We start from the raw sequence: 57671 nt of genomic DNA, 5'->3' as shown, positions 1-57671 counted from the left end.
AGGCTTATCAAACATTGTAAATGCAACTTTATCCCCTGAAAAACTACTCAACCTCTGAATATTGACAAGTGCTAACTCCATTCTTCGAAACACGTCTTTTGGGTACTCGTTCAATATCATATCTTTGGTCATAGGTATATAAATGTCAATCTCACCCTCTGGTAACTTGTTGAAAATACAAAACTTCTTCAGACCTCCTATTGACCTTGCACGTAATACAGAAGAGATTTTCGCAGACTCATTCGTGTCTACACTAATGTCTACATCCGCTTCTTTAGTTATCAAGTAGTCTCCACAAATTGGGCAGTTCACCTCAATAATCGAAGTTCCTCTTTTAGTAATTGATTCATTTGCATTATCACAAATGTTACAATGCATTATTTTCTCCTTTCTTGCACAGGATATTGATGTTTCTGGTGTCAGATACTCTCAGCCTGATTATGTAAATTGGTACAACAAACATCGACTTCATTCATCATTAGGGTACATGTCACCGTTGGATTACAAATTTTTACACCTTAAGAAAGTTGTCTAACAAAGTGTTGACATTGCAATCATGTTAAGCTTGCTACACTACGATATAGATCTCTCAAATGGAGTTCAGACATATCTAACAAAGGTTCATACATAAATGAATTTAAGTGTATGTTCTCAGGTGTAATCAAATTCACTTGTTCCAACAATGATAGTATCTCATCCTTTTCAGGGAACACTTCTTCGTATCTATTATATAGATCACGAGTTTGGTTTTTCTCGATTTTCTCAACAAAATCAGGATCGTTTAGCTTATCAATCATATGTTGTTCTGCTTTAAGTCTAATTCCTATTGCAAGAACTAACTTATTTTCTAAATTGATATAAATGTATTCCTCAGCCATTATATTATTACAAGTATCATAAATAAGTTGTATAACTGATTTATTATTTTCATCAGGTGTAAAGCTATTTTCTTTAGATTGATTAAATACATTGTTATACAGTTTATGCATATCCTTAACTCTATATCCCATACTACTGTTCTTCAAATGCAACAGAGATGTTAGTTTTTTATATTCAGTATCTTTATTTCCTTTTGTATACTCTATAATATTTCTTGCAAAAGGAATTGTTGCAATGAATATTTTGCTATTTGTACTATACTTTGTTCTAAAATAGGCCAATGGATTATAGTACTCCGCTTTATGTAGTTTAATTTCATTTTGATCTTTAGTAGCCATTTTACAATAATCTCTATGGATATTAAGCCTACTTTGAAGTGTTCTGAAAAAATCATAATTATGAGTTAAGCTAATCTTGAAGAAATAATCTTCCTTGACAATATCACATAAGTACTCAATAATCGCATATTTATTCTTATAATCAAAAGAATCTGCAATATCATCTACAATAAAAATTGTTTGTTGCTTTTGATCAATTCTAGATTGAATCTCAAAAATGACTTGCAATAGATATAGAGCACGTTCCTCACCCTTACTCAGAATCTCAAACAAAGTTTCTCTTTCAATATTTACTTCTTCTTCAGCTTCTTTGAACTTAAAGTTCACTACAGGAACATCATTGTTCAGGATTACATCTCTTTTATTTGCTACCTCTAGTTTAAATGGTACATAAAATCTCTTATTGAAAATTGCAATCACGTTTTCCCAAGATGTTCTTTGTTTGTATGCCTCAACACCTATTTTGGAAATTTCCGCTTTCCCATTTTTGTATGCCTCTAACAATCCTTTATATAATTCATCGACTTCACATAAATAAGCTTCCCATATTTCTTTTTTGAAGTTACCCATATCTTTCAAATGAACTAAAATATTAGAATTCTTCTCAAGGTAAACTCTAAAATCTTTTAAGTCCTTATTCTTAGTTATTGCCTTGTCAACAGCTTTAAAGCGTTTGTTCAACTCACTATCACTTAGAATAGCGTTCTTCTCTTTTTCAATGATATCCATAAAATCCTTTTTACTTTTTATTTCTTCTGTTCCTGAGTCAAGACTAAGAACTACCGAGTGCTCTGCATCAAAAAAACCATCTGTATCAAGAACGTTAGATACATTTTCAGCATTATTATGATTAAAAACACCTTTTCTTAAGAACTTTGATTTATCGAGTAATTCATAATATTTTTCAATATATTCTTGAAGCAAAGTATTGAAATCCTTTGTTTTTAGAAACTTTTCAGTTTTATCATTAAATATGTTGTTATAAACTAAGCTACCAAAAGCATGAGGTTTTGAAAAATCTAAATTCATTTCAAGCATTTCAATAACTTCCAGAAAATCTTTCCCTTTAAATGATTCAACAAACTCTTGTTCAACACCATTCTTCATGCCAGACAACTGTACTAGCTTATCAATTAGTAATTGCTTTGATTTATCAATATCATTATGAATAGCATCATATTTTTTCTTTAAATCCTTATTTACTAATAAAGTTGACATACGTTCATTATCGAATGAGGGTCTATATGATTCAATAATGCAGATAATTTTGGGATCAATTCCATTGCCTTCTTCATCTGTGATCGAGCGAGTTGTTGGTCTTGCATTCTTATAGACTTTATCTTCAGTTTCAATCCCCATACTATAATCCAACAGTGTATTTGCAAATGATGTTTTCATTGTACCATTAGGTGCATATATTAAATACTTTGTACTTTCAGACAAATCAAATGTATGCTGCAATGATTTTATCCCATAGCAATTTCTAAAATCGACTTTCAAACTTTTCATTCTAACCTCCCTATAATCAAATGTAACATCAAAGACGTAAACTATTAACAAGGCAATCCAATTTCACCATTTTAGAATACTCTTACCAACATAATTAGTATAATTGAGCTTATTTAAGGGAAACGGAGCTTGACACCAATAGGTTCATATAAAAGTATTTTTTTAAAGATTGCATATTTTTTTACGAATTAAGGAGCGCACTAATTTCGCATAGTCGAAATAAATTACTGATTAGACTTCCTAAATTCCATTTCTTTTTTTTATAAAGGGATTCTAGCCCTTTTACATTCAACACTCATGATTCCGAGAACTTCATTATAAGTTTCTTTATGGACATCGTTGTAATGGATCGTCCATTCAATAAAAAATTCGAGAAAGTTATCAACATCGATACGGAATGCAAATAGATGAGTCTGGATGAATCAATAGTTCTATTTGATAACTTGTTTTACAAAACATCCTCATCAGCTACTTTAAGCGATTGAAGAACCTGACTTGATTTACCTTAATTTTTATATCGATTTTAATATCTACTATAGACTTCGTCCTTTGTATTCTAACTCAACAACTAAAATGTTATGCTTTGAAGATACTTTATCATAGTCTCCTAAGTTGTTAATAATTGCCTGTTTCCATGAAGTAGCCAAAGTGATAAATTCAGCAATATTGTAAACACCTAAATTTTGTGTTTTACTAATCGTCTCTCAGCATGTCTACGACTGATAATGTTTTTAATTATCGCTCTATCAAATACAGGTGAGTTCAATAGTTGAAAATTTTATATTGCGTTATCTCTTCCATTCATAACCTTTTTTTACTGTAGTGTTAATAAACGCATTTAAGCCATCGCCAGCTTCCGCCAACTGTTTCATTCTTTCAACATGATCTCTTCCAGCACTTTTATAAGTGAAATAGTATAATCCGCCACCTTTAAATTGAACTGTTATTGAATCACTGTCAATTTCATATGCTTGTACTCCTGAATCGCTATCAATATCTTTATATCTAATCAAATAGTGCCATCCTTTCTATAATGCGAACTCACCTGTTTTAGTTAGAATTATAACTAAGGAATTACGTTACGTTAATTGCGCCCGTGCTTTAGTACATGTCACCAGATTTCCCTTACTTCTTTTTTGTCTGTGCTAAAGTACTTCCTGCGGCTCTCTTAGATGATTTTGAGGTTCTAGCATCTCGTAATACTTTAGATGCTGCTGATGCTGCTTTCGTTGACGACTGTTTTTTAGGTGCATTTTTTTGAGTTAAGGCACTGCCTGCAGCTGTTTTTGAAGTCTTACTTGTACTTTTGCTTGTTAGTGTTTTTGACGCACTAGTTGCTGCTTTTGGACCAGTCATTTTCTTATTGGGCATATTCTTTCTCCTTTTTTCATGTTGGTCATGAATTTACTGACATCCTTATCTAGAGATGCTATTATACATTTCACTAAGAATTATCATGAGTTATAGACATGCTAGATAAACACTTATTGCATTGAAGAGTCATCTTGGATGTCAACTGTATATTGATATATGGGTACCAACACGTTCAGCAATTACGTCAAGATTTTCATCTAAATTACATCTTGCAATGCTACATCAAACAACTAGTTCCTTTCTTACTCTGATTGAGCAAACTCAAAATCCTCTATATTCCTACTAAAGCTTTTTACACTCAACTTATCAGTTATGCTTAACCCCATTCGATTGCACCAACAGCAATACCCCAAAACACAAACTGATCAAACTTGAGCTACATGAAAAAATGGCTGCTAACTTATTCGATGCATACGTAAAGCCTATCCAAGAGACTAGCCCCATAATAATCGATGCAATGATAAACAGTACTCCTGTAATCAGTTTATTCCTACTCCCCATCCACCTGCTTCTCCTTCGTTACACTTTATGTACTCTGCTTTTATAAGGAACAATACATTCTTTAGTTGATTCTGCTCATACAACGACACTTTTCATAATTATGCATAAGGACTATAATCTGTTAATGCCACAATCCAATTTTACCATTTTAAAGCACCTATACCAACACAATTAATACCTATGTGCAGATATACTCTGATTTATAGTTACCTAACCAGTTTTAGATACACACTCTCACTGTATCATTAATCCAAGCATATAAATCACTAATCCATTAGGGATTGATGCTTTTCTGTAAAAAAATCAGCACTTTTCCAATAAAAAAAGATGAAAGATCTCTCTTCCACCACTAATCTGTTAATCATTTAATCCTCTAATCATCAATCATCAATCATCAATCATCAATCATCAATCACCAATCATCTTCTTCATTCCTCCAATTCCTCATCTCGCTGTAATAATAAATCGTTCCTCTGGTAAAATCAGCCTACCATTGAATGTATGATCAGCAATAAGTTTATCTAGCATTTCTTTGTTTTCATCAAGTGTGTAGTCTTTACTCATATGCATTGACGACAGATGTTCTGCAAAATCAGTTTCGTTTTCAAAGACTAAAGCACACTCTGTAAACTCCTCAATTTTGATGTCTTCAAAACCGCCATCCATAAGCCTCTGCTTAACTTTTTCAAGTGCGCTGTATGGATGAATGCCTAGTATGACGCCACCGGGTTTGAGTATCCGTTTATGATCATAAATGGAAGTGGGTCCTCTTCTGTTATAAATCATGTCATATTTATTGCTTTCAATTTTGTCCATTTCGTGGGTATGCAAGTAGATGAACTCTGTGTTCACCTTGCCCTGCTCGTGCTTCAACTTATTAGCGATACTTATCAGTTCTATGGCACTGTCCCCACCTGTTAGCTTTTTTGTGTAGTCAGACATTTTTAAAGTGAACTCACCGTGACCGCATCCGACATCTAAAACATTTGCATAATCAGGTAGTAGCTCAATGAGCCTTTTTTCGAATTCATCCTCTCCAGATAGACCTTCTTTTACAAAGTGAGCATCACTCTTATACCCATGATTTCTTTTCGCTATGTTGTTATACCATTCTTGACACTTGTTCATAGGTTCACCTCTATTCAATTTTGTGATGCTAAGTTCTTCATCATTAAAAACTCAGTTACATCGGATTTATATAGACCATCAATTTTTCCTACTTCTTTATATCCGATCTCTTCATACAGCTTTTTTGCCTTTGGATTGAAATCGGCAACGACTAAAAAGCATTTTGAGTAGCCTTCACATATTACCTTTTCAAAGTAATTCATCAGCTCTTTTCCAAGACCGTTATTTCTATATTGGCTTCTGATTGCAATGATATGTAAGTACGGGAAACTATGAAAGGCACCGTTCATTTGACACCATAGAAAACCTACACACTCCTGTTTATCGTTGAGTGCAACCCATACTTCTTCTTTTTGAAAACCTTTATTTATGGCTTTTTCTGCTTTCCCAGGTTGGGAAAAATAGATCCTTCCCAATTCTGAGTTCACTAAAGCTTCAACACATTCATCTATATAGTTGTTACTTCCCCTTTCAATCTTAACCATTACTCTTCTCCTTTGTAGCATATCTACCCGACTTCAACTAGTTAACCTTTATCCATTACAGCGAAAATCAGCAAACTGCACTGAGCCTAACCTAATCATCTTACTATAAAATTGGCATAATTTTCATTAAAGAACTACTATAGCTATTTTATCAAAACCAATAAAAAAAGAGATGAAAGATCTCTCTTCCACCCCTAATCTACAAATCAGTTAATCAGTTAATCTTCAATCTTCAATCTTCAATCACCAATCACCAATCACCAATCACCAATCACCAATCTTCTAATACCTACTAACCAATCTACCGCTCCCATCATAAAGCTCGGCAGGATCACCGTCATTGTTCCAGATGTAGCTTCCTGTCCATCTTAAATCGCCGCTACCTTGCCCTGAATACACAGTGACCGTTTTGCCTGCTTCTAGCAGATAATCGCCGAAGGTATAGGTTTGGTTTCCTGTTACACTCACAAGCTTATAAGCCTTTAGTTGAACAGCTTGGTCCGATGTGTTTTTTATGACTACTTCTTCCGAACTAAGTCCTACACTTACGATAGACACGGCATTTGTGTTGTCAGTCGGCTGTTGATCCTCTAGTGCTGCGTTGATTTCATCTGGATTCACGTTGTCGAACTCGTCGTTGATTACGTTGCCCTTAAGCTTGTAGGTGAAGCTGTAGTGGCTTGGAATCTGTGTGGTTGTGTTTGGGTAGGTAATCACAGCGACAAAGTCTGTGCAGCCCCCTGCGTCTCTGATAACCTGTTCCATGTAGGCCTGGTCACCGTGACGGTTTAAGGTGCTGTCTTGCGGTGTGATGTTATAGGCATTGGATACGCCGCCTAGACTGTCTGCAATGACATGCCCTTCATCCAAAGTAGCGCTTTCTACTCCAGGAACCTTGGCTTCATCGCGGTAGTATCTACCTGTTGACAGTACAGGTTCTGTGGCATCGTCTTGCAATACGATTTTGTCGGCAGTTACTTTTACCAGTTGTCCGTATTCATTGGTGTAGGCCCAGTACTGCCTATCTCCAAAACCGATATCGACAACGACATTTGGCTCCCTGTGCCCTGATAAGTCACCACCGTCAACTTCAATTAATTTATAACCGCTCGCCTCTAAACCGCTATTGTCGATTACCGGCTTGTCAATCGATACTGTTCTTGTTACTCCGTCCCAGCCTACTTTTGCACCAGTCGCCTCTGCCACAAACCTTGCAGGCACAAGGGTTCTGCCGTTTAACACGGTGGCTGCAACATCTAAGGTCACTTCTTTGTCGTTTACAGTAGCTTTTATCTGATCGATTTGCAGCTTAATGACAACTTCGCTGTTTGATCCTGTTACCGTTCTTGTCACAGCGTCCCAACCGACTTCGAGCCCCAAAGCTTCGAATATGGCCCTTACCGGCAATACGGTTCTGCCCGCTATAATTGTTGGATTAACATCAAATACTAGTGCGGTATTGTTTACATTTACTTTGATCTGGTCTTGTGTGTCTCCGAAAACTGCATTACTAAAGCAAAGTGCTGCGATTAATACTAGCGTGATTAGTCTTTTCATAATTCCTCCATTTTTGCCTTATTAAAGTTTACATAATATGCACAACATGCACAATAAATAGTAACACCGAACGTATGCAATTACAACAGAATACAATTTTAAAAAACACAAAAAAAAGATGCTTTTTACAGCACCTTTAAATCTCGTTATAGATTGTTTGTCTTTCGCCTCTTGTAATAGTTCACGACACTTTTCAGCTTTCTTGTGAAACGACATGATATTCATTGTATTGAAAACAAGTATCACTTATTATGTAAGTAACAATTATATAAAGGAGACTACTATGTTGCAACTTAAAACCGCACTTGACTACTTTCTCGGTTTTCAACCTTTTGTCATGCTTCCAATTATCATTTTCACTTTTGCTCTCTTTTTTAGAATCAAGCTTTCAACGGCCGTCAGGTCTGCGCTTCAAATAGGCATCGCATTCATCGGTATCTTTATGACCATTGATTATTTTGTAAAGTTGATGAATCCAGCCATTAAGGCGCTTATTGCAAAATCGGGGCTCGATGTACCTGTTCTCGATATCGGTTGGCCACCGCTGGCAAATATCACTTGGTCCTTCGATTATGCACCTTTGCTACTGATCTTGTTTATTGCGATCAATGTATTGATGCTGCTCAGCAGAACAACGAAAGTGGTGAATATCGATATTTGGAACTATTGGCATGTTATTTTTTTGGGAGCCTTTATCTATCATACAACCGATAGCTTGACCCTGACACTCATTTTTTCTTCGATCAGTTTTATATTGACACTGAAGATAGCGGATTGGAGCGCCCCTTTGACGAACTCCTTGATGAACATGGACGGTATTTGCATTCCACATCTATCATCGAATATTCATTTTCCGATAGCCTACTTTCTGTCAAAACAATTGGACCGCATACCATTTATACGAAATAATGATGCGAATCCTGCCTATGTTCAAAAGAAACTCGGCATTCTTGGAGAGCCAATGATCATTGGATTCATTTTAGGTATTCTGCTAGGTATCGCTAGCGGTTATGACCTTGAGGCGCTTCTAACATTGGCATTCGGTTTTGCTGCTGTCATTTACATTTTACCTAAGATGGGTGGTATTCTTGGTGAGTCACTGATTCCAATATCAGAGGGCATGAAGGAATTCATTGCCACAAGGTTTCCAAAGCTTGGCCAGACCTATATCGGACTGGATGTTGCGGTTTTGTTTTCTAACCCATCGGTTATTGTTGTCGCATTATTACTGATACCGACATCGATCGGCTTAGCCTTAATCCTACCAGGGATTAATTTCATACCGATGGCGGACTTGACCAACCTACTCGTTCCTGTCGCCATGATTAGTGTTGCGACTAAAGGCAATATGATTAAGTCCTATATCATCGGTGTTCCAATCGTCGCCGGTACACTTTACTACGCGTCGTTTTTCGCTCAGACCTTCACAACGATGAGTATTGAGTCACAGCTAGTCATTGATGGCTACGACGGCGTGTTTACAAGTTTTTTAGATGGTGGCAATCTCTACCGCGGATGGCTTGTCAATTTATTGCAATTGGATACGATCAGCTTGATTGCCTTTCCCTTTATCGTATACCTATTGATTTACACTTGGAAAAGTACAAGAAAAGAATTGGTTAAATAAAAAAACAAGCTGTGATTTTTTGCGAAATCATAGCTTGTTTATCTTTGTTGCCACTCGGGCGGCGCGAACGAAATTAGTTCGAGCTTTCATCCCAGTTATGGTAAATGTTTTGGATGTCGTCGTTGTCTTCGAAGAGGTCGATCATTTTGTTCATGTACTTGATGTCTTCTTCGTCTGTTAGTTTTGTCATGGTTGTTGGCAGGTATCTAAGTTCTGCCATAGAGAACTCGATTCCTTCTGCAGCTAGTGCGTTTCTTACCGTACTGAAGTCTTCTACTTCTGTGTAAACTTCGAAGTGGTCTTCTTCTACTACAAAGTCCTCTGCGCCTGCTTCGATCACTTGCATTTCTAGTTCTTCTTCGTCCATGCCTTCTACTTTATCGATGACAAGTACGCCTTTTCTGTCAAACATAAAGCTTACAGAACCGTTTACGCCTAAGTTACCTTTGCCTTTAGAGAAGTAAGATCTGACATCTGCCGATGTTCTGTTCGTGTTGTCTGTAAGACATTCTACAAGTACTGCGATACCGCCTGGTCCGTAGCCTTCGTAAGTCAGTTCAGAATAAACGACACCGTCAGAGTCTCCTGTACCTTTTTTGATGGCTCTATCGATATTGTCGTTTGGCATGTTTGCAGCTTTCGCCTTTTCAATTGCCGTTGCAAGTGCCGCATTGTATTCTGGATCTCCGCCGCCTTCTTTTGCAGCTACTGTGATGTATCTGGCAAGTTTAGTGAAAATTTTAGCTTTTTTTGCATCCTGCTTACCTTTACGGTTGATTATAGTACCTATTCTGCCCATTTTTTTCTCCTTTTATATAAGCTCCTTTAGAGCGTTATTTCTGCATGACCATTTTAGCACGAATCCATAGCTAAAGACAAGTTAAAGCGCCATCAATCGGCTCTAAGACGCATACCTTTAAATTCATAACAGAAAATTGTGGCTATTCTATGAACAAACCTTAACTTTTATTTACTTTATTGAATAGTTAGAAAGGTTACGGTATAATAAGTCGTTCATAAACATTATATATATTACAGGAGGTTTTACAATTGAATACGACTAAAAAAGGTTGGATTGTCGTTCTTGCAGGAACGGGCATCAACTTGGCGTTCGGCGTACTCTATGCATGGAGTATTTTCGGCGGTGAGTTGCAAGAAACACTAGGATGGACAAAGACTCAAGCATCTTTGCCATACACAGTAGCGATTATCATGTTTGCAGCTATGATGATTCCTGCTGGACGTTTGCAAGACCGTATTGGACCAAAATGGGTCGCAACTATAGGCGGAATTCTCATTGGACTTGGCTGTATTTTAGCTGGATCATTGACTAGCCTATGGGGACTTGTTTTCTCATTCGGTATTTTAGCTGGTTCGGGTATCGGTTTAGGCTATGCTTCAACTACACCTGCAGCAGTAAAATGGTTTGCACCAGAGAAAAAAGGTTTAATTACTGGAATTGTTGTCGGTGGATTCGGGCTTGCTAGCCTTTATATCGTACCACTTAGTAAATTCCTGCTTCACGAATACGGCGTGTTCCCATCATTCAGAATCTTAGGTATCCTATTCTTAGTGATCACAGTGCCGCTAGCACAACTTGTTAACAACCCTGAAACTCCTGTAGTATCTACACACCCTGCACATGCCAACAAAAAGTCTTACGACTTGACATCAAAAGAAATGTTGAAAACAAAAGAGTTCTACCTCCTTTGGTTCATGTTCTTCGCAGGCGCGACTGGTGGTCTTATGACTATCGGTGGTCTTAAAACAATTGTTAAAGAAATCCTTGGCGCAGATGCGGCGTTCCAGCTTGTAGCTTTCGCTGCGATTGCAAACGCACTTGGCCGTCCGGCTGCCGGAGCTATTTCTGGTAGACTTGGTCGCGGTAAGACAATGACTATTCTTTACCTTTTACAAGCAACTGCGTTATTCTTCTTTAACAGCTTATCTGGTTTCCTTCCAGTATTCGCTGCGGCTTGTATGATCTACTTCGCTTATGGTTCAATGCTTTCTGTATTCCCATCAGCTTGTGGCGACAACTACGGCACTAAAAACCTAGGTCTTAACTACGGCATCATGTTCTCAGCATGGGGCGTTGGCGGTATCGTCGGTCCTATGATCGGAAGTAAGCTTGCCGATATGACTGGCGACTACACACTTGCGTTTACACTTGCTGCAGGTATGTTACTGGTTGCTGCGTTCATCGGTTTCATCTACAAACCATACGTACACAAAGAAGCATAATACACAAAATGAAACAGCCTCCAATGATGGAGGCTGTTTTTTTATTCGGTCAACTTGAAATTCAGTTCGTACTCGATGTCCCGCATCGCTTGCACAAAGTCAGCTTCTAGCATTTTGTCATCTATGATATAGTTCAGCAGCGACTCTGAGAACCTGCTTCTAAACTCATCGTACTGTTCAATGTCTTTTCCGACCGCTAGGATTTCACCGCTTTCGATGCCATCTATAAAATCAACAATCAGATTCTTGATCAATGTCGGCATTTTAGCTTTTTTGATTTCTGAAAAATAATGGTCGGTAGTCGAAGCGTAGTTGTACACATAGTTGAGGTACTCATAGACCAGGTCCAAATCATCCGATCGGTTATTGATATAGTAGCCGGTCGTGCGGTATTCATCGACCGCATCCATGATCATGATCGGTTTATCTCTATATAGTTCATCAGGGGCATAACCCTCGAGATACACATAAGGTACCTGTCCCACTGGGTAATAAGGAAGCCATCCACCTTCATCGAGCACTTTTTTCACATCATTATCAAATCTGTCTACCGCGCTAAGTATCTTGGCTTTAATATCCTCTACCGAATGGAGTTGAGCATCGACTGCTGCGAACTGCTCATTTGCATACATTTTCTTGAGTCGATTCGCACGCGTCAAAATATCCTCGATGACAAATTCGTAGCTTTTCTTATCCCGGTTGATAAAGAGTCTGTTCGGGAAAAAATCATGACTGATGGCAGAATAGGTCTCACTATTAAGTATCGGAGTTTTCGATTCAAGCCAGGCGTCAAGATAGAGTTCTACTTCCTCAGCACTTAATTTCCCTACCTTATCTGAACCGAACAGTTCTTTTACTTTCACTTTATCCACATAAGAGAGATCCGCTATGATAGAAAAAGGCAGGTAAGCGCCCTCTTTCAGGTTTTCATTCATCTGGTGATCGAGTCTATCGTAGGATATGGCCTGTACGCCACCCGCTTTTTCAAGGTCCTCTCCCAAGCTGAAAACACTGATGGTCGGTGTTTTTACCTCGTATTGCAGGATCAGATCTGGAGGACTGTCGCTGATCATCAGCCGCGTCACTTGCTCGGTATAGTCATCTTCTGAAACCGCTTCTAGTAGGATCATCTCCACTTTGCCTTTATAGTCTTCATGATGTATCAAAAATGCTTCCATGAGCCACTTATGGGTTTCAAAAACAATGTTTCCTCGAATTGGTGACGAATAATCATACTCAAGATATGGCATGAGAACAGTCAATCTGTCGTCTTTTACCTTTCCTAATCCGTCATCAGAACCGCATGCTGTCAGCATTAATGCAAGAACCATGATAACTATAATTCTACCCCTCATAAAACACACCTCCCATTTATATCCATGGTAGCATTTGTAATATGATTTAGCAACAAAAAAACCGCCACTCGTTAGAGCGCCGGCCTAAAGCTCGTTTTATCTACCTAAAAAGAATTTGGATAGTGATTGCATAAAGTTACTGAATGTCGGTCTTTCTTTGTTTTCTACAATCATCGTCGGTGGCAAGTTCAAAAAATCAGGTGAGAAGGATTCTGTCTTCGAAAGTACCTTTGAACCTTTTTGCTCCTGTACCATCAACACAACCGACAGGTCCTCATAGGATTCACGGTCATGTCTGATTGCATTCACCTGTTCCATACCCCAGATATTCTGCCACGTTTTTATGACCGTATCAGAAAAGACTCGAAAGTCGGCAATATCGGTCACCGTGATCGGCTGCACCGTTTCAACAGGGTCACCTGTACTTACATCGATCATCTGACCCCAAATAGTCACCGGTTTCTCAAGCTTCTGATAAAATGTCATGAGTGAGTTTATTTCGTCCGTCGAATACTTTGAATTTGAAAAGTGAGAGGCGATCGTTTTTGATGCGAGATCCGATTCAAGCGACTGGACCACATCAAAGATAACATCACTGATTTTGTTACGTTCCATAAACTTATGATATACAGATGTCGATACGATAAAACCTTTGGCCACGTCTACTTCCATCTTGGTAAGCTGCCCGATTTCCACCAGGTCTTTTCCTACCAGCTGTATATGTCTATCATCCACTTCAGATAACCAAATCATTTAAGCCCCCTTGAATGTTTAGTTATGAGCATCCCAGTTCGGGCAGGCCGGTGGCATGTTTCTTTTGTGTTCCGAACGCATGTGCATTCTTTCGATGATCTCCTTGTCCTTTTCAGGTATTTCCTTGCCTGTCAGGTGGGCGTCGATATAGTCATAGGTCGTACCCATTTCGGTTTCATCGGTTTGACCTTCCCATAAACCAGCTGACGGTTCACGTTCAAGCACCGATGCCGGTACTCCTAAAACCTCACCCCATTCGTAAACTTCTCTTTTTGTAAGGCCTGCGATAGGAAGAATATCCACACCGCCATCACCATATTTAGTGAAGTATCCTGTATAGACTTCAGCTGCATTGTCGGTTCCGATGACCAAATAGTTTTTGAGGTTGGCAACCGTGTAAATAGCACTCATTCTGAGTCTTGCTCTTAAGTTGGCATCCGTCAGCCTTGAATTGATCTCTTTATACTCAAGTTGCCCTGTTATTTTACCTAGTATCGAAGTATGCTCTTCAGATAGTTCGACTTGGATATGCTCTATGCCGATCGCATCAGCAAGTGCGAGCGCATCACTTCGATCGTTTGGACTGCTTTTGATCGGTAGGATGACGCCGAGCGAAGTTTCTGGAAAAGCCTTTTTCATAAGTGCCGCACATACCGATGAATCTATCCCGCCTGACAAACCAACTACCAAACCGTCACATTTTGCGTCGTTCACTTTGTCCTGTAGCCATTTGACTGTTAACTCGATTTTTTCTTCAATAGTCTTCATATTCATCTCCTATGTTGTTCATTACTATTATTATAGATGATTCTACGGCGTAAATGAAGACTGATTTTATGAAAACGCTCTCTATCTATTTTTTTAGGCATCCAAGAATTTTTGTATCGACGCAGTTTTCTTCAAAAACCCCCACTACTTCTTGCACATCCGATCCATTTGGAATATCAAGTTCGATGTAAAACCTATACTCTCCTAATTTATAAGGGTGCGGTCTGGAGTGGATCGCCAGGATATTCACGTTTAAAAGGGCAAGGGGTGCCAGTAAGTTGCTAAGGGCTCCAACGGTGTGATTAAGTTCAAAGGTCAGCATGCATACGCCATGGGTCAGTTCCACAGCCCTCCCCCTTGCAATTGTGACAAACCGGGTCTGGTTGACTTGATAGTTTTGGATGTTCTTTTCAAGTAACCTATAAGAGCCTCCCCTATAGCAGTGCTCTGTCGTTATCGCCGCACACAGGACTGGATTGTCACTGAGCGACTTAAGTGCGAGCGCAGTGCTATCTGTCAGGATAACCGGTACCTTCATCCGGGCTAAAAAGGATTTGCACTGGTCGTGCGCCTCCCTTTGCACATAAACCATTTCTATATCCTCTACACTCATGCAGTTCAAACTCACCAGCATATGATCGATTTGTAGCTTATAATCACCGACAATCTGGCAGTCACCTAACAGCAGCGAGTCGATGACAGGGCGTATCAGTCCTGTAGTTGAATTCTCCAGTGGTACGATACCGAAAGCCCCGCTTCTTCTTACACTTTTTATGACCTCTTCAAGATTAGGTGAGAACACCGGCATCCGATCCGGCGCATAAGCAAGCGCCGCCTGATGCGAAAAGGTTCCCGCTCCCCCTAGACAATGTATGGCTTCCATATCAGCTCTCCTGTACTAGTCTGCTTTTTTCAATGATCGTCGAATAGATACCAAGTATGTGCTTGTCGAATTGGCTTGTCTCAACCGTAGACTGCACGCGGTTGTAAACCTCTTGCTCCCTTGCGCATTGAACGATTTCGAGCTTGTGGTTTTGCTTGATTCCGCCAATTTGCTTGGCGGCTGTCAGTCTGCTTTTAAGCAGTTCAGCCACATGCTTGTCGATCGTGTCGATTTGCTGTCTCAGTATGCTAAGCTGCTCCCGTTCGTTCAAGTTTTCGAGCCAATCGTTGATCGCACTTGCTTTGGCGTTAGATGCCACCTGCTTGAACTGCGACAGTTGTGAAATCATGTTATCTACAAGATGCACCAACGAGTCCTGATTGAACGAAAACACCTCAGACCACAACATGCGGTCGGCAGCGGCAAGATGCGACTGTCTCTTATAGCTAGGAGGCATCAAAAGTTGGTTTCTATTTGTCAGCATCGCATCCTGTAAAAAAGCCATTAAATGCGTAAGGTGGCTGACACTCGCATAATAAACGTCATGATCGTGCTCATCCATGCACACTACGGTTTGACCAAGTGCTTCGATAAATGATTTCAACTTTTCAAAACCTGCATGGTTCTTTCCGCTATTCATCAAAACCATTGTAGTGCCTGTAATTTCTGTCTTGTGGCTGTTTTCATATCCTGTGCTGACATCACCGAAAATCGGGTGTGCTCCGATGTAGCAGCTATCTATCATCGCCTTCTTTGCGACTTTTGCCAGTCTCTGTTTGGTGCTGCAAAAATCAGTGACAATGCTTCTATCGTCGATCAGCTCAGTCGGCATCGTAGCAAGATAAGTGGCTGTCACCTCTTCTCTTGTCGTGAGCATGATAAGGTCAAATCGATCCCTCACGTCATAAATGCTCGCGTATACGTTTTTCAAACCATCCGACACAAGCATATCCCTCGTTTGACTGTCAGGCTCTACAACCGTGATATCCTGGTTTGGATCAAGTTTGAGTATCGCCCGTATGTAGGATCCTCCGATCAGTCCTGCTCCGATTACCATAATCCGATTAAATAACATTTCGTACCTCCTCAAGGATCGTCATTCTCTTAGCTAAAGTTCTCAACTGGTTCATGTCGATAGTCTGCATTCCATCGCTGATCGCCCTGTCCGGCTCATGATGCGCTTCAATCAATAAGCCGTCTGCTCCCGCCGCAATGGCAGAAAGCGCTACAGGAAGAACAACAGCCCTTATTCCGGTTCCGTGCGAGGGGTCTGCAACCACAGGTAAGTGGGTCAGCTGTTTTAAAAGTGCCACAGCATTGATGTCAAAGGTATTTCTTGTCATCGGTTCAAAGGTCTTTATGCCCCTCTCGCATAGGATGATTTTAGAATTTCCATGCACGTAGATGTATTCAGCCGCTAAAAGGAATTCCTCGATGGTTGCCGAAGGTCCCCTCTTAAGCAGAATAGGAAGATCTGACTGGCCGCATCGCTTGAGCAGTTCAAAGTTCTGCATGCTTCTTGCTCCTATCTGGATACAGTCCAGGTACTTTTCAGCCTCATCCATATGCCTTACATCCAGCACTTCTGAAACAGCGGCCAGTCCATAATCATCCGCTACTTCCCTAAGTAGCTTCAGTCCGTCTACTCCTAATCCCTGGTAGCTGTAGGGTGATGTTCTGGGCTTAAATGCACCACCTCTTAAGATTTTGACACCGGTTCTTTTCAGCTCTTTTGCGATTTTTCTCATCGTCGCCTCATCCTCGACGGCACATGGTCCAGCCATGATGGTCGCACTCCCTGCGCCTATGCTTACGTTTTTTATTCTTACAATCGTATCCGCATGCTTATAGTCTCGGCTGACCAGTTGGTAGGTGCTTCTAATCGGCAATATGTTATTAATAAAAGGAGCGTACATGCTTTTACCTAGTTCAACACTGTGTTTCTGGTCCATCTGAAAAATCGTGTTATGACCGTCTTTGATTTCGACAAAACTTATCTTCGTTTGTTCTAGTAAACCTTTGAAAATATTCAATGATTTTACATTGATAGGTTGCATTTTGACAAGCATTTTAAATCCTCCTTAGATTTAGCTAATAAAAAAAGCGGCATATCCTTATGGATACACCGCTTAGCTTAAAGTTTGACTACACTTATGATTAACCTATTTGGAGATACCCATTTCTTCTTCGATTGTATGTAAAGTAACCTGCGCTAAAATAGAAGCCCAAGTAAAAGAAGAAAAAGAAATATGTAGTTGCAATACTGAGTTTTAAGTTAGTCATCGTATTGTCCTCACAGGTTCTGGTTTGTAATTTAAAACTGATTATACGCTTAAAGGGTTTGACTGTCAAACCCCTTTCGCATAAAAAATTAACTATCTGTATTAAAATAAATTGCCTGTCTTGCTAGTATTTTAGAACTAGGAAATCGCCTTCGCATGAAGTGCATAAGCGCTGACGCTTTGCACACCTTTTTCAAGATGGTTGATGATCAGGCTGAACTTGTCAGGACTAAGCACTACGGGTATGCCTCTTTCCACTGCAAGCTGTCTAAGCGCTTGACCTGTCTCAGTGATACCGCTGGTAAAATCATTGGTTTCGACAATCAGGTTGATGTCGTTCTTTTCAATGATGTCCAGCAGCTCCTCTTTTGTCAGGTGATTGCTTCCCACCTTGACCGAATCGTGTTCAAAGTCTTTTGACACGACTGCCGCCTGATACTTGGCATCATCCGTTTGACTCGTATGCATCAGCATTCTGATCGACTTCAGATCGATTCTGTCCGCTACAAGCAATTTATCGAGCGCTTCAGTCATCGTTTTACCGATGAACATGCTTTCGCCCGTGGAGAGCATGTTGGGTCCAAGTATCGAATCGATACCGATCAGCTTTTCATTTGAAAACACCGGCGCTTTCACTGCGGCATAAGGCATGGTCGCCATGAGTCCGCAAGTCAGTCCCAGCTCGTTTAAGTGCGATCCGAGTGATAAGCCCACAGCCCAATAGATCAGAGGAGTTCGTGTGACTTTTGCGATAAACGGCACACTTCTTGACGCCCTAGGATTCACTTCAAGCACATAGAGCTCGTTTGTATATTTGACAAACTGGAAGTTGATGATGCCCTTATAGTTTAAGTGTCTGCAAATCGACTCGATATAGTCGTATAGCTTGATGGTCTGCTTTTTAGTAAGGTTGGCAGGATAAAGCGTAATGCTGTCCCCCGAATGTACTCCCGCCTGGTCAAGATGCTCCATCATGCCCGGAATGAACACATTCACCCCATCGGACAAGGCATCTATCTCAAGCTCCACACCTTCGAGGTACTTGTCGACGAGTATTTCAGGCTTTAGATATTTTGTCTTCATCGTTTCAAAATAGGCTTCTAGGGCTTGGTCATCCCTGATGATCATCATATCCTGACCGCCGATGACAAAGCTTGGACGAAGCAGTACAGGGTAGCCCATTTTATTGGCCGATACCTTTGCCATCTCAGCATTAATTGCGATGCCTCCTGCCGCTCTTGGAATACCTAGTGTGTCGAGCATCTCATAAAACAGCGCCCTGTCTTCGACCTTATCGATCGTTTCTGTTGAAAGTCCAAGCAGGTTCACACCGGCTTCTTCTAATTTGTTAGCAAGCTTGATGGCTGTCTGGCCGCCAAACTGCAGCATCACACCATGTGGCTTCTCCAAATCGATGATGGCTTTGACATCTTCAAAGGTTAGCGGTTCAAAATAAAGCTTGTCCGACAAGTCATAGTCGGTGCTCACCGTTTCTGGATTGTTATTGATCATGATGGCCTCATAGCCGAGTTTTCGTATCGCAAGCAACGCTTTAACAGAACTATAGTCGAACTCCACTCCTTGGCCGATTCTTATCGGACCGGATCCGATGACGATGATCTTTTTCTTATCGCTCACAACTGACTCGTTCTTACCATGGTAGGTGCTGTACAGGTAGTTGGAGTAGGCTTCGAACTCACCCCCGCAGGTATCTACCATTCGATAGGACGGTACGATTTTTTCAAGCGCTATACGTGCTTCGACCTCTTGTAAGGGCCAGCCGCCGATATTTGCGATACTCATGTTCGAAAATCCAAGTCGCTTGATTAGCTTGATCTGATCAGAGCTCAGCTCGTCTAGGCTCTTTGCCTGCTTCAGCTGATTTTCAAGCTCGATGATGCGCTTTAGCCTTTTGATGAAAAACAGATCGATATGTGTTCGTTCATGAATTTCGTCATCTGATGTGTTTCTTCTGATCAGTTCGGCAAGCGCGAAGATCCTGTCGAACTCCTTGTCGATGCACTTTTTAAACAGTTCTTCTGTGGTAAGTTTGTACTGCGACAGGTCGAACAAGTCGTGCTGAGTCATATCAAGCGATCTGATCGCCTTTAGCAGGGACTCTTCAAAAGTGGTCCCTATGGCCATCACTTCACCTGTGGCACGCATCACTGTCCCAAGCTTCGTGTTAGAGCTGTTTAGCTTGTCATAAGGCCAGCGGGGCATTTTAACCACACAGTAGTCAAGCGTTGGTTCGTGGCACGCCTTTGTCTTCATGGTGACTTGGTTTTCGATCTCATCCAGCGCAAAGCCTAAGCCTATCTTCATTGCGATGTTGGCAATCGCATAACCGGTCGCCTTTGATGCGAGAGCCGATGAACGGCTCACCCTCGGATTCACTTCGATCACGTAGTAACGATTGTCAGTTGGAGACAGTGCGTACTGCACGTTGCATCCACCAATGATATTCAGGTGGTTCACGATCTGAATGGCCGATTGACGCAGCATCTGATACTGTCTGTCATTGAGCGTCTGCGAAGGCGCCACGACGATACTGTCGCCTGTATGAATACCGACAGGATCCATGTTCTCCATGTTGCATACAGCGATCGTGTTTCCAAACTGGTCACGCATCATTTCATATTCGATTTCTTTCCATCCGTAAACCGACTTTTCAATCAGCACCTGTCCGACAGGGCTTTTTTTAAGTCCTTCATAGGCGATGACTTTAAGTTCTTCTGGATTGTCGCAGATGCCCCCGCCGAATCCGCCTAAAGTGAAGGCGGGTCTTACGATGATCGGGTAACCGATCTTTTCAGCGGCAACAAGCGCATCCTCTAGTGTTGTCACAGAATGGCTGGTGATCACCGGTTCGTCAATCACTAGCATCTCATCCCTGAAGATCTCACGGTCTTCAGCTCTTTTTATATCCTCGGGATGTGTTCCCAGTATTTTGATCTTGTGTTTTTCAAGGATCCCCGCATCGTAAAGCTTGATGCCTAAGTTGAGCGAGGTCTGTCCCCCCATGCCAAGCACGATGGCGTCCGGGGCTTCTGCTTCAATGATTTCTATGCATGACTCGACAGTCATGGGCTCTGAATATAGCGTATCCACCAAGTCAAGGTCCGTCATGATCGTCGCAGGATTGTTGTTGAGTAGAATGACTTTATGTCCGTGTTCGTTGAGTGCCTTTATCGCTTGTGTGCCCGAATAATCGAATTCTGCTGCCTGACCTATGACGATGGGACCTGATCCTATTACAAAGACTTTTAACATGCTTTGGCCTCCATGTATTCCACTGCCGTTTTCAAGATGTCATCAAAGAAGTAACTCGCATCCGTTGGTCCCGGATAGGCTTCTGGATGATACTGGACACTGGCAATCGGGGCGGATAGGTGCTTTATTCCTTCAATGGTTTCGTCATTAAGGTTTGTATGCGTTCTCATAAAGTTCTTCGGCAGCGTCTCTGGGATGATATGGTACCCATGATTTTGCGAGGTGATCGTGATCTTTTGCTTTAGCAGGTCCTTTACCGGATGGTTTGTGCCCCTATGGCCGAACTTCATTTTTTCGGTTTTGGCTCCGTGTGCAAGCGCGATGATCTGATGTCCAAGACAGATGCCAAAGAGCGGTAACTTGCCGCTAAAGTACTTGGCGCAGTAGATGCCTTCCATCATGTCCTCAGGGTTCCCAGGACCGTTCGACAAGAACACCATGTCAGGGTTCGTCGCCTCGATCACGCTAGGCAGCGTTCTTGAAGGAAAAACCGTCACCCCGCATCCTTTTTTTATCAGCGTTTCGACGATGCCTCTTTTCACACCAAAATCAATGACAGCCACATTGGGGAATCCTGTCGAAACCTGTGTAGGCACACTTAAGCTAACCTCGTGTGCAATTGCATGAAAGTGTGTGTTTTTAAGATCTTCAAGATGGAACTCCAAAAGGTCTGTCGCCAGTATGATTTTACCTGCGATTGCTCCGCTCGTTCTGATCTTTTGTATAAGCGAGCGTGTATCGATACCACTTAGGCACGATACTCCTTGCTCTTTTAAATAAGCATCCAAGCTTTTTTCTGATTCGGGGTTAGAATAATCTTCTGATAAATGACTGACAACAAATCCAGAAACATAGGATTTGTCCGATTGGAAGTCGAGATTGTTGATGCCGTAGTTTCCCATTAGGGGGTAACCCATCACAACAATCTGCTTGTAGTAAGAGGGATCCGTCAAAATTTCCTGATAGCCTGTCATGCCTGTATTGAACACAACTTCACCTATCGCGTTTTTTACATCACCAATAAGTGTACCTTCAAAAATAGTACCGTCCGCAAGTAGTAGATAACCGTTCATGCTTCGTTCTCCTTTCAATATCACTGCCTCTCGTGCAGTGTTAATATTCGAAAACCTCTTGTTCCGAAAGAAGCGTTTGGCCTTAGCCAACTATTCAATTGTTTGCATAAAGATGCACAGCGTTGCATATACATTCCGCGTGTTGCATCTCGAACTAATATAACACAGGAATGATACTTTTGCCAGAAAAAGTTTTATACATTCCATGCATAAAAAAACCCCCATACACTGGGAGTCAGATGATCTTTACAGAAATGTTAGGAGTATATTTAAGGTACATCAACAGTTTTTTAATATCTTCAGCATCCATATAGTTTAAGTGTATCTTAAAAATCTGGGCGCTGCTGTCATAAATCGTGATCATGTTGCCCTGATGAATCAGCTTTTTTATGGTGGTGATCGGAACATCAATTGTTTTTTGACTTACAAGCCCATGCAGTGAGATCGACTGCTCATCTATCTTCAGATACTCTTTGGTATGCTTATCGTAAAACTTGACCGCATAGACAATGCTTGTCACACCCAACACAAAAAAGAGAAGCGCCATAAACGGAATCCTTATGAGAATAATGCTGGAAAACAGCGCGATCAGACTTGCGATGACAAGTTCTATGCAAATGATTTGCCATAGGTTTCGATTACTGAAAGTAAATGTCATAATTCCTCCCAAGTTCATTTTAACTAATTATAGCATGAAAAGAGATTTAGGATGATAGAAATCAACGTCTAAGATGTCTTGTAAAAAACTCGCGCATTCCACGCTGCCACTTTTCAACATCCACACTCTCAGCATCCAGGTCATAGTAGTACCGACCCGATGCGATGTCGATTGAAATCGCATCCAGCGGAAAACCTTCCACTCTTTTTGCATGGGCCTTCTCACTCAGCAAAAAAGGATCCGAACTGATGTCATCCCCTTGATGGTCGATGATTGTATCCTTATCAAGCACCAAAGAGACCGCATTGATATACTGGGTCTTTATCGTACCGCCGTTGGCTTTTGCGACCCCGCTATAATGCTTGAGGAGCTGATCGTCATCGTACATGTCAACCCCTGTATAGCGCCTTACAAAGGTGCCGGGTTGCATGACATTCGGCTCGTCGACAAAGTACATGCCGCTGTCGCAAGAAAACACCGGGATGCCGAACGTCTTATAATAGGCGACCGACTTCTGTCTCGCGTTTTCTATAGGCTCACTGCCGTCCTCTGCAATTTCAGGCAGTTCTCCTTCCAACTCATTTAGTCCGATCAGTTCAATGCCGATCGGTTCAAGCGCTATTTTCATCGAATTCAATTTCGCGGGATTTGTCGTCCCATAAAGTAATCTCATCTTATACCTCTAATGTTCTAATGTCCAAGATTCCGCCTTGTACGAAACCACTTCCATGAAGCAGGTCGATCACTACATTTGCTACCTGTTCGGGTCTTAGTAGTTCACCATTGTCCTTTAATGCGATAAAGCGCTCCAGATTAGGAAAATCCGACTTCTTCGACGCTCTGATTTCAGCCTGCATTCCGGTGTCGATGACCCCAGGAGCAAAGGAAACTATGCCGACCGGTTTTTCCTGATGCATCTGTTCCTTTGCCACAGCACCCGTGAAACTATCGATCGCCGCCTTCGTACCGCAGTAACAAGACCATCCCTCGTAGGGCTTTTTACCTGCACCTGAAGAGATATTAACGATTTTCTTATCACAATCGAACTGCTGCGTGTGCCTTATAAATGCAGCAGTCAGCGCCACAGGAGCAACCGTGTTTACCTGGTAGCTCCTTGCGATTTCATCTGCCGTGCAGTCTTCTATGGGCTTCATCGGCTGGACAGTGCCGGCGTTATTCACAAGATACACGCCTTCAGCCGTATCCGGTATCACGCTGAACACCTTTTCCATCGCATTTTTCAGTGCTTCCATGTCATTCAAGTCAACCAAAATCTCAGTGTGCGAGACATCCTTGTATTTCTCATATGACTTAAGCACTTCGTTTTCAGACCTTGATAAGGTCACGAGATGGTTCCCCTTTTTTGTGAGGGCAAATGTAAGCGCTTTACCAAGTCCACGGGTTGTTCCAGTAAGAATATAGTATTTCATGTAGGTCTCCTGTTTTACTAGTCCAAAATAATTTCCAGCACCCTGTTTCTAGCAGTGAATCCAGCTTTCATGATCGTATTTTGAGAACCGACATTGTCGATACTTGTCGAACATACAGGTGCTAAGCCTCTTTCATAAGCAAGGGCTTTCATACGGCTTAAAATAAGTGTGCCCAAGCCCTTTTTCCTGTGATCTTTAGAAACCGTCATCCCCAAATTCGCAGTCTGATGACTTGTTTTGCTCTGTCTTATCTCACCTGTGCCGACAATCTCATCTTGCATATAATAGAGATATAGGCCTTTGGAGTCGACCAGCATATCATAATAGGGAATCAACCAGTCACCTGCAATCTCCACCTTCTGATCGGTATACGTCAGCGCTGCGTCCAAATCACTTGATAGCGCCAACACTTCAGATAGGCCGTCAGGCATGACTAGTTGATTTTCTTTGAGTGCATCTTCATACATGATTGAGTTCACAGTGACTTGAGTTGCACGGTCAAGACATATGGACAGATACCACGGCTCATAGGTGCACGCATACGCTTTTTCAAAGCCAAGTCGCATCCTAGCCTCATTAAAAAGTTCTGACGAGCAATTGATGAACTCAGGACAGACATAAAACTGCAGCAGCGACTTTTGATCATCAAGCACTAAGTACCCGAATACCTCATCGCCCACCATCTTGAAATAATTTGCTTTTGCAATAATCCCCAGCTCCCACATATCATCAAGAGGTGCCGTCAACGCCTTATAATACTCAATTTGCATTGCTCCGCATTCTTCTAGAGTGGATTCTTTAAACGTGGTCATCATCATCAAAACCTCCAGTTGCGCTTCAGTCGACAATCTCAGTATACATTTTTTTGCAGTCTCTTTAAAGACCTGCAAAATTAAAAGGCATGATACATTAAGCATCATGCCCCTTGTTAGCTATTCAGTTAGAACTCCTCAATTCCTACCAGTCCTTTTGCATCAAAGAAACCAGCAGTTATGGCACTTTCCTTAAGTGAAATATAAAGTTGAGCCTTAGTTGCATAGACATATGGATTCACAAAATAGATTCCGATACCGAAAAGCAGCGAACCTAAAATATACCATCCGATAAAGGATAAGTCCAATATCAATATATCAAGCTTATGGCCACTTGTCATTCTTTCACTTAGCTTAAGAGCTTCCCGAGCGTTCATGTTCGGATTGTCCGCAAGCAGGTAGGGTACCATCGAATAAGCGTAGTGCTTGACGATTCCTGGGATGACCAGTAGTAAGAAGAACAAGAAGTTCATGATTCCCCTGTACAGCATCGCCCACACGATATTGGTGTAATGTTCTTTTCTAAAAGCCATGCCAAGGTGGGCATAATGCACTTCGTCGTCCGTCAAAGCCCCTTTATAAAAGAAACTCCGCCCGCCGACTTCAAGGGGCGCCCCGACAAAGATCTTAAACGCAAGCGCCATCATCGCGCCGATAAAGATGAACAATCCGCCAAGCCCGATGAGAAGTCCCAAAGCGAGCGGCATCATTCTAGATACGCCTCGATCGATGCTAGTTTCAATCGCTCCCACCGAATCACTAATCGAATCCACACTCTCACTGATCGTCTCTTGGTTCCACATGCTGCTATCCAGCTTGTACTGAATTCCCTTATTGTTATTCGACCCGCTTCCGCCCGATGTGACGATGGCGATCACGAGCGCCACTAAGAACGCCTTCCAGTAGTATTTTTTTAAAAATCCTTTTGCCTTATCCTTTAGATCTGCCCTGTTCCACATAATTGCTCCCTTCTAGCTATATATGTACTTATTCTATCACTTATTTCCTACTTAAGTCATATCATACCCCATCTACATTAAAAAATGCTGAGAGACTGTTTATAATCTTATAAAAACAAAAAAGCAGCGACCGGAGTCGCTGCTTTATCCTACTATTTTACTGCGTTAAATCCTAAGTTGAACGCCTTGACATTCAGCTCGATGAATTTTTCTTTAACCAGTGATTTGATCACGTCTTCCCAGTTGATGTCTGTAAGGCCAAGACCTTTGACAAGGGCGCCTACCATGATCACGTTCATCGCTTTCACGTTTCCAAGCTCTTTAGCCATCGTCGCGGCATCAAGAAGCTGTGTGTTCTCAACATTCGATTTGACTTCTGCGATAACGCCTTCCGGATAGTCCGCTTTGCCTATAAGGATTGGAGCCGATGGGATTCTGAACGTGTTGATGACAACGGTGCCCTCAGGCTTGACAAATTCCATCCATTTGGCAGTTTCCATCTCTTCAAACGATACAAGAATGTCCGCCTGGCCTTTTCCGATGATCGGAGAGTACACTTTTTCGCCGAAGCGAACTTGTGTTGTTACCGAACCGCCACGTTGTGCCATACCGTGAACTTCTGACATTTTAACGTCGTAACCGCTGTTCATAAGGCCTGTAGCAAGAATCTTACTTGCTAGGATGATTCCTTGACCGCCTACACCTGATAATAGAATATTTGTAGTTTTGCTCATCTTATTTACCTACCTTTTCGATTGCGTCAAATGGGCAAGATTGAAGACATACTTCACAACCTACACACATAGTCTTATCGATTGATGCAAGTTTAGTTTCTTTGTTAAAGCTGATCGCAGGACAACCAGTTTTTGTACATACTCTACATCCACGACATTTTTCATCGATCACTTCACAAACGCTCGGTGCAAGATCAAACTCCTTAATATCCTCTGGAGAGAACTTTTTAAGTACACATGGCCATCTAGTGATGATTACCGATGGGCCTTCAAATGCGAATGCCTCGTCAAGCGCTTTAGAAACGTCGTCAAGGATCAGCGGATTGATGGTTTGGATATGCTCGACACCGATCGCCGCACATAATGCAGGGATATTGATTTCTTTAGCACGAGTTCCCATTAACGTATAACCGGAACCAGGATTTTCTTGGTGGCCTGTCATACCTGTGATTCGGTTGTCAAGAATGACATTTACCGTGTTGGAACCGTTGTATACAACGTCCATCAAGGAGTTGACGCCTGTATGGAAGAATGTAGAATCACCAATTACGCTGACTACCTTCTTTTCAACACCGTTCTTAGCAAAGGCTTGTGCGGCACCGTGACCCATTGAGATCGATGCACCCATGTCGATTACCGTATCGATCATGTTTAGCGGCTCAGCCGCACCCAGTGTGTAACAACCGATATCGCCTGTCACCATCACATTACGCTTTTTAGTGAGCGCATAGAAGAAACCTCTGTGCGGGCAACCGGCACATAATGTTGGTGGTCTGCCAACGATGCTTTCCTCGCTCATCTGTACAACCGGTCTGTCTTCGCCTAAAATCGCCTTTGCGATGATATCGGGATTAAGTTCGCCGATTCTAGGAATCACGGCTTTACCGATACAGTCAATGCCGGCTACCTTCATTTGCTCTTCGATGAAAGGCTCAAGCTCTTCGATGACATAAAGTGTTTCCACTTCATTTGCAAATGCTCTGATTTTATCCATCGGCAGTGGGAATGTAAAACCAAGTTTAAGGTAAGATGCCTTGTCGCCGAATACTTCTTTTGCATATTGGTAGGCGACACCCGATGTGATGATACCGATTTTCTTATCGTTCATTTCCACTCTGTTAAGTGGCGTTTCGTTCGAGAATTTCTCTAGTGCTACAAGCTTGTCTTCAACAATCGGGTGCAGTTTTTTTGCAGTTGCAGGAGCAGCTACGTATTTTCCAGGCTGCTTGACATACTCTTTCATCGCAACAGGAACGCGCTCGCCTTCTTCAACCAGTGTTTTTGAGTGACATGTACGAGTCGTCATTCTAAAAAGAACAGCTACATCGAAGTCTTCAGAAATCTTATAGGCTTCTTTCATGAAATCAAGCGATTCTTGAGAATCAGATGGCTCGATACATGCGATTTTAGCAAATTTAGCGTAGTATCTGTTGTCTTGCTCATTTTGTGATGAGTGACAACCTGGGTCGTCGGCAGACACAAGGACCATACCGCCTGTTACGCCTGTGTAACCGAAAGTGAACAGTGGGTCGGCTGCGACATTCACACCAACATGCTTCATCGCGGCAAGTGATCTGGCACCTGCGATAGAAGCACCGATAGCAGTTTCAAGAGCCACCTTTTCATTTGGAGCCCATTCGCAGTAGACGTCCGCCTTATACTGAGCCATGTTCTCTAAAATTTCTGTACTTGGTGTGCCCGGGTAGGCAGAAGCAAATGTAACGCCCGCTTCAAATGCACCACGAGCAACAGCTTCGTTGCCTGTCATAAGTTTTTTCATACAGCACTCTCCTCTAGGTCTATTTTAGACTCGCAGCAATCACACTACCAAGCGCGATCGAATTGAGTTTAGTTTCGTAATCGTCAGCACGTGAAACAAGTACAACCGGCGCCTTGGCACCCATGATGATACCCGCCGAGCTGGCTCCTGCAAGATAGGTCAGCGATTTACCGATTCCGTTGCCTACTTCTATGTTAGGTACCAATACGATATCGGTGTCCCCTGCGATACGCGATTCAAACTTCTTGATCTGCGCAGCTTCTTTTGAAAATGCCAAGTCCACGGCAAGCGGGCCTTCAACGATGACTCCAGGACCGAACTCACCTTTTTCCCCGCGTTCTTGTAAAGCTCTCGCTTCAACTGTGACAGGCATTTTTGGATTCACTTTTTCTTTTGCGGCAATGCAAGCGACTTTTACTTCCTGATTGCCTAACGCTTTTGCGACAAGCACTGCGTTTCCGAGAATTTTAGCTTTTGCCTCAAGGTCCGGCTCGATGTTCATGCCGCCATCTGTCAAGTAGATCAGTTTATGATAGTTAGGAACTTCATAAACCATCACATGTGATAATTGACTTTCTGTTCTAAGGCCGATCTCTTTGTCAAGAACCGCTTTTAACAAAATAGCGGTGTCGATAAGACCCTTCATCAAAAAGTCTGCCTTCCCTGCACTTACAAGACTAACCGCAAGCTTTGCTGATTCTTCCAGCGACTGTGACGCGATCAGTTCATATGCTGAAATATCAAGTCCCAATTCGGATGCCAACTGCCCTATCGCCTGACTGTCCCCCACTAGAACCGGCTCGACAATACCTTGTTCGGCCGCTTTGACAACTGCGCTTAAAACGTCTGCATCTTCCGCGGCAGCTACCGCAAGTCTCATCTTACTTTGAGCTTTTGCAGCGCCTATAAGTTCATTTAAACTTTTAATCATGTTATCACTCCTTTATTGGAATTAAATATGTATTTGATGTTCAAATAATTTAGTAGGCTTTACTAAATTATTTGAACGCACATTTATCTTACACTATTTTTTGAGTGCTGACAATATTTTTAAACAAGCTTTAACATGTTGCAAATACAATTGATAAACGTTTTCACAGCGGCAGAGTCATTAAAACTTGCGAACATCTGTTCGTATTTTATTGATATCGAACAGATGTTCGTGTATAATGAAGATAGAAATACTATATATTGAGCATAACTCGCTCACATTGCTTGGAGGGATTCAAATGAAACTTGTCGCCAGACCGATTGATGCCATCTCATGGTCTAATAAAAATGGAGATATCCGTCCACTTCGCTTTAAATTCGAAGATGAGGATTTTTCAGAAATTGTTCGTGTGGACCGCATTGTTAAAATCGAAAAAACACAGCGGGCGGGTGAAAATGCGTTTGTGTTCACCTGCGAAAGTGCGATTGCGGGTATCCGGAGACTTTATGAACTCCGTTACACCTTATCCAACTGCACTTGGGTTCTTTATAAATTTTAAAAGGAGTGATGTTTATGTCTGAAGACCGCATTGTCATGCATATCGATGTCAATTCAGCATACCTTTCCTGGGAGGCGATTCACAGACTCGAAAACGGATCCACGATCGATTTAAGAGAAATTCCATCGGTTGTCGGTGGCGACCCAAAGACCAGACGTGGCATTGTGCTGGCAAAATCAATTCCCGCCAAACGCTATAAGATCCAAACAGGTGAAACTATACATGTCGCCTTTCAAAAGTGTCCTATTCTCACCATTGTAAAGCCTTCCTACGGCCTTTATATGAAATGCTCCAATGCCATGAAGTCGGTGCTTGAGGAATATGTCCCCACCCTGCAGCGCTTTTCGATAGACGAGTTCTTTATCGAACTGACCGATTGTAAAAAGCTATACGGAGATCCTGTGGAATTTGCACATACACTGAAGGATGCCATAAAAACACGCCTCGGATTTACGGTAAATGTCGGCGTTTCGACAAACAAGCTACTCGCTAAGGTCGCTAGTGATTTTGAAAAGCCCGACAACGTGCATACGCTTTATCCCCATGAGATCGAAAAGAAGATGTGGCCGCTGCCTGTAGGCGACCTATACATGGTCGGCAGAAGTACCGTACCCAAACTACACGAAATAGGAATTTACACTATCGGCGACCTTGCATCGATCGACCGCGACTTCATTCGGTTCAAACTGAAGAAGCACGGCCTTATGATTTATGATTTCGCTCATGGTATTGAGGACAGCGCGCTGAGAGGAGCTCAGAATGAATCGATTAAAGGACTTGGCAATTCAACGACAATTCGCTATGATGTCACCCAAAAGGAAGATGCGTATATGGTGCTCCTCTCACTCACGGAGATGGTCTGTATGCGGCTACGGGAAGAAAACCTTCTTGCGGGGCTTGTTTCAGTGAGCATCCGAAGCCATGACTTGTCCAGGTACTCACACCAGCACAAGCTTAGTTTTCAGACCGATGTGACCTCAGTGGTCTTCGAAGAAGTCAAACGGCTCTTTGATGCATCATGGCAAGGTGAAGCCATCAGACACTTAGGTGTGAGGCTTTCAAATTTTAAACCCAAGGATTTTTATCAGTATTCACTGCTCGATCCTGTCAATATCGAAATGCGCCGCGCCCTTGACCAGACCATTGACGACATACGTCTAAAATACGGCAATAAGAGTCTGATACGCGCATGCTTTGTTCAGTCCGGATTCGCCCCTGTACAAGGCGGAACGGTAAACGATGAAGATTACCCCATGATGAGCAGCGTGCTTTGACAGGCTGGTATGCAAAGGTCCGTTTAAACAAATTAAAAAGCTGTTGTCATAAATGACAACAGCTTTTTCGACTTAATCTTCGATTGGTTCCATATATCGTTTCGGAATCCAGTTGTATTTGCCTCTATTGTCGACAATCTTGTAACACTCGCTATCCTGGTCGACAACCTCGTACACTTGACCCACTGTTGTAAAATGCGTTCGCAGCGTATCCAAAGCTTTTACCTTTACTTTTTCTGTCATGACGCTCCCCCTTGGTTATAGGCATTGTATCATAAATCCAATGCCATTTCCACCCAGTCTTCGCCCTCTTCGATTGTAACAAAGCCTATTCTCTCATACACCTTGATCGCTCTCTTGTTAAAGGATTGTACGATTAATTTGACTCTATCACCCGAATAGTCGTAATTTTCCAAAGCGAAGTCGATACACGCCGATACAAAATCATTACCTAACCCTTTTCCGGTAAGGTCCGGTCTTAAGAAATTCGCAATTTCAAGAGTATCCTCATCGTCAAACGCGCACTCAAGAAAACCGACGGCTTCATCGTAATCGTCTACTGCGATAAAACAATCATATTCCGTCTGATTCAACATCTCATCAATATCTGTTTTATTTTTATCGACATCATAAACAGAGTATTCGCCTTCGTATTTCCAAGACACCACTTCATTAGCATATGATTCGGTCATAGATTTGAATTCAAATTGCATAATGTCCTCCTTTATCTTATAGGACATAATACCCGAACTTTTATACTTTAACCAATAGAGTTATTATTGATTTTTGGCAATGAGATTTCAAATGCGGTGAATTTCCCAGCCTCGGATTTTACAGAGATATGGCCTCCAAGATGAATCACTTCGTTAAAGACCGCATTCAGTCCAACACCTCTTCCGCTGACTTCTGTCACTTCCTCACCTGTTGAGAATCCATGATCGAATATGGCTTGTTTAATATCTTCTGTCGATTTGTCGTCCACCGATTCGCCCATTGCGACAAGTCTGTTTGACAACAGCTGAACGTCCAGTCCTGCACCATCATCCATAATCTGAATCGAGAAGTTGCTTGCAGACTCGCTGGCCATACATCTTATGGTTCCTTGAGCAGGCTTGTTGAGCAGCACCCTCTCATCCGTAGTTTCGATTCCGTATTGGAGTGAGTTTCTAAAGATGTGAATCAGCGACTTAAGGAATCCAAGGTACACTGTTTCATCCAATTTTATATCCTCACCCTCAATGATGATCGGTTTAACTTCTTTTCTAAAGCTAGACGCCAGATTAAGAATGTAGTCATTGTACTGCTTCAACACTTCGGATAGCTTGACATACTTGAATTGCTGCATGACCCGAATGACATCAAGATGATATCGTTCTGGAAGCAAGGACAGAACCTCTGCCCTTATCGCTTCAAAATCGTCCGTATCCAATTGAATGATCTGACTGCTGTTGATGAAGTTATCCCCCAGATACTGGTTTATTTTCGTCAGATCCACTTGTATCAGACTATCCACGTCGATATTTTCAAGATACGACTTCAAGCGTTCAGGAGTCAACATGTTGTTTTGTTTTCCTGCAAACAGATGTTGAAGGTCGTTTTCTAAAACATGCAGCTTCGAAGCAGTAACCGCCAGCGACCACTGTGCGAAATCCCCTTTGAAGGTATGGATAATCCGATACACTTCTGCCAGCGCGTCATTGACAGATCCGACTTTAAGCACGCTTAGGTAATCGTGTTCAAAGAATTCCCTGAGGCGCTTTAAGCTGCTTTTGAAATTATTCTGATAACGGATGACATTTACAATCATCTTCAGATTCTGACGTTCTTCTTCCATTTCTCTTTCTAGCTGCAGTTTCTCGGTGATGTCTGTGAGTATGACTGTTATTTGCTTGATGTACTTGTTGGCAATAAAGCGGTAGGAGCTTTCAAATGTCCTAGCATTTATCAGCAGACGTTCCGGAAGCAACGACATATAAGCATTAATTCTTTCATAGCTTTCCAGCTCGAATATCTTTTCGACGACACCTCTAATGAGTGTGGCGTCCATTCCTGAAGAATAGGGTGCAAAAAGTGTCTCAAACCGCTCTCCACCGATTTCATGGTTGAAAATCGTGATACATTCTTTGGAATATGCAGGGTTGATGATTCCACTCTCACTGATCGATAAGAATCCCTGCCCTACATAATTGAGAAGATTTTCGATAGCCAGCTTTGTTTTTGAAAGTTCAAAGGTACGCTCACGTACAAGATCCTCAAGATTTTCTTGGTGTACCAGTAATTCTGATTGCGATTTTTCAAGCGCCCTGTAAAGCTGCGCATTGTCATATGCGATCGTAAACTGATTCAGTATCACCCTAAGTATTTCAAGTCTTTCTTCTCTGAAGGCCCTTGACATAAGGTTGTTTTCCATATACAGCAATCCATAGTAATGACCTTTGTGATACACAGGTATACACAGCAGTGAAAGCACATGATGGTTTTTAATATAGTCATCATTTGAAAATTGCGATGTCTCATGGGCGTTTTCTAACAATACGCTTTCTTGAGTCCTGTGAACGTAATTGACCACAGACTCAGGCAGCATATGGGACCTATGCACAGAAACAGCTTCATTATAGTGTGTGAATACTTCACCCTGCAGTTCTGCGATGATCTTTAGTCCATTGTCTTTAAAGATCAGCTTGGCTCTTTGAGAACCGGCAACTTCTTGTAACAGCTCCAAAACGACCCTAATCAGTTTTTCCTCTTCAAATTCAGTAGAAAGACGTTGAGTCGACTTCATGATCTGTATGGTATCAAGCTGCTTCGAACGATTGCTATGGCTTTGAATGGATCGACTCATCTCCAAATTGACAAAATCCAATGAATGGAATTCGATTTCTTGGAAGGTCTTGATCATCATTTCACATTTCACATGGCAGCCCAGTTGCCTGAAGGCCATATAGGCCTCTTTGATATAGGTTTTAGACAGTCTCGCAAGATTCTGCCTCTCGTAGCAATCTGCAAGTGATTCAGAGATCAGCGCCTCTTCAAAAGCGAATCCTTTTTCATTTGCAGACTGAAGTGCAAGTTTCAGTTCCTGATGGGCGTTCTCATATTGGTTCTTCTTAAAATAGACGCAACCTTTTACATGATGGTACTTGTGGGCGAAATTGGTCGGATTAGCATTACTGTATTGCTTCAAGGACCTAATCGCATTTTTGATACGGCTGTCGTCATATTTTAATCTTTGCGGATTCATATCACGCGCAAGTAGGGCAAGTGCCAGGTAATAATGATATTCCACAGCGATATACAGTCCCATCAACTCGCCCAAAATAGGTTTCAGATTTGATGCGATATCGCAAACTTCCTCATAATCGCCAAATGTATAGAGCAACTTCATTTTCAGTACCATGTAATGCGCGAGTATGGACGGCATATTGCTGGTTCTGAGTTTACGCTCGAACTCCGATTCATCAAAGCCTTCTGTAGTTAGACTCTTATAGTTGTCCGTGCCATGTGACTGGGCATAGACATATTGTTTGAGCGCCACAAGCAGGTTTGAGACATCCTTCACCCTGAGCACCTCGACATCTTTCAAAATCAAATCAAGTTCTGAAGTCATCGTTTCGAGGTTGGTGCCTGAGGACAACATCGCAATATACTTGCCGGCGGTGTTATAGGCGTAATAGACCATATCGCCGCTATAATGGCTGAACTTCTGGCCTTCTTCAAGATAAGGTATGCTGTCTGCGATATGGTTGACCCAGTGTGATAAAAAGAATCCCACGGTAAAATTGGTTTTACTAAGTGCTTCAAAGTCATTGACAGTCTTTGCTAGCTCTATACCGGTTTTGCCAAGGCGTAACGCATGGACATACCGTTTAAAGAGAGCGGCTTCGACGATTCCATAGGTTGCGAATGCAAACGGACTTAGACGCATGATACCGTGACTCATCGAGATGAGCATCATCTTAAGTATTATCTGAATGAAAAGTGATTTATCAATCAAATAAGAAACCGATATCAGTAGGTTCAGGATTTCTAGAATCATTATTGAACGTTCATCGCGCCCTATTGGCAATCTCAATATATCACCCGGCTGACGTACCGGTTTTGAATACCTAACCTTCACCAGATCCTTAAGCAACGAATACACATTGAGTTTTTCACTGAGTCTCATGTCCAGAAGCTCCAGCGTTTTAATCGCCAAACTGACCACCTTATGGGTTTCTCCCAAATTGACATATAAGATCAGTTTGATCCTGTTGACCCTCACCTTATCGAGGTTGGAAGTGGCGACATCAAAGAGCCAGTCAAACTCAAGCTCAGCTTCTTCAAACTGCTTGTTAAGATATTTCAGTTCAGCCCTTTCAAGGTACACATCAAAAGAAAGATCGTAATAGTTCTCAAAAGGTTGCTGCCCTATCGCAAGTACCGCGGATTCAATGGCTTCTAAGGCATTTTTATAAGCAACCGCTTGTTTTGAAATCATCGCGATCTCAAAATTGTATTTTGCTAAATTTATCCTGACTTTCTGATCCGTGATCAGGGCTTGTGAATGATTCAAATTGAATACGATATCTATCAAGAGCCTATTGCTTTTCATACTCTGATAGGTAGTGTAATAAATCATCCCCACTCGATAACGTAAATCAAGCAGTTCTTCACTTGATAATGTCTTCAAGATTTCAAGCTTCAATTCATCTTCGACAAAACGTAAATAGATGTCATGATGTTCCAGAGACTGCGCGATAATAAAATCTGTCAGATTGTCATTGGTTTTTAAAAATCCGCTGTCTAGCGCGAGCGTCAGACTCGCAATAAACTCGGAATAGCTCATGCCAGCCAGCTCGTAAACAAGACTCGACAGGATCCGGTCGCTGAACACGGCGCATATTTGCATGATTTTAATCGTGTTAGCATCAACAGCGCTTATACGCTTGATAATTGAGTCTACAACATTTCTGGTGATAGGCAGTTTTTGGACCGCATCCAAATTATAGTCCCAGCGACCTGTTTCATAATCAAAATACAACTGCTTGTCTTCGATCAGCTTATGCAGAAGGTCGGCGATGAAATACGGGTTACCATCGGTCTTATGGAACAAAGTCTCCGCTAGAATGATCCCCTGCGCGATCGGCAGCTTAAATGAATCAAACATGAACTGTTCAACATTCTTGACATTCAAAGCCTCTAATGTCACCGTCGACACGCGAATGTCTTTAAGCAGCATCTTAAGATCATGATAACGGTTGGAACTGTTTAAAACATCGACATCCACCGACCCGATCACCATCAGGTGCTCGTTGATCGTGGAATCCAAAATGTATTCGATCAAGTTCAAGGTAGGTTCATCCGCAAGATGTAACTGATCTAGTATGATCACTACCCACTTGGCATCCCTTTTCAGGACTTTAAGCAGTTTTGTAAAGGCCTGATTAAACCTTGTGGATGCTTCGATAGGATTGAACGAACCTTCAAACTCAACGTGTCCTACCAGTTTTTCAACCGATGGAATTACTTTGATCAGAACACCTAAATTAGGTCCTATTTCAGCCTCAAGTTCCTCTTTTACCTCTAAAATGGTCTCTTCACTCTCTACAAGAAGCCTATTGATGATCTGGCCGATCGCATTTGAAAGTCCTTGATAGACGTGTCCGGTCTGATGTATGGTACAGGCTCCATTAATGAGGAATGCTCCTTGCTTCACGAATTGTTTTGATAGTTCACGAAGCACAAAGGATTTACCGACACCCCTTTTACCCAAAAGGGCGACGCATTCATTGTTACCGTTTTGAACACGAAATGCGATATTGGTCATAATCTCCACTTCGACATCTCTGCCAAATCTGGTTTTAGGCATCACAAAATAACTCAAAACATCTCTTTGAGCTATTTCAAATTGTGTCGGTTCATTGGATTCGTATAATCTTTTGAATTTAAGCAGATCTTCCTTTAATCCGTATATGCTTTGATATCTCTGTTCAGGAGCTTTACATAAAAGCTTCATGATCATATCCGAAAGCACAATAGGAATACCGTTTCGAAGTTGATTTGGCGGCATCGCCTCTGTAGCCAGATGCATGTGAATCAGCGATAATACATCGTTTTCTTCTGAAACAAAGGGTTTTTCACCGATCAACAGCTCATAGAAGGTAACACCTAAAGAATATAAGTCGGTCCTAAAGTCAATATTGTGGTTCACCCTGCCCGTTTGCTCGGGTGCCACATAAGACGCGGTTCCGCTAAAATCGTAATCGGCTCTTTCCGTGCTGCCTGATCTTGATATGTAGTCGGCCAGTCCGAAGTCATTTATTTTTACAATGGACAGATCTTCTGAAACAATAAAATTCGAAGGGTTGATATCACAATGGACAATCCCTTTACTATGGATATATGCAAGGCTTTCGACCATATGCACCGCAAGAGGCAGAAATCTTTCGATCGGCATCGGTTCTCCCGACAACAAATCATCTAGGGATACACCGTTGAAATCATCGCTGGTCAGATAAGCGTTGCCTTCAGTCACACCAAACTCTTTCGCGCACACAACAAATCGAGGATCAAGATTTTTAGAAAACTCCAGTTCCTTTTTCATTTTTGTCAACTCGAGCTGCGAGTATCCCATCTGATGCAATATTTTTAAGATACATACTTCTCCATCTGGGGTAATCACTCGGAATATTGAACGTTTTACATTTGATTTCAATTTCTCTTGTATTTCAAATGTTCCAATTTTAGACATAATAACCTCTTAAACATCCACTTGTCAGTTTGCTATTCTTTATTATACCAAAATTTGAGCATAATAATAATTCATTTTACATAGGTCCAATCAAGTACCGTCAACTGTTCAATTATTATGCTCTTAAATATGAATGTGAGATTTTATACTGGGTAACTATAAAATACCCCAAAATATGATTACTTGATACGTATATATAGTTAAGAGGTGCATCAATGATAAAACAGGATATCCTCGATGCTCAAAATGATAAGGATTTGCTGAACGCTTTAATTGCCTCCAATCGTGAGTACATAAAAAAAATAGCCGGTCGAATTCTAAATAAGCACATCGACGTTAGCAACGATGACGCATATGCAATCGCGATGTACGGTTTTTATGAAGCGCTTCGTAACTACGATGAGAACAAGGGTTCTTTCAACACGTTTGTTTACGCGGTGATAAGAAATCGGCTTTATGATTATGGACGCATCGCAAAGCGCACAAAATCACATGAGGAGCTAACGGTCGACACCAACTACCCCAATGAACTCACTGCAAAATCGGTGGATGAATTTGCAAAACTGACCACTAGGGAGGAATTGCAGCTTGAAATACTTAATCTTTCCAATCGATTACGTGAATTCGATATCAACTACCTCGACCTTGTGCATGCGAGACCAAAAGCGAACAAGACAAAACAGTATATCATAGAACTTTTTAAAGATCTTGACGCATGTGAGTCGGCATATAAGGCCCTGATCAAGACTCATCGACTTCAGATCAAAGCTTTTGAAAACATGCCGGACTTTAATAGAAAGCGCATCGAAAGACATCGCTCCTTTATTATTTCCAAGCTGATCATCTTCTTTGAAGATTTCCCACAAGTCAAATCATTTATAGATTGGGGCTGATCTTATGAAGTACCTCGTAGTTGAACGACTGTCATCCGATAAGATACTGGTGATGACTTCTGAGGGGATTGTAAAAAAAGTGAACGACACCTCTGCCACATTGGGAGAACAGATTGATTCGGACCAAGTGGAGCATTTTTTTCTGAGTAGACAGATGAGACGAACTGTTTTGGCATTCTCTATCGTTTTGATCTTATTTGTAGTCTCATACGCGGTCCCTGTCGGCTCTGTAGATATCGACATCAACCCGAGCATCACGCTTGAATACAACCTATACAGGCGTGTTATCGACATTTACGGCAGAAACGAAGACGGCACTGATCTTTTATTCTACATCGAGTCGACCCTTTCCGGTCAAGGCATCGATGACGCAGTGACAAATGCCATTTCTGGATACATGGAGTATTTTAATCAAGATGACGAAAGCGTTTTGGTCTTGCTTTCAGCTCCAAAGGGAATAGCACCCCGACTTCACACCAAGTACGCATCGGACAATACAGCATCCGTTGTAATATTCATCACCCCTGACCAAAACCGTCAAGTCCATCAGTATTCATTGGCCCAAGAAATCATGAGCGAAGAATACCTGGTGATTGACGAAATCATGTTGCCACTTGGTCAGACAATTGATACGATTAAGGAAATGTACAATCAAGGCCAAGGGAGCGGAAGCGGTAAAGGCAACATGCCAGATGAACTGAATCCTTCAAACAACAATAACGCACCTGAAAAAGACGACGAACACCCTTCTAACAACAGTAACAAACCAGATAAGGAGATAGAACACCCATCAAACAATCAGAATAAGAACGACACCGATTCAGAAATTGAAGAATCAAGACAGACACCAACTAAAACCGTCAATCCAAACTCCAACAAAAACAATAATAATAACAAAAACAACAACAAGCGATGAATAGGATCAATTCTTAAAGTGATCCATTTCATAAATATCTAAGGAGGATTTATAATGAAGAAGATTTTAGCCCTAACACTTGCCCTACTGATGACTTTCAGTAGCACATTCGTGGTGTTGGCAGCCCCCGGTGGAAACGGCAAGGGAAACGGCCAAACTAGCGGTGGCGACACTACTAAGATTGAACGTATGCAGCAGCTACAAGAAATGAAAGCACTTAGAAAATCAGAGCAGTATACTAGAAAATCTGTCGACGCTTACATGAGAATGCTTCGAAAAGAAATCCAGATGCTGATCGCTCAGATCAACGAAATGCTTGAAGGCAATTACGACGGTCCAGGCACTACAACATCAGGAGCAATTGAAATCGACATCACAACTGGTGGCGGTATCGATCTAGATCTTTATACAGGCGACACAGAGACTTTGTTGGCACTCCTTGCTCAACTCCAAGAATTAAGAAAAGACATAAACTTAGCAAGATTTGATGCTAGAGCCTTTATCAGAGCATCGTACTCACCAGGTGAACTTGAGTACATCCAGAACATATTAGATGGAATTTACAGCAGATACTCTGGATTCACAGCACTACCAGTCGATTCAATCGTCATGGAGGATGTCACTTTCAAATTTGACGTACCGCCACTAATCAAAAACGGCCGTACGCTGATTCCAGTGAGATCTATCGCAGAAGGTTTGGGCGCAGTTGTCACATGGGATGGCGTCAAGCAAGAAGTAACGATTGTTAGAGAAAACAAAGTGATCATCTTGACTATCGGCGAAAGCGTGGCTAAAGTCGGAACAGTAAATCCAGGAAACGACTTTGTAGAAGTTCCATTTGACTCGCAGGCTGAAATCGTCATGAGCCGTACCATCCTACCACTTCGTTTCATCGCTGAAACATTTGGGTTAACAGTGGAATGGGATGCTCAGACAAGAACCATCATCATCATAGAGTAGTAAAGCCCGCTAAAAAAGCCGTCGATTTTTCGACGGCTTTTACTATTTTTTGAACTTCATGACCCTGGATGCGTTAAGCACGGCAAGTAGCGCCACACCCACGTCTGCAAATACAGCTTCCCACATACCGGAAAGACCAGCGACTCCCATCACAAGAAACGCCACCTTCACTCCAAGAGCGAAAAATATGTTCTGATAGACAATCGTACGGGTTCTCTTTGCAATCGCAATCGCATCGATTATTCTTTCGATATCGTCATTCATCAGTACCACATCTGCAGCTTCTATGGCAGCTTCAGATCCAAGGCCGCCCATAGCGACACCTATATCGGCGCGCGCAAGAACTGGAGCGTCATTTATACCGTCACCCACAAAAGCTGTATGACCGTTTTCGATATCTATGATTTCAACTAAATGCTTTAGCTTGTCTTCAGGCATCAGACCTGAATAATAGTTGGCGATTCCAAGTTCCTCAGCGACCATGCCAGCCACTTCTTCCTTGTCACCGGTGAGCATCGATACACTGATCCCTTTTTCAGTAAGGCTTTCAATCAACTGCTTACTTCCCTCTTTCAAGGAATCACTAATCGAAAGTATGCCGATCAGCTTTTTATTGACAGCAATGTAGACTTCCGTGAGGTTTGACTCATGAATATCCATAGTATCTGTAAGATACTCGGCAACGAATGTTCTTTTTCCTGCTACTACTTCCAGGGCCTCATCAGATGCGACAATCCCTTTACCGGATAGTTCTTTATAGTCCTTCAGCTTGTCTACTCTTTTACCATGGGCTTCAACAATCGCCTTGGCAATCGGATGAGTCGAGTGAATTTCTGCCACTGCCGCATACTCAAGTACTTCTTCTTCGGTAAAACCGTTTAACGTCTCGACTTTTGTGACTTTAAATTCACCCTTTGTCAGCGTACCTGTCTTATCGAATACGATATGCGAAAGTCCAGATAAGGCTTCTAAGTAGTTCCCGCCTTTAATCAGGATTCCATGCTTTGAAGCGGCACCCAATCCACCAAAGTAACTTAGGGGTATCGATACGACAAGGGCGCATGGACACGAGATAACCAAGAAAATCAGCGCCCTGTAGATCCACATGCTAAAATCAAATCCTGTGAATAAGGGAACAATAAGGGCTATCATAGCGGCCGATACGACAACCGCCGGCGTATAGATACGAGCGAATTTTGTAATAAACTGTTCTGTCGTCGCTTTGCTGGCTGTCGCATTTTGCACAAGATCAATGATCTTTGATGCTGTCGATTCAGAGAATACTTTCTTTACTCTCAGTGTAAGCACACTATCCTGTACTAAAAAACCGCTAAATAGGGTTTCTCCTACCGCCTTGTATACAGGAACCGACTCCCCTGTCAGCGCAGAAGTATCGATATACGCCGCACCATTTTCAATAACACCATCTACAGGTACTCTTTCACCAGGCTTTACGACGATTAGGTCCTCTTCGTTAAGCAGCTCAGGAGCTATATCCCTTTCTTCATTTTCTATCATCAGATGCGCACGATCCGGTCTTATGGCGAGCAAGGATTTAATCGCCCCCCTTGACTGGTTGACAGCTTTGTCTTGAAACAGTTCACCTATCTCATAAAAAAGCATTACTCCAACCGCTTCAGGTAGTTCACCTAGGATGAACGCTCCCGCTGTCGCAATGGTCATCAAAAAATTCTCGTCGAACCATTGTCCTTTTCCAATATTCTTAAATGCCTTTCTAATGACAGGATACCCGACCACCAGATAGGCGAAAACCATAAGAGCCTTTGCATAGATTTCAATACCTGTCAAATAGCTTTGACTCAAAATACCGATGATAAAGCCCACCGCACCAATCGTGACCCTCTGTTTTCTTGAAAATTCAAAGAGCGTTTTCTTCTTTACCGTCAGCGCTTGGGTTTGGATAATGTTTCTTGAGGAAGGAACAACGGTAACACCATCTTCATAGCCGTCGATCAGCGTCTGAAGTCGGCTTCTGAGGTTTGACTTGATACTTGTTTCTAGCTTAAGTTCACCTGTAGCGAATTGATAAGAGACATTATCATAATCCTCGTCCCTTCTCAGTGCTGTCATGATTTTCTCAGTACAACCAGCACATGTGAGTCCCTCAAGTAAAAATACGAACTCGACACGCTTGTCATCCTTCTCGATGATCTCTACTTCTTCTTCATGACTGTGAACGATTTTTTGAACCTTGGCAAATAGGTTCTCTATAGGTGCATTCAGGTCTAATGTCAATTCTCCAGTTGCAAAATTAAAACTTACATTAGTGATATCATCAGTACCTTTCAAGTCCCTCTGAATCGCTTCGGCACAGCCTGAACATGTCAGATGCTTCAGTTTAAATTGTCTTTTCATACGATCCCCTCTCTTTTCATATGAATGATTGTTCATATGTTCATTTAATTTTACATGAGACCGTAAATAATTTCAATTCTTTTTTCAAATATAACAAAACGATAACGGTTTTTGATTTTGAATGACACAATCAAGCAGTTGTGATATGCTTATCGATGATTATTCAGATAGGAAAGAAGGGTTAACATGAAAAAACACAACTTAAAAAAAACAATAGTGTTTTCACTATTATTCTTTATGCTCTTATTCGCAGGCAGCTATGGAGTTGCCCACCACTACTTCAGTAAATTCACGTTTAAAAGGACTGTTATTGAAGAAAATATCGTCGCTATCGATCCCAACGATGAGCAATCCTCGGATGGAAAGACAAATGATAAAGCCGATAAGGAAATCAACCTCTTATTGCTTGGAACAGATAAGAGCGGCTACCGTACCGATTCGATGATGGTAGTGCACTACGATCCACACACCAATACCACATCGATGTTCTCCATACCGAGGGATTACAGAATAGACCTCTCGGAGAACGTACAGGAACTGATTAGAAACCACAGTCCGCACATCAAACTGACAGAGCTTCATGCCTATGCCAAAATGGCGGATTACGAAAGCCCAGCCTCACTGACAGCAAAAGCGATAGAAGAGCTACTAGATATTTCATTCGATCACCTGATCATGATCAATATCAACGCATTTAAAGAAGTAGTCGATTCAGTAGGCGGCGTAGAGGTCTATGTTCCACAAGCGATGAATTACGACGATCCCACACAGAATCTGCATATCAATCTACAAGAAGGTTTGCAGCTGCTTGATGGCGATAAGGCGGAACAGCTTGTCCGATTTAGAAAAGGGAACAACAATTCAGGCTACGGAGATTTTGGACGCATGGAGATGCAGCAGTACTTCTTAAGCGCATACCTGAAAAAAGTCTTCACGCTCGACACGGCATTCAATATCACAGAAGTATTCAACTCCTTATCCGAGTTCGTTCAGACAGATGCAAATTTAAACGATGTTTTAGCTTTAATGCAGACAACCAAACATATCGACTTTGACAAAATCTACTCCCATACGCTACCTGGCAAGGACAACCGGATCGATGGCATCTACTACTACGATCCACCATCGGTTTCAGAGCTTAAAGCCTTTTACTCGACATCCTTGACAGCGGACCAGTATCCACAACAAGACAGTCTCGAATACTCTTTACGCATCCTCAACGGAAACGGATCATCAGGACTTGCAGATGAATATCAGGCGCTCTTTGAAAAGCTTGGATACGCAGTAGATGAAACAGGCGACTTCAACGGCACAAGAACTATCAAGACCCAGATCATCGTTCCAGAGCTAGGTCTTGGACAGGACCTCAAATCACACTTTAAGCTTTCAGAGGTCATCGTCGATCCAAATCGGCTGGGGTCAAAAAATGAAATCATGATCATTCTGGGCAAACTTGAGATTTAACTGAAAAATGAACATAAAAAAACACACTGCATATGCAGTGTGTTTTCTTTTATGGTGCGCCCTGAGGGATTTGAACCCCCGACCTTCTGGTTCGTAGCCAGACACTCTATCCAACTGAGCTAAGAACGCGTATCGCCTAACGACTAGTATATCTTATAACATAACAAGGCCACTTGCAAGTCTTTTTTTATTTTTTTACCTGATGATGTTTTTCATCATATTTTGTAATCATTCTAGATAGCGTTATTTTGATAATCGCACCTGTCGGTATAGCTAAAAGTATTCCAAGAACGCCCCACAATCCTCCACCTATGGTAATTGAAAGGATAATCCAAATCGGATCTAATCCGATGTAGTTCCCCATCACTCTCGGGCCGATAAAGTTACCGTCAAATTGCTGCAGGATGACGATAAACACCACAACCCAAAGCGCTTTGATCGGATCATACATTAGCGTGACTGTTACAGCCGGTATCGCGCCGATAAAGGGACCGATATAAGGAATGACATTTGTACTCATGATGATAAGTCCAAGAATCAGTGCGAATCTCACACCCATCACAGATAAGCCCAGATAGGCCAGTATCCCGACAATAAATGCCTCTACCAGGAGCCCTGTTAAAAAGTGAGAAAATACCGTGTTCACTTCTGATGCGTGAAAAATGATACGTTCACTTTTCTCTTTTCCAAATATGGATCTGGTCACATTCTTAAAAAGCTGCAAGACCTTATGTTTATCAAGCAGCATATACACTGAGATGATGATACCAAAAAATACATTCATGAAAGTCGATGTGATATTGATAAAGATCTGAGTCAGGTTGCTCACGATAAAGTTGGAGACCGTAGTCACTATTTCAGCCATCCTGTTCAGATTTTCGTAGACCACTTCTTGGTACGGACCAAAATCAAGCCCTTGAAACTGTTTCATCAAGGCAATGACGCCCTTTGAGATTTCCCTCCCCAAAGAGATGCCGTTGTCGATGATCTGCGGAACCACATATGCTGAAAACATCGAAATACCCAATATCAAGCCTAAATAGGTCACTGCGATGATAAGTCCCCTCTTGCCCCCCAGTGCTTTTTCAAATGCGGATATGGGTCTATTGAGCACGTAGGCGATACCAAACCCGATATAAAAAGGAGTCAGGACAGAAAAAAACCTTCCGATAGAAGCCTGAATACTAAGGTAATTTACAATGACATAGGCGACTATGAGAACAGCGATACTTGAAAGTACCAGATATTCAATGAAATTTCTTCTGTTTTTGAACATGTCGCTCTCCTAACTGTTTTCTCTTATTGTAGCAATTTTTTCGAATTGTAACAATAAAAAAACACCGTACCTCATGTACGGTGTTTTCTATTTCATGGTGCGCCCTGAGGGATTTGAACCCCCGACCTTCTGGTTCGTAGCCAGACACTCTATCCAACTGAGCTAAGAACGCTTGAACAATATTTATTCTACCATGAAATTGAGATAAGTCAACAGCTCTGACTAAAGTTGCACAATTCTGAATTAACTTTCACTACTTAAGTTTTATCTCCGTCCAAACGCGGTTGTAAACTTCTATGAAATCGCCCGGATCATTGAAAATTTCGCTGTTTTTCAAGTTGTCGATATTCGGATACGCGATCTCGTTATTCTGAACTTCCTCATCAAGAAGATCAAACGCGCCTGTATTCGGAGTGGAATAACCGACCCAGTCAGTATTTAACGCGGCGTTCTCAGGATCCAGCATGAAGTTGATAAACGCGATCGCCTCATCGTAGTTCTGTGCCCCTTTAGGAATAACCATGGCGTCGTACCACACGTTTGTACCTTCTTTAGGCAGTGCGAAATTCAAGTTCTCGTTTTCATCCTGAAGTGCGATGGCCTCACCGTTCCATGTCGCCATGAACGCGGCGCCATCTGCGACCATAATGTCTTTTCCGTTATCCACGACATAAGCAAGCACTAAATCCTTTTGATCCATAAGCAGCTGCTTCGCTTCTTCAAGCTCATTCTCATTTCGAGTGTTCATGCTATATCCAAGTAGTTTCAGTGCGATCATCAAAGAGTCGCGCTGCGAGTCAAGCATCAGGATCTGCCCTTTGTACTTTTCGTCAAAGAGAATGTTCCAGCTGTCCACAGGATCGTCAACTAATGTCTCGTTGTAAAGGATACCAACCGTACCCCAGAAATAAGGGACACTGTATTCGTTACCTGGATCATAGGCTAAATTCCTATATGCATCACCGATTTGACCGTAATTGTCGATCAAAGAAGTATCAACTTTTTCAAGCATGTCCTCAGAAATAAGCTTCTCGATCATGTAATCTGACGGAATAGCAATATCATATTGTGTTCCACCATTTTTAAGCTTGACATACATATCCTCATTTGTCGCATATTCCTCATAAATCACTTGGATTCCAGTTTCTTCGGTAAATTGCTCACGAAGACTTTCGTCCATGTACTCGCCCCAGTTGTAGACATAAAGTACCTTTTTGTCACTGCCGCACGCTGTGAGTGCGAACATCATTACAACCACAAGTAAAACGCTTAAAATTCTTTTCATCGTTACCTCCTAAAGGTCTTCAATCTTGCTTCTTTTATTGACGACTATCAATAGCCCAATAACCGCAAGAAACATGAGTGTCGAAAGAGCATTGATTTTTGGACTGATACCCTTTCTGGCCATCGAAAAAATTGAAATGGATAAATTCTGCACACCACTTCCAGTGGTGAAGAAACTGATTACAAAATCATCAATCGATAAAGTAAATGCTATGAGGGCACCTGTCACGATGCCAGGTTTAATTTCTGGTAAAACCACTTTCATAAACGCTTGAGATGGTTTTGCACCTAAGTCCATGGCTGCCTCGACAGTGTCTTTTGGCATCTGCTTCAGTTTAGGTAAAACAGAAAGCACCACATAGGGAATACAAAATGTGATATGCGCTATCAAAAGCGTCAAAAATCCATTACGGATACCAAAAATAGCATTGAATAAAAAAGCGAACCAGACCATCAAGGCGACACCGGTGACGATATCCGGATTCAAAATCGGAATATTATTGACCGCCAAAATTGATTTCTTAGCCCATTTCTTCTTATACCTGTGAATCCCATATGCAGCCAGTGTGCCTATTAAAGTTGCAACAATCGAAGCGATAAGTGCGATCGTTAACGTATAGTATAACGCCTTCATGATCTGGCTGTCATTGAAGAGTTCACCATACCACTTAAAGGTGAAACCTTGCCACTTTCCTCCGCGCTTTCCTTCATTGAAGGAGAACACCATCAGAATAAGTATCGGAGCATACAAGACCGCATAGATCAGCGCAAGATAACTCCGCTGCATCAGGGGCTTATCAAAAAAGTCGAAAACCCCGTCAAAAATCTTCCTTACCATAATCCGCCACCTTCGCTTTCCCCTTCAAACCGGCCAAGCACTGTCATCAGCAGCAGTATGATAATCATCAGTACCATAGATAGCGCAGACCCGAAGTGCCAGTCGTAGCTAAGGGTAAACTGGCGTTCAATTAAGTTACCGATCAGATCATACTTGCCGCCACCCAGCAGCGCAGATATTACAAAGGTACTCACTGCCGGCATAAACGTCATCGTAATCCCCGAAAACACACCTGGGAGCGACAAAGGCAAAATGATATGGGTAAAAACACGTCGACCCGTAGCACCTAAGTCTTCCGCAGCCTCTATAAGCTTGTTGTCCATTTTACTGATGACCGTATAGATAGGCAGAATCATGAATGGAATGTAATTGTAAACCATGCCGAATAGGACCGCGCCTTCATTGAATAGCAGATTAAGCGTAGGAAGGTCCATTGACATCATCACTTGATTCACAAGACCTGTTGGTCCAAGTAAATACTGAATCGCATACGTTCTTAATAAAAAATTCATCCACATGGGGAGCACAAGTAGGACCACGAGCCACTTCTCAACCCTTGCAGGCAGTTTCGTCAACATATAGGCGACTGGATAACCAAGTACCAGACACAGGGCTGTGGCCACAAGCGCCATAACAAACGACCGGATACCGATACGCATCACCAAGGGATCAAACAGTCGAAAGACACTTTCCAAAGAAAAAGCGTATCCCGCTTCCGTTGTTTTGGTAAAAGCCAAGAAAAGAATCATCAATAGTGGAATAATGATAAATAGCGCGCTCCATACTAAATAAGGGGCACTACTGTATCTTTTCATCATAAGCTCACCTTTTCCATGACATGAATGTCTTCAGGACCGAAATTCAACGAAACCATTTCTCCTTTTGACCTCATCCTTGTGGAATGGACAAGCCACTCGAATCCGCTCGACTCAATCAGCATCTCATAATGAACACCTTTGAAAACCACAGAAGACACAATACCGTTCACTCCACCATTTGGATCGTTCAAGGTGATATCTTCCGGTCGTATCACAATTTCAACGTTCTCATTTTTCGTAAAATCCTTATCTACGCAGATGAACTCATGCCCCAGAAAAGCCACTTTATAGTCGTCGATCATCACCCCTGAGATAATGTTCGACTCTCCTATAAAATCAGCTACAAACGCATTTTCAGGCTCGTTGTAGATATCTGTCGGAGACCCGATCTGCTGAATGACCCCATGGTTCATGATGATGATCTTATCCGACATCGTCAGCGCTTCTTCCTGGTCATGGGTGACATAGATAAATGTGATCCCTACCTCTTGCTGCATTGCCTTAAGCTCATGCTGCATTTCTTTTCTAAGCTTTAAATCAAGCGCTCCAAGCGGTTCGTCAAGCAAAAGGACCTTAGGCTCGTTGACCAGTGCCCTTGCAATGGCAATTCTCTGCTGTTGGCCTCCACTTAGCGCATTGATTCTTCGTTTTTCATATCCTGCCAGGTTTACGAGCTCAAGCATCCTGTGTACACGATTTCTGATTTCGCTCTCAGAAATCTTTTTTATCCTAAGACCGAATGCGATGTTTTCATAAACGTTCAGATGTGGAAATAGAGCATACTTCTGAAAAACAGTGTTAATCTGTCTTTCATATGGCGGTATGTCATTTAATCTTTTCCCATCAAAGCGTATTTCTCCAGAAGTAGGTTTTTCAAAACCACCGATCATTCTCAAGGTAGTTGTTTTACCACATCCGCTTGGTCCCAATAGGGTTAAAAACTGATTTTCATTAATCCATACGTCCAAGTCATTCACAACTGTGTCTTCACCGTATACTTTTGTAAGCTTACTTGTCTCAATTATCCTGCTCATCATACTCTCCTAAAAACTCGGTGGTGTACTAATCATCAAAACAGTCGCAGGCCGTTTGTAAGGATTAGAGATGCGGTGCCATATATTCGAGCGATAATAGAAACTTTCACCCTTTTTGATTCGATATGTTTTTTTACCCAGCTGCACTTCAATTTGACCCGTCAAACAATAACCGAACTCTTCTCCTTCATGAGACTCCTCGTCGGTGTATACCCCCATCGGATCAAGTTCGATTAAAATCGGCTCCATATCGTTTTTCTGAGAATTACTGATCAACCATGAAACCTGATGTCCCAGTTCTTCATTTTGCGTCGTAAAGATATCCTCTGGTCCGAATACGATTTTCTCATCATGCTCTTCGCTGAAAAACTCATTCAGATTAGTACCTAACGTATCTAGGATATCAACAAGCGTAGCAATGGAAGGCGAAGTCAGATCACGTTCCATCAGCGAAATGAATCCTTTCGATAGGTCACATCTTGAAGCCAGTTCCTCTTGTGTCAAATTGTTCTCTAACCTAAGTCTTTTGATCTTATTCCCGATATTCAAATTAACACTCCTTTGTATAAACAAACTCCATGTTTAGTATTATAAAACAACACAAATGTAAACGCAAGGTTTAGTAGCACTAAACTTTGTAGAGAACATAAAAAAAACTCAATCGATTGATTGAGTTTTTCTTGATGGAGGCGGCACCCAGATTTGAACTGGGGATAAAGGATTTGCAGTCCTCTGCCTTACCACTTGGCTATGCCGCCATCTTGGAGCGGAAGAAGGGATTTGAACCCTCGACCCTCGCCTTGGCAAGGCGATGCTCTACCACTGAGCCACTTCCGCAGAATGTAAAAATCGTAACACGATTTTTACACTTAATGAAATTGGTGATCCATCCGCGACTCGAACGCGGGACACCCTGATTAAAAGTCAGATGCTCTACCGACTGAGCTAATGGACCATAATTGGAGCGGAAGACGAGATTTGAACTCGCGACCCTCGCCTTGGCAAGGCGATGCTCTACCACTGAGCCACTTCCGCAAAATGGAGCCGATGATGGGACTCGAACCCGCGACCTATTGATTACAAGTCAATTGCTCTACCAATTGAGCTACATCGGCATGTTGAATACATAAAGGTAATTTCATCGCTGTGCGATGACCATTTTATTTTGCCTCGACTTTCGGTATTTACTTCGTAAAACCTACCGTCTGCAAAATAAAATTAATTGGCGATCCGGAAGGGATTCGAACCCTCGACCTCCAGCGTGACAGGCTGGCGTTCTAACCAGCTGAACTACCGGACCGCTTATTGAATTTCGCACTAGGTGCGAAATACAGTAATGTACTCTCGTTGCTGTGCAACGACCATTTTTTATTGCCTCGACTCTCGGTATTTACTTCGTAAAACCTACCGTCTGCAATAAAAAATTGAGATGGTGGGAACAATAGGGATCGAACCTATGACATCTTGCTTGTAAGGCAAGCGCTCTCCCAGCTGAGCTATGCTCCCATGAATCCTCAGCCGATGTAATCATCAACCAAGAATTGTTGTGGTGACCCCTAGGGGAATCGAACCCCTGTTACCGCCGTGAAAGGGCGGTGTCTTGACCGCTTGACCAAGGGGCCTTGAATGGTTGCGGGAACAGGATTCGAACCTGTGACCTTTGGGTTATGAGCCCAACGAGCTACCAACTGCTCCATCCCGCGTTATATTGGCTCCAAGGGTGGGACTCGAACCCACAGCCTACCGGTTAACAGCCGGTTGCTCCACCGTTGAGCTACCTTGGAATCTTGCTTGCTGCCTGTTTCGGCAACAAATACATCTTATAACACACAGCAACTTACGTCAATAGTTTTTTTCAAAAAAAAGTTTGTTTTTTAAAAGATGAAATACTCTGAATTGACGCACAATCCTGCCTATTTTTTTCTACATTATATAGCACAAACACATCCTTGTCATTCTAATTTTTTTTTGATTTTTCAACTTACTTTTCAACCGTTTATTTCTTGTATCAGCACAAAATTCATAACCGTCTCATGCCGATTTTTTTTATCTCAAACTTTGACATACGTTCTCGTTTGCGATATACTCAAACTAATCAGAGGTGATTCTAATGCTATTATTAAAAATTGACATTGAAAACCTAATATTTGTCCATCATCATTAATTCGCGTTTGCACGTCAGTGCAGCGCTTATTGCTGTGCACTGATGGGATTTGAACTTCTACCTGTCAGTGATGACAGGTTTTTTTATTTAAACTTCAATTAAAAACGATATGGAGGCTGACATGGCTAGTAACTTACCCCCAAAAGGTATGAGAGATTTTTTACCTAAAGACAAGGCTTTAAGGGAATACGTGATGAAAGTGATTCGTGAGGAGTATGCGAGAAACGGATTCACGGAAATCGAAACTTCACAAATCGAGAATTTAAGCAATTTGGAAAACAGCGACGGTGGCGATAACACTAAGTTGATATTTAAGATCTTAAAACGTGGCGACAAGTTGAAGTTGAATCAAATCCCAGAATCAGAATCAGCACTTACCGATCTCGGCTTAAGATTCGACCTTACGCTACCGCTCAGTCGTTTTTATGCCAATAACCGAAATGAGTTGCCACCTATATTCAAAGCAATTCAAATAGGCAACGTGTTTAGAGCTGAACGTCCTCAGAAGGGCCGATACAGAAACTTTATCCAGTGTGATGTGGATGTCATCGGCGATGCTACAAACCTGACAGAAATAGAACTGATCAACACAGTCGGCAGCGCGCTCACAAAGCTTGGACTGAATGAACTAACCATTAAGATCAATGACAGAAGAATCTTAAAAGGATTGACCGCTGCAGCAGGATTCGCTCCAGAAGAATTTCAAGATGTAGCGATCACACTCGATAAACTTGATAAAATCGGTCAGGACGGTATCCTAGAAGAGTTGAGCGAAAAAGGATATGGAGAGGATAAAATCACTTCACTCATGCAGCTCAGCGACAAACTTGCAACAGAGGGCCTCACAGCAGCAAAGGAACTTTCTGCAGAGGGCTTTGAGAACATCAATGAAATTATCGAAGTTATTGAATCAGTAGCTGCAAACTACAAGATCGTATTCGACTATTCACTCGTCAGAGGCATGGGATACTATACAAGTACCATATTCGAAGTATTTTACGGCTCACTTGGTTATGCAGTCGGCGGTGGTGGTCGTTACGATGAAATGATCGGCAAGCTTAGCGGAATCGATGTGCCGGCCTGCGGGTTTTCTATCGGCTACGAGCGAATTATCGATATTTTAAGAGAAGAAAAACGTGATATCCCTACAGGTACGCGCCTAGCACTTTTTTATGACACGCGTGACTCCTTGAAAGACGTGATCAAAACATCTATCGAATTAAGAGAAACCTATTCGGTAGTCTCTGTTTTCGCGAAAAAGAAAAAATTCGGTAAGCAGATAGAACGTCTGGCCGAGCAAGGTTTTGACGCCTTCACCGTCTACGCAGAAGAACTTGAGATTAAAGACCTCTAAAAGAGAGGCCACACCCCGATTTAAGGTGTGGCCTCTTTCTATTTAGTAGTCAAATTTTGCTTTTTCCTGTTCAGGATAATGATCAATACAGCCTTGAAGCAAGAAGGTATCGCTTCCCTCTTGTCGCTCTATGATCGTCAGATTGGCCGAATGCATATATGGTTTTTGTGTCCAGAACTCATCCAAAGGAATATTCTGTAGTTGCGAGTAGATTGCCTTTAACACGCCACCATGAGCCACAATCAATATGGTCTCTCCTTCATGCTTCTGGGTGATTTCATCAAGTGCCTCATTCACCCTTTTAACAAAGGTCGCATAAGACTCGCCACAATCCGGTTCAAATGCACTTGGATTTTTCCAAAAATCATCATATCGCTTGGGATTTTCTTCGCGGACCTCATCCCACAACTTACCTTGCCATGAACCAAAGTCCATTTCACATAGTCCTTCAAGTCTTGTGGTTTTGACAGACTTTCCTGCCATAATGATTTCTTGCGTCTCGATAGTTCTTCCGCTAGTGCTCGTATAAACCGCGTCAAAACTGATAGGTTGCAGTCTCTCAGCCAGCCACTGAGCTTGTTTCCTACCAAGCTCAGTCAGTTTTGAATCCAGTTTCCCCTGGCTGCGTCCTTCAAGATTCCACTCCGTTTGTCCATGTCTTGTTAGATAGATCGTAGTCATCTGAACCACCATTAAAGCGCCAGGCACTCGATGACTTTAGCAATCGCCTCTTCCGTGGTAAGCTCTATCTTTTCACCTTTTGAACGTTCTTTAAACTCTACAATACCCTGCTCGGCATTCTTACCTACATTGATAGCGAAAGGAATGCCTATAAGCTCGGCATCCTTAAATTTAACACCTGCACGCTCAATACGATCATCAATAATTACTTCTACACCCCTTGCCTTAAGTTCTTCGTAGATTTTGAAGCCTAGCTCCTGCTGATCTTCCTTTTTTGAATTGACGACTGTTACAATCGCCTTATAAGGAGCCACAGCCACTGGCCATATGATTCCATTTTCATCATAGCTCTGTTCAATGATCGCAGCCATCGTACGGGATACACCAATACCATGAGATCCCATTACAATAAGTTGCTCCTTACCGTTGGCATCAAGATAGGTGGCGCCTAATGATTTTGAATATTTGGTTCCAAGTTGGAATATGTTGCCTACCTCGTTACCTCGGTCCATCGACAGTCTTGTATTACATTTTGGGCAATTGTCCCCTTCTCTGACAAGAAGCAGATCCGTTGCGATCTCACCTTTAAAATCACGACCGTAATTCACATTTTTAAAGTGGAAATCTGTTTGATTTGCACCGACGATGACATTCACCATTTTAGTGATTCTCTCATCGACTACAAGTCTGATATCGCCGTTTAAGCCGATTGGACCAGCATAACCGACTTCAGCTCCAGTAGCAGCCTTAACCGTCTCTTCATCAGCCATCTCAAGTTCGTGCTCCGCACAATCCAAGAAATTGATCAGCTTAATTTCGTTAAGCTCCCTGTCTCCAGGAATCATCACTGCCACTGTCTTTCCTTGAACATTGTATAATAAGGTTTTAACAAAACAGTCTTCACTAAGTCCAAAGAAACTCTTAAGCTCCTCGATTGTTTTTGTATCCGGTGTTGAAACTTTTTCGAGCTCCAAGGCTTCAAAATTAGCACTTGCGACCTCGTAGACCACATCCGCTTTTTCATCGGTAGCAGCATAATCACATGATTCACAGTATACGATCTGCGTTTCTCCTATTTCAGATAGGGCGATAAATTCATGTGAATCGCTTCCACCCATCGCACCTGCATCACCCTCGACTACTTTGTAATTAAGTCCACATCTGTCGAATACGCGCTCATAAGCTTTCCACATTGATTCGTAGGCCTCTTTCATACCCGCCTCATCCTTATCAAATGTATACGCATCCTTCATGATGAATTCGCGACATCTCATCAAGCCGAATCTAGGACGTTTTTCATCACGATACTTCGTTTGAATCTGATACAAGCTAAGTGGAAGTTGCTTATATGATTTTACTTCGTGTCTGATAAGATCAGTGAAAACTTCCTCATGAGTTGGTCCTAGACAGAACTCTCTATTGTGACGATCGTACAGTTTAAACATTTCAGGCCCAAAATCAGCCCATCTACCTGTTTCCTTCCAAAGCTCAGATGGAATCATCGCAGACATCAGCGACTCTTGAGAATCAATAGCATCCATTTCTTCGCGTACGATTCGTTCAATGTTCTTAATCACCTTGTGTCCAAGTGGCAAATAAGTATAAATTCCAGCTGCAAGCATACGAACCATTCCAGCTCTTAAAAGTAATTGATGGCTTGGCAGTTCCGCTTCCGATGGAACTTCTCTTAATGTTGGTGCATATAGTTTTGACATTTTCATAGTTGTACTCTCCTTAAATTAAAAAAACTTCGTCCCTTTGCTCAATGCAAAGGGACGAAGTAATATCCGCGGTACCACCCTAATAGGTCATAGACCCACTTTTTAGTTGATAACGTAACCACACGACTTAAGTTTTCTTAAGTAGCTCCTAGGTAGGTTCAGTAACAGCGCACATAACACTTTTCACCAACCAGTGTCTCTCTCCATGTGATCTTACCTAATAATCCTAATCAACGCTTATTCGTTTTCCATAGATATAGTATAGTCGATAAAAAAAAGTTGTCAAGCATATAATTAAGTTGACAGAGAGAGAAATATGGTTTATAGTTTGCATAGAAACTATTTTAGTTCGCACGCAAACGAAGGAGAATCCATTGAATCAGAACGCCGCTTTTCAAATTGTCATGCTGATTCGTGAGTTATATGGCAAAGTCAGCTGTCAACTAAACGAGAATATGACTGCTCATCAACTTACTCACCAGCAGCTTATCGTAATCAAACTCATCGCACATCACAAAAAGCTGACTGTGAATGACCTCTGCAAAGAAATGTCACTCACAAAAGGAACAGTATCAGGAATCATAAGCCGCCTCGAAAAACAAGGCATTCTACAAAAGGAACACGATGTCAAAGACAAAAGAAGCGTATGGATCTCTTTTTCACCAGAAGGACTAAAGATCGCAAGAGAGTTAAGAGAAACCATGAATCATTCCTTTGAAGCCCTATTTGACGATATCGACCTCAGCAAAAGAACAGAAATCATCGACACCCTAAAATATCTGCTGGCTATCATGCCACAAAAGGAGAACTAACATGTCATTACCACTAATAACAGCAATCATCACAATCAGCCTGGCACTTGTGTTTTACACTATCGGTGTTTGGTCAGAACATAAAGAGAAGAAACTAACCTTAAAACACCTTATCTTCTTTATCCTAGGCCTAATCTTCGATACAACAGGAACAACCATCATGAGCAGCATCGCAGGCAACTCAGACGCAGTCCACACAGGCCTCAACTGGCACGCCATCACAGGCGGCTTCGCAATAGGCTTAATGGCATTCCACGCAATCTGGGCAATCATAGTACTCGTCAAGAAAAACGACAAAGCGCAAATCAACTTCCATAAATTCAGCCTTGTAGTTTGGCTATTGTGGCTGATTCCATACGTAAGCGGCGCGATTATCGCAATGAAATAACACACACACGAGCCAAATTGGTTCGTGTTTTTTTATTGAGATGATAGTGATTTACCACGAGCGTACTTTGCTCGTGTGGGCTAAAAGTGAATCGTGCTACGAATGCTTTTTATTCGTAGACTGCGTAAGTGAATTGTATTTCATTCACGGGCAGAGTTCACGGAGCCCGACCCCAGATAAGGTCTCTTGAGAGTATCACCGAGTTCTGTGGAATGTGGAAAGTAGAATGTGGAAACTCTAGAAGCTACGCTTCGCGAGCTACCCACGCGCGGAACGCGCAAGGGATTCCACATTCCACATACTACATTCCACAAACCTCTCCAACTCTTCAACAAAAACGAAAAAAGACATTAGATCAACTAATGTCTTTTTCAAATAAGCAACGTCTTATCCTTGCGAGTGTTTTTTACTCGCAACCAGCGTAAGTGAGCGCTTTTTGCTCACGGGCTGGCCACTGGGAACAAAGAGACGTTGCAGTCCAATATAACTTTCAGTACATATGAAAAAACACACCAGTTAAACTGATGTGTCATTTCTCAAATAAGCAACGTCTTATCTTCCCAGCCAGCTGCCCGGCAAGTATTTTCAGCGCTGAAGGACTTAACTTCTGTGTTCGAGATGGGAACAGGTGTATCCCCTTCGCTATCGCTACTTAATATTCTGATTTCGCTTTGCAAAATCAAAACTTCATATAATCACATTTTGGGTCAAGACCTCGACCTATTAGTATCTGTCAGCTGAACACATTGCTGTGCTTACACCTCAGACCTATCAACCTTGTGGTCTACAAGGGGTC

The 57671-nt window shown here is 42.0% G+C and carries 48 protein-coding genes, 12 tRNA genes, 2 rRNA genes and 1 other annotated feature (1 of these 63 running past the window's edge); of the genes, 12 read left to right on the top strand and 50 right to left on the bottom strand.

Annotation, left to right across the window (positions count from 1 at the left end):
- On the bottom strand, window positions 1-378 hold the 5' end (the start) of the coding sequence (locus tag DWB64_RS15840; protein ID WP_129489218.1) for a hypothetical protein. The gene continues 543 nt to the left of window position 1, outside the view; the window shows 378 of its 921 coding nt (coding positions 1-378); the start codon lies at window positions 376-378; its stop codon lies beyond the left edge, outside the window.
- Here DWB64_RS15840 and DWB64_RS19685 point away from each other — a divergent pair.
- Window positions 365-535, top strand: a complete 171-nt coding sequence (locus DWB64_RS19685) for an IS3 family transposase (RefSeq protein WP_129489217.1) — start codon at window positions 365-367, stop codon at window positions 533-535. The two genes, DWB64_RS15840 and DWB64_RS19685, sit on opposite strands and share 14 nt — an antisense overlap.
- A 19-nt stretch (window positions 536-554) precedes the next feature.
- Here DWB64_RS19685 and DWB64_RS15830 read toward each other — a convergent pair whose 3' ends face one another.
- The 6 genes from DWB64_RS15830 to DWB64_RS15805 form a co-directional block, all read right to left on the bottom strand.
- Window positions 555-2726: a hypothetical protein gene (locus DWB64_RS15830; protein WP_129489216.1), complete on the bottom strand. Its 2172-nt coding sequence runs from the start codon at window positions 2724-2726 to the stop codon at window positions 555-557.
- A gap of 788 nt (window positions 2727-3514) precedes the next feature.
- Window positions 3515-3739: a hypothetical protein gene (locus DWB64_RS15825; RefSeq protein ID WP_129489215.1), complete on the bottom strand. Its 225-nt coding sequence runs from the start codon at window positions 3737-3739 to the stop codon at window positions 3515-3517.
- A 112-nt stretch (window positions 3740-3851) separates the two neighbouring features.
- Window positions 3852-4097: a hypothetical protein gene (locus DWB64_RS15820; protein ID WP_129489214.1), complete on the bottom strand. Its 246-nt coding sequence runs from the start codon at window positions 4095-4097 to the stop codon at window positions 3852-3854.
- A gap of 948 nt (window positions 4098-5045) precedes the next feature.
- Window positions 5046-5729, bottom strand: coding sequence for a class I SAM-dependent methyltransferase (locus tag DWB64_RS15815; RefSeq protein ID WP_129489213.1), 684 nt, complete (start codon window positions 5727-5729; stop codon window positions 5046-5048).
- A gap of 14 nt (window positions 5730-5743) precedes the next feature.
- Window positions 5744-6214, bottom strand: a complete 471-nt coding sequence (locus DWB64_RS15810; protein ID WP_243118992.1) for an N-acetyltransferase — start codon at window positions 6212-6214, stop codon at window positions 5744-5746.
- A gap of 282 nt (window positions 6215-6496) precedes the next feature.
- A complete protein-coding gene (locus DWB64_RS15805) occupies window positions 6497-7771 on the bottom strand; it encodes a stalk domain-containing protein (RefSeq protein WP_206736689.1) in 1275 nt (424 codons plus the stop codon).
- A 283-nt stretch (window positions 7772-8054) separates the two neighbouring features.
- Here DWB64_RS15805 and DWB64_RS15800 point away from each other — a divergent pair, with 283 nt between their 5' ends.
- A complete protein-coding gene (locus DWB64_RS15800; protein ID WP_164980451.1) occupies window positions 8055-9398 on the top strand; it encodes a PTS galactitol transporter subunit IIC in 1344 nt (447 codons plus the stop codon).
- A gap of 73 nt (window positions 9399-9471) precedes the next feature.
- Here DWB64_RS15800 and DWB64_RS15795 read toward each other — a convergent pair whose 3' ends face one another.
- Window positions 9472-10197, bottom strand: a complete 726-nt coding sequence (locus tag DWB64_RS15795) for a YebC/PmpR family DNA-binding transcriptional regulator (RefSeq protein ID WP_129489210.1) — start codon at window positions 10195-10197, stop codon at window positions 9472-9474.
- Window positions 10198-10448: 251 nt separating this feature from the next.
- Between DWB64_RS15795 and DWB64_RS15790 the strand changes: the two genes are divergently transcribed.
- Window positions 10449-11642 (top strand): OFA family MFS transporter, encoded by a 1194-nt coding sequence (locus DWB64_RS15790; protein ID WP_129489209.1) that lies wholly within the window; start codon window positions 10449-10451, stop codon window positions 11640-11642.
- 41 nt (window positions 11643-11683) lie between these two features.
- On the opposite strand, the gene DWB64_RS15785 is transcribed toward DWB64_RS15790, so the two are convergent.
- The 16 genes from DWB64_RS15785 to DWB64_RS15710 form a co-directional block, all read right to left on the bottom strand.
- The gene (locus tag DWB64_RS15785; RefSeq protein ID WP_129489208.1) at window positions 11684-12997 is read right to left on the bottom strand and encodes a hypothetical protein; all 1314 of its coding nucleotides are present in this window, start codon (window positions 12995-12997) and stop codon (window positions 11684-11686) included.
- A gap of 96 nt (window positions 12998-13093) precedes the next feature.
- Window positions 13094-13750: a PEP/pyruvate-binding domain-containing protein gene (locus DWB64_RS15780; RefSeq protein WP_129489207.1), complete on the bottom strand. Its 657-nt coding sequence runs from the start codon at window positions 13748-13750 to the stop codon at window positions 13094-13096.
- An 18-nt stretch (window positions 13751-13768) separates the two neighbouring features.
- Window positions 13769-14518 (bottom strand): NAD(+) synthase, encoded by a 750-nt coding sequence (nadE, locus tag DWB64_RS15775; protein ID WP_129489206.1) that lies wholly within the window; start codon window positions 14516-14518, stop codon window positions 13769-13771.
- 85 nt (window positions 14519-14603) lie between these two features.
- Entirely contained in the window at window positions 14604-15401 is a 798-nt protein-coding gene (locus tag DWB64_RS15770) for a prephenate dehydratase domain-containing protein (protein ID WP_129489205.1), read from the bottom strand.
- Between the two features lies 1 nt (window position 15402).
- On the bottom strand, window positions 15403-16476 hold the full coding sequence (locus tag DWB64_RS15765) for a prephenate dehydrogenase/arogenate dehydrogenase family protein (protein WP_129489204.1): 1074 nt from the start codon (window positions 16474-16476) through the stop codon (window positions 15403-15405).
- Window positions 16466-17470: a 3-deoxy-7-phosphoheptulonate synthase gene (gene aroF / locus DWB64_RS15760; protein ID WP_129489203.1), complete on the bottom strand. Its 1005-nt coding sequence runs from the start codon at window positions 17468-17470 to the stop codon at window positions 16466-16468. The genes DWB64_RS15765 and aroF overlap by 11 nt, the downstream gene beginning before the upstream one ends.
- A gap of 351 nt (window positions 17471-17821) precedes the next feature.
- The gene (gene carB / locus DWB64_RS15755; protein WP_129489202.1) at window positions 17822-20956 is read right to left on the bottom strand and encodes a carbamoyl-phosphate synthase (glutamine-hydrolyzing) large subunit; all 3135 of its coding nucleotides are present in this window, start codon (window positions 20954-20956) and stop codon (window positions 17822-17824) included.
- Window positions 20950-22029, bottom strand: coding sequence for a carbamoyl phosphate synthase small subunit (locus DWB64_RS15750; RefSeq protein WP_129489201.1), 1080 nt, complete (start codon window positions 22027-22029; stop codon window positions 20950-20952). The genes carB and DWB64_RS15750 overlap by 7 nt, the downstream gene beginning before the upstream one ends.
- 235 nt (window positions 22030-22264) lie before the next feature.
- A complete protein-coding gene (locus tag DWB64_RS15745; protein WP_129489200.1) occupies window positions 22265-22687 on the bottom strand; it encodes a hypothetical protein in 423 nt (140 codons plus the stop codon).
- 61 nt (window positions 22688-22748) lie between these two features.
- Window positions 22749-23360 (bottom strand): non-canonical purine NTP pyrophosphatase, encoded by a 612-nt coding sequence (locus DWB64_RS15740; protein WP_129489199.1) that lies wholly within the window; start codon window positions 23358-23360, stop codon window positions 22749-22751.
- A 1-nt stretch (window position 23361) separates the two neighbouring features.
- Entirely contained in the window at window positions 23362-24117 is a 756-nt protein-coding gene (locus tag DWB64_RS15735) for a (S)-benzoin forming benzil reductase (RefSeq protein ID WP_129489198.1), read from the bottom strand.
- A 17-nt stretch (window positions 24118-24134) separates the two neighbouring features.
- A complete protein-coding gene (locus DWB64_RS15730; protein WP_164980450.1) occupies window positions 24135-24935 on the bottom strand; it encodes a GNAT family N-acetyltransferase in 801 nt (266 codons plus the stop codon).
- A 122-nt stretch (window positions 24936-25057) separates the two neighbouring features.
- Window positions 25058-25888, bottom strand: coding sequence for a DUF975 family protein (locus DWB64_RS15725; protein ID WP_129489196.1), 831 nt, complete (start codon window positions 25886-25888; stop codon window positions 25058-25060).
- Window positions 25889-26040: 152 nt separating this feature from the next.
- Window positions 26041-26622, bottom strand: coding sequence for an indolepyruvate oxidoreductase subunit beta (locus tag DWB64_RS15720; RefSeq protein ID WP_129489195.1), 582 nt, complete (start codon window positions 26620-26622; stop codon window positions 26041-26043).
- 1 nt (window position 26623) lies between these two features.
- The gene (iorA, locus tag DWB64_RS15715) at window positions 26624-28402 is read right to left on the bottom strand and encodes an indolepyruvate ferredoxin oxidoreductase subunit alpha (RefSeq protein ID WP_129489194.1); all 1779 of its coding nucleotides are present in this window, start codon (window positions 28400-28402) and stop codon (window positions 26624-26626) included.
- Between the two features lie 19 nt (window positions 28403-28421).
- Window positions 28422-29333, bottom strand: coding sequence for a bifunctional enoyl-CoA hydratase/phosphate acetyltransferase (locus tag DWB64_RS15710; RefSeq protein ID WP_129489193.1), 912 nt, complete (start codon window positions 29331-29333; stop codon window positions 28422-28424).
- 298 nt (window positions 29334-29631) lie between these two features.
- Between DWB64_RS15710 and DWB64_RS15705 the strand changes: the two genes are divergently transcribed.
- Both DWB64_RS15705 and DWB64_RS15700 read left to right on the top strand, forming a co-directional pair.
- Window positions 29632-29892 (top strand): hypothetical protein, encoded by a 261-nt coding sequence (locus DWB64_RS15705; RefSeq protein ID WP_129489192.1) that lies wholly within the window; start codon window positions 29632-29634, stop codon window positions 29890-29892.
- A 14-nt stretch (window positions 29893-29906) separates the two neighbouring features.
- Entirely contained in the window at window positions 29907-31166 is a 1260-nt protein-coding gene (locus DWB64_RS15700; protein WP_129489191.1) for a DNA polymerase IV, read from the top strand.
- Window positions 31167-31238: 72 nt separating this feature from the next.
- Here DWB64_RS15700 and DWB64_RS19310 read toward each other — a convergent pair whose 3' ends face one another.
- Genes DWB64_RS19310 through DWB64_RS15690 form a run of 3 tightly spaced genes read right to left on the bottom strand, consistent with a single transcriptional unit; the run spans window position 31239 to window position 37896 of the window.
- Window positions 31239-31409, bottom strand: a complete 171-nt coding sequence (locus tag DWB64_RS19310; RefSeq protein ID WP_164980449.1) for a hypothetical protein — start codon at window positions 31407-31409, stop codon at window positions 31239-31241.
- Between the two features lie 29 nt (window positions 31410-31438).
- Window positions 31439-31879 carry a GNAT family N-acetyltransferase gene (locus tag DWB64_RS15695; protein WP_164980448.1) on the bottom strand — a complete coding sequence of 147 codons (441 nt, stop codon included), beginning with the start codon at window positions 31877-31879 and terminating at the stop codon, window positions 31439-31441.
- A gap of 47 nt (window positions 31880-31926) precedes the next feature.
- The gene (locus DWB64_RS15690) at window positions 31927-37896 is read right to left on the bottom strand and encodes an AAA family ATPase (RefSeq protein ID WP_129489189.1); all 5970 of its coding nucleotides are present in this window, start codon (window positions 37894-37896) and stop codon (window positions 31927-31929) included.
- Between the two features lie 215 nt (window positions 37897-38111).
- Here DWB64_RS15690 and DWB64_RS15685 point away from each other — a divergent pair, with 215 nt between their 5' ends.
- From DWB64_RS15685 to DWB64_RS15675, 3 genes are read left to right on the top strand one after another with little or no spacing between them, the layout of a single operon-like run.
- Window positions 38112-38789 (top strand): sigma-70 family RNA polymerase sigma factor, encoded by a 678-nt coding sequence (locus DWB64_RS15685; RefSeq protein WP_129489188.1) that lies wholly within the window; start codon window positions 38112-38114, stop codon window positions 38787-38789.
- Between the two features lie 4 nt (window positions 38790-38793).
- Complete coding sequence (locus DWB64_RS15680) at window positions 38794-39705, top strand: hypothetical protein (protein WP_129489187.1); 912 nt, start codon at window positions 38794-38796, stop codon at window positions 39703-39705.
- A 54-nt stretch (window positions 39706-39759) separates the two neighbouring features.
- The gene (locus tag DWB64_RS15675; RefSeq protein ID WP_129489186.1) at window positions 39760-40665 is read left to right on the top strand and encodes a copper amine oxidase N-terminal domain-containing protein; all 906 of its coding nucleotides are present in this window, start codon (window positions 39760-39762) and stop codon (window positions 40663-40665) included.
- Between the two features lie 42 nt (window positions 40666-40707).
- On the opposite strand, the gene DWB64_RS15670 is transcribed toward DWB64_RS15675, so the two are convergent.
- Window positions 40708-43041: a heavy metal translocating P-type ATPase gene (locus DWB64_RS15670; protein ID WP_164980447.1), complete on the bottom strand. Its 2334-nt coding sequence runs from the start codon at window positions 43039-43041 to the stop codon at window positions 40708-40710.
- 186 nt (window positions 43042-43227) lie between these two features.
- Between DWB64_RS15670 and DWB64_RS15665 the strand changes: the two genes are divergently transcribed.
- Window positions 43228-44505 carry an LCP family protein gene (locus tag DWB64_RS15665; RefSeq protein ID WP_129489184.1) on the top strand — a complete coding sequence of 426 codons (1278 nt, stop codon included), beginning with the start codon at window positions 43228-43230 and terminating at the stop codon, window positions 44503-44505.
- 52 nt (window positions 44506-44557) lie between these two features.
- Here the strand turns inward: DWB64_RS15665 and DWB64_RS15660 are convergent.
- The 18 genes from DWB64_RS15660 to DWB64_RS15575 all read right to left on the bottom strand — a co-directional run bounded on the left by DWB64_RS15660 (window position 44558) and on the right by DWB64_RS15575 (window position 51539).
- Window positions 44558-44634, bottom strand: a tRNA-Arg gene (locus DWB64_RS15660).
- A 58-nt stretch (window positions 44635-44692) separates the two neighbouring features.
- Window positions 44693-45781: an AI-2E family transporter gene (locus tag DWB64_RS15655; RefSeq protein WP_129489183.1), complete on the bottom strand. Its 1089-nt coding sequence runs from the start codon at window positions 45779-45781 to the stop codon at window positions 44693-44695.
- 95 nt (window positions 45782-45876) lie between these two features.
- Window positions 45877-45953: transfer RNA gene (locus tag DWB64_RS15650), tRNA-Arg, on the bottom strand.
- Window positions 45954-46034: 81 nt separating this feature from the next.
- The gene (locus DWB64_RS15645; RefSeq protein WP_129489182.1) at window positions 46035-47066 is read right to left on the bottom strand and encodes a PotD/PotF family extracellular solute-binding protein; all 1032 of its coding nucleotides are present in this window, start codon (window positions 47064-47066) and stop codon (window positions 46035-46037) included.
- Between the two features lie 9 nt (window positions 47067-47075).
- The gene (locus DWB64_RS15640; protein ID WP_243118991.1) at window positions 47076-47903 is read right to left on the bottom strand and encodes an ABC transporter permease; all 828 of its coding nucleotides are present in this window, start codon (window positions 47901-47903) and stop codon (window positions 47076-47078) included.
- Window positions 47897-48721, bottom strand: a complete 825-nt coding sequence (locus DWB64_RS15635) for an ABC transporter permease (RefSeq protein ID WP_164980446.1) — start codon at window positions 48719-48721, stop codon at window positions 47897-47899. The genes DWB64_RS15640 and DWB64_RS15635 overlap by 7 nt, the downstream gene beginning before the upstream one ends.
- Window positions 48718-49758 (bottom strand): spermidine/putrescine ABC transporter ATP-binding protein, encoded by a 1041-nt coding sequence (gene potA, locus DWB64_RS15630; RefSeq protein ID WP_129489180.1) that lies wholly within the window; start codon window positions 49756-49758, stop codon window positions 48718-48720. The genes DWB64_RS15635 and potA overlap by 4 nt, the downstream gene beginning before the upstream one ends.
- Window positions 49759-49764: 6 nt before the next feature.
- Window positions 49765-50304: a helix-turn-helix domain-containing protein gene (locus DWB64_RS15625; RefSeq protein ID WP_129489179.1), complete on the bottom strand. Its 540-nt coding sequence runs from the start codon at window positions 50302-50304 to the stop codon at window positions 49765-49767.
- Window positions 50305-50439: 135 nt separating this feature from the next.
- A tRNA-Cys gene (locus DWB64_RS15620) sits at window positions 50440-50513 on the bottom strand.
- Window positions 50514-50517: 4 nt separating this feature from the next.
- Window positions 50518-50592, bottom strand: a tRNA-Gly gene (locus tag DWB64_RS15615).
- Between the two features lie 42 nt (window positions 50593-50634).
- Window positions 50635-50710, bottom strand: a tRNA-Lys gene (locus tag DWB64_RS15610).
- 5 nt (window positions 50711-50715) lie between these two features.
- Window positions 50716-50790, bottom strand: a tRNA-Gly gene (locus DWB64_RS15605).
- Window positions 50791-50794: 4 nt separating this feature from the next.
- Window positions 50795-50870 (bottom strand) — tRNA-Thr (locus tag DWB64_RS15600).
- 108 nt (window positions 50871-50978) lie between these two features.
- Window positions 50979-51055 (bottom strand) — tRNA-Asp (locus DWB64_RS15595).
- Window positions 51056-51185: 130 nt separating this feature from the next.
- Window positions 51186-51261 (bottom strand) — tRNA-Val (locus DWB64_RS15590).
- Window positions 51262-51302: 41 nt separating this feature from the next.
- A tRNA-Glu gene (locus DWB64_RS15585) sits at window positions 51303-51377 on the bottom strand.
- 5 nt (window positions 51378-51382) lie between these two features.
- Window positions 51383-51458, bottom strand: a tRNA-Met gene (locus DWB64_RS15580).
- Between the two features lie 6 nt (window positions 51459-51464).
- Window positions 51465-51539, bottom strand: a tRNA-Asn gene (locus DWB64_RS15575).
- Between the two features lie 501 nt (window positions 51540-52040).
- Here DWB64_RS15575 and hisS point away from each other — a divergent pair.
- Entirely contained in the window at window positions 52041-53273 is a 1233-nt protein-coding gene (gene hisS, locus DWB64_RS15570) for a histidine--tRNA ligase (protein ID WP_129489178.1), read from the top strand.
- A 42-nt stretch (window positions 53274-53315) separates the two neighbouring features.
- On the opposite strand, the gene DWB64_RS15565 is transcribed toward hisS, so the two are convergent.
- Window positions 53316-53954 (bottom strand): histidine phosphatase family protein, encoded by a 639-nt coding sequence (locus DWB64_RS15565; RefSeq protein WP_164980445.1) that lies wholly within the window; start codon window positions 53952-53954, stop codon window positions 53316-53318.
- Window positions 53955-53965: 11 nt separating this feature from the next.
- Window positions 53966-55675 (bottom strand): proline--tRNA ligase, encoded by a 1710-nt coding sequence (locus tag DWB64_RS15560; RefSeq protein WP_129489176.1) that lies wholly within the window; start codon window positions 55673-55675, stop codon window positions 53966-53968.
- Window positions 55676-55722: 47 nt separating this feature from the next.
- Window positions 55723-55918, bottom strand: a binding site (T-box leader).
- Between the two features lie 131 nt (window positions 55919-56049).
- On the opposite strand from DWB64_RS15560, the gene DWB64_RS15555 reads away from it, so the two are divergent.
- Together DWB64_RS15555 and DWB64_RS15550 are read left to right on the top strand one after the other, a co-directional pair.
- A complete protein-coding gene (locus DWB64_RS15555; RefSeq protein ID WP_129489175.1) occupies window positions 56050-56487 on the top strand; it encodes a MarR family winged helix-turn-helix transcriptional regulator in 438 nt (145 codons plus the stop codon).
- A 1-nt stretch (window position 56488) separates the two neighbouring features.
- Entirely contained in the window at window positions 56489-56875 is a 387-nt protein-coding gene (locus DWB64_RS15550) for an HsmA family protein (protein WP_129489174.1), read from the top strand.
- Between the two features lie 539 nt (window positions 56876-57414).
- On the opposite strand, the gene rrf is transcribed toward DWB64_RS15550, so the two are convergent.
- A 5S ribosomal RNA gene (gene rrf, locus DWB64_RS15545) occupies window positions 57415-57531 on the bottom strand.
- A gap of 47 nt (window positions 57532-57578) precedes the next feature.
- Window positions 57579-57671 (bottom strand): 23S ribosomal RNA (locus tag DWB64_RS15540); the annotation flags it as partial.

The organism is Fusibacter sp. A1, from assembly GCF_004125825.1.
In the GTDB taxonomy this organism is placed as follows: domain Bacteria; phylum Bacillota; class Clostridia; order Peptostreptococcales; family Acidaminobacteraceae; genus QQWI01.
Note: the sequence above shows the minus strand (reverse complement) of the source record. Positions and strands in the feature narration are given on the sequence as shown.

Coding starts and splice junctions, on each gene's coding strand:
- DWB64_RS15690 (WP_129489189.1), bottom strand. CDS start 37,896: ATGTCTAAAATTGGAACATTTGAAATACAAGAGAAATTGAAATCAAAT.
- DWB64_RS15735 (WP_129489198.1), bottom strand. CDS start 24,117: ATGAAATACTATATTCTTACTGGAACAACCCGTGGACTTGGTAAAGCG.
- DWB64_RS15710 (WP_129489193.1), bottom strand. CDS start 29,333: ATGATTAAAAGTTTAAATGAACTTATAGGCGCTGCAAAAGCTCAAAGT.
- DWB64_RS15800 (WP_164980451.1), top strand. CDS start 8,055: ATGTTGCAACTTAAAACCGCACTTGACTACTTTCTCGGTTTTCAACCT.
- DWB64_RS15665 (WP_129489184.1), top strand. CDS start 43,228: ATGAAAAAACACAACTTAAAAAAAACAATAGTGTTTTCACTATTATTC.
- DWB64_RS15680 (WP_129489187.1), top strand. CDS start 38,794: ATGAAGTACCTCGTAGTTGAACGACTGTCATCCGATAAGATACTGGTG.
- DWB64_RS15780 (WP_129489207.1), bottom strand. CDS start 13,750: ATGATTTGGTTATCTGAAGTGGATGATAGACATATACAGCTGGTAGGA.
- carB (WP_129489202.1), bottom strand. CDS start 20,956: ATGTTAAAAGTCTTTGTAATAGGATCAGGTCCCATCGTCATAGGTCAG.
- DWB64_RS15550 (WP_129489174.1), top strand. CDS start 56,489: ATGTCATTACCACTAATAACAGCAATCATCACAATCAGCCTGGCACTT.
- DWB64_RS15670 (WP_164980447.1), bottom strand. CDS start 43,041: ATGAAAAGACAATTTAAACTGAAGCATCTGACATGTTCAGGCTGTGCC.
- DWB64_RS15795 (WP_129489210.1), bottom strand. CDS start 10,197: ATGGGCAGAATAGGTACTATAATCAACCGTAAAGGTAAGCAGGATGCA.
- DWB64_RS15815 (WP_129489213.1), bottom strand. CDS start 5,729: ATGAACAAGTGTCAAGAATGGTATAACAACATAGCGAAAAGAAATCAT.
- DWB64_RS15675 (WP_129489186.1), top strand. CDS start 39,760: ATGAAGAAGATTTTAGCCCTAACACTTGCCCTACTGATGACTTTCAGT.
- DWB64_RS15765 (WP_129489204.1), bottom strand. CDS start 16,476: ATGTTATTTAATCGGATTATGGTAATCGGAGCAGGACTGATCGGAGGA.
- aroF (WP_129489203.1), bottom strand. CDS start 17,470: ATGCTTGTCAAAATGCAACCTATCAATGTAAAATCATTGAATATTTTC.
- DWB64_RS15725 (WP_129489196.1), bottom strand. CDS start 25,888: ATGTGGAACAGGGCAGATCTAAAGGATAAGGCAAAAGGATTTTTAAAA.
- nadE (WP_129489206.1), bottom strand. CDS start 14,518: ATGAAGACTATTGAAGAAAAAATCGAGTTAACAGTCAAATGGCTACAG.
- DWB64_RS15805 (WP_206736689.1), bottom strand. CDS start 7,771: ATGAAAAGACTAATCACGCTAGTATTAATCGCAGCACTTTGCTTTAGT.
- DWB64_RS15785 (WP_129489208.1), bottom strand. CDS start 12,997: ATGAGGGGTAGAATTATAGTTATCATGGTTCTTGCATTAATGCTGACA.
- DWB64_RS15640 (WP_243118991.1), bottom strand. CDS start 47,903: ATGGTAAGGAAGATTTTTGACGGGGTTTTCGACTTTTTTGATAAGCCC.
- iorA (WP_129489194.1), bottom strand. CDS start 28,402: ATGAAAAAACTTATGACAGGCAACGAAGCTGTTGCTCGTGGTGCATTT.
- DWB64_RS15705 (WP_129489192.1), top strand. CDS start 29,632: ATGAAACTTGTCGCCAGACCGATTGATGCCATCTCATGGTCTAATAAA.
- DWB64_RS15720 (WP_129489195.1), bottom strand. CDS start 26,622: ATGAGCAAAACTACAAATATTCTATTATCAGGTGTAGGCGGTCAAGGA.
- potA (WP_129489180.1), bottom strand. CDS start 49,758: ATGATGAGCAGGATAATTGAGACAAGTAAGCTTACAAAAGTATACGGT.
- DWB64_RS15655 (WP_129489183.1), bottom strand. CDS start 45,781: ATGTTCAAAAACAGAAGAAATTTCATTGAATATCTGGTACTTTCAAGT.
- DWB64_RS15740 (WP_129489199.1), bottom strand. CDS start 23,360: ATGAGATTACTTTATGGGACGACAAATCCCGCGAAATTGAATTCGATG.
- DWB64_RS15750 (WP_129489201.1), bottom strand. CDS start 22,029: ATGAACGGTTATCTACTACTTGCGGACGGTACTATTTTTGAAGGTACA.
- DWB64_RS15770 (WP_129489205.1), bottom strand. CDS start 15,401: ATGGAAGCCATACATTGTCTAGGGGGAGCGGGAACCTTTTCGCATCAG.
- DWB64_RS15700 (WP_129489191.1), top strand. CDS start 29,907: ATGTCTGAAGACCGCATTGTCATGCATATCGATGTCAATTCAGCATAC.
- hisS (WP_129489178.1), top strand. CDS start 52,041: ATGGCTAGTAACTTACCCCCAAAAGGTATGAGAGATTTTTTACCTAAA.
- DWB64_RS19310 (WP_164980449.1), bottom strand. CDS start 31,409: ATGACAGAAAAAGTAAAGGTAAAAGCTTTGGATACGCTGCGAACGCAT.
- DWB64_RS15730 (WP_164980450.1), bottom strand. CDS start 24,935: ATGATGATGACCACGTTTAAAGAATCCACTCTAGAAGAATGCGGAGCA.
- DWB64_RS15565 (WP_164980445.1), bottom strand. CDS start 53,954: ATGACTACGATCTATCTAACAAGACATGGACAAACGGAGTGGAATCTT.
- DWB64_RS15810 (WP_243118992.1), bottom strand. CDS start 6,214: ATGGTTAAGATTGAAAGGGGAAGTAACAACTATATAGATGAATGTGTT.
- DWB64_RS15635 (WP_164980446.1), bottom strand. CDS start 48,721: ATGATGAAAAGATACAGTAGTGCCCCTTATTTAGTATGGAGCGCGCTA.
- DWB64_RS15645 (WP_129489182.1), bottom strand. CDS start 47,066: ATGAAAAGAATTTTAAGCGTTTTACTTGTGGTTGTAATGATGTTCGCA.
- DWB64_RS15830 (WP_129489216.1), bottom strand. CDS start 2,726: ATGAAAAGTTTGAAAGTCGATTTTAGAAATTGCTATGGGATAAAATCA.
- DWB64_RS15695 (WP_164980448.1), bottom strand. CDS start 31,879: ATGCAATTTGAATTCAAATCTATGACCGAATCATATGCTAATGAAGTG.
- DWB64_RS15745 (WP_129489200.1), bottom strand. CDS start 22,687: ATGACATTTACTTTCAGTAATCGAAACCTATGGCAAATCATTTGCATA.
- DWB64_RS15685 (WP_129489188.1), top strand. CDS start 38,112: ATGATAAAACAGGATATCCTCGATGCTCAAAATGATAAGGATTTGCTG.
- DWB64_RS15820 (WP_129489214.1), bottom strand. CDS start 4,097: ATGCCCAATAAGAAAATGACTGGTCCAAAAGCAGCAACTAGTGCGTCA.
- DWB64_RS19685 (WP_129489217.1), top strand. CDS start 365: ATGTTACAATGCATTATTTTCTCCTTTCTTGCACAGGATATTGATGTT.
- DWB64_RS15560 (WP_129489176.1), bottom strand. CDS start 55,675: ATGAAAATGTCAAAACTATATGCACCAACATTAAGAGAAGTTCCATCG.